We start from the raw sequence: 57,671 nt of genomic DNA, 5'->3' as shown, positions 1-57,671 counted from the left end.
GGCCGGGGCTGTAGACGTCCTGTTCGTCGAGGGTCACCAGGCCGCTGTCCACCAGGCGTCCGAGCACCTGGCGGATGCTCACCAGCGACAGCGGCGTGCCGGTCTCGGAGAGACGCTGGTGGAGGGCCCGGATCGGTACCCGGCCCTGTTCCCCGGAAGCTTCCCACAGCGCATCGATCACTTTCAGCCGGGCCAGGCTCATCTTCAGGCCGGCCTCCTTCAACATCTGCTTGACGGGCGAATGGGTCATCGTGACGCTCCTTTCGTGGACGAATGGGTAGCGGGTCCCCGCCGAAGCCGAGCATCCCTGCCCGCTGCCTGCACGTGTTCCCTGGCACTGAGCGGCCGTCAGCCGCCTCTATGGTTAAAGACGAACGAGCGCGAAAAAACCGTCAGGAATTTTCCCATCAATTCTGATAGTCATTGCTTATCATTCGCTAATGCTCATCCTTTGCAGCTGTGGATCGGTATCGATCTGCCGGTCGCTGAAGGGCAACGCCTGCCATTGCTGGCGGGAAAACAGCTCGGTCTGGTCGCGATAATGCGGCGAGCGCGGATCGCTGGACTGGGAGAAGGCCAGCAGCCCGCGCGCCCGCGGCCCGCCCTCGGGGAAGGTGACCAACTGGATGTAGCTGGTGCCGCCGACCACCTCCAGGTGATCGCCCTTGCGGACGCTCTGGATCGCGTTGTAGACGCCGAAATGGCCGTCGCCGCCGGGAATCGCGATGCGCTCCTGGCCGCGGGTGCTGAGCTGCAGGTCGCCCCAGCGCGCGCCACGGGGAATGCCCAGCGCCTCCACCTCCGCCGCGGCCTGGAGCAGCGCCTGGCGTACCTGGGTGGCCACCGCAGGCTTGTCCAGGGCGATGCCGTTCGGCGTGTCGAGCGGACGTTGCGGGTCGAACGGCTCCTTCCAGGCGTCGTCCAGCTCGCCGAAACGCTGCATGAAATGCAGGAAGTAGACGAAGCCGCTGCCGCTGTCGAGGTTGGCGCTGCGGTCCCATTGCGCCAGGGCCGCGCAGGCTTGCTCCAGCGCCTTCTGCTGCGGGTTGTCGTGGCACAGGCGGAGCAGGTCCGGGAGCACCTGGTCGGCGCTGTAGACATGGTTGGCGGTGACCATTTCCTCGAGCATCCCGGCCTCCAGCGGCCGCTTGCCCTGCAGCCGGCTCAGGGCGTAGCGCGCCCGCGGGCCGATGGGTTTCTCCTGGCTGACCAGCGGCGAGAAGCCCTGCAGCGGGCTGGCCGGGTTGGTCAGCCAGGCGCTGTCGTTGGAGTTCTGTACGAAGTCCTTGCGCAGCAGCACCGGCAGTTGCGTAGCCGGAGTGATGCCGGCCTGGGCAGCGGCCGGATCGCGGCTCCAGGCGCAGCGGCTGTCCTGCCCCTGCAGGGCCGGCAGGCCTTCGGCGACCAGCTGCGGAATGGCGCAGGCGGAAATCAGCTCCGGCTTCAGGTAGGGCACCACCGACTGGTTCATGTACAGGGCGTTGCCCTGCTCGTCCGCAGCCAGGGTGTTGACCCAGGGAATTCCCTGCAACGTCTCGACCCGCCGGCGCAGATCGGCAACGTCGCGGGCCTGGTTGATCGAGTACCACTGCTGCAATACCCGGGTGTTCTCCAGGTTGGCGTCGCGCAGGGCGTAGGCTTCGCCCTTGTTCCAGTCCAGCTTGCCGGGCCAGACCACCAGCGGCCCGTAGAGCGACTGGTAGACCTTGTGCTCGACGCGCGACAACTTGCCGTCGGCGCCGCGCACCTCGATCGCGATGGACTTCTCCTCCAGCGGCAGCGAACGACCGTCGACCAGGTAGCGCCGCGGGTCCTTCGGGTCCAGCGCCAGGCGATACAGGGTGAAGTGGCTGGAGGTATCCACCGTGTGGGTCCAGGCCAGGTGGCGGCTGAAGCCGATGTTGACCACCGGCAGACCGGGCAGCGAGGCGCCCATCACGTCGAGCCGGCCGGGAATGGTCAGGTGCATCTGGTAGAAACGCATCGCGCCATTCCAGGGGAAATGCGGGTTGGCCAGCAGCATGCCCCTGCCGTCCACCGAGCGCTCGCTGCCAACGGCGATGGCGTTGCTGCCACGCTCCAGACGAAAGCGCTGGCGCCGCTGCTCGGCCACCTGGAACGCCCGCTCGCCGCTCAGGGCGACCTTCTCCGCGTCGGGCGGCGCGGCGGCCACCAACGCGTCGGCGAACTGGCCGACCCCGCCTTCCACCAGCAGGCGCCGGGTCAGGCGCAGCAGGTCATCGGTAGCGATGGCCCGCAGCCAGGGCTGGCCGAGGCAACTGGTGGTCTTGCCGTCGGCCTCGCGGAGGAAGCGGTTGAAACCGGCGGCGTAGCCTTCGAGCAACTGGCGCACCGCGGGCGTCTGCGCCTGCCAGAAGGCCTGCAGTGCCTCGGGCTGGTTGAGCCAGGCGTAGAAGATGTCGGACGGCAGGTTGTCCAGTTCGGCCGAGGACTTGCCCTCGCTGCCGAAATAGCGCGCCCGCTCGCCGCGCGCGGTGACGATCTCCTCGGCCAGCAGGCAGGCGTTGTCGCGCGCGTAGGCGTAGCCGATGCCGTAGCCCAGGCCGCGCTCATCCCTGGCGCGGATGTGCGGCACGCCATAGGCGGTCCAGCGGATGTCCGCGGCCAGCCCGGTCGGCCGGGCCACATCGGCCTGGACCGGCATCATCGAACCCAACAGCATGCCGGCCAGGCCGGTCAATACGGTACGCATCCCCATCGATGTCGTTTCTCTGCAAAGTGGTGGCCGGAACGGCCGGAACATGCAACGAAAACGCCCTGCGTGCCGGACATCCCCTGGCGGGGAAACAGGCAACACAGGGCGTGGCGGCGTGACGCCGGTCAACTGGCCAGGGCGTGCTCGTGCAAGGCACGGGCCGGAGCACCCGGCTTCAGGTGCTGGTAGAGCGAGCCGGAGATTTCCTCGGCGCGCACCGGCAGCACCGACAGCAGGGTGTCGCTGAGGCCGTGGCTGGCCTGGCAGAAGCCCTGCATGTAGATCGATGCCTGGCAACGCTGGTCGGTGATCAGGCGATAGTTGCGGTCGACCTCGAAGTCGCCGAGGTAGTCGGCCATCGGCTCCAGCAGTTGACGGTGCAGTTGCCGCTCGTAGCCGGTGGCGAGGATCACCAGGTCGTAGCGCTGCACGCTCAGTTCGCCATTGGCGGTATTGCGCAACGCCAGCTCGATGCCCTCGGCGCCTGCCGAGGCCTTCTCCACCGAGCGCAGGCTGCGGAAGGCGTGGCGCGGGACTCCGGAAACCTTCTGGCGATAGAAGATGCCGTAAATACGCTCGATCAGGTCGATATCCACCACCGAATAGTTGGTGTTGTGGTACTCGCGCACCAGGCGCTCACGCTCCGCGCCTTCCTGGTTGTAGATCAGGTCGGTGAACTCGGGCGCGAACACTTCGTTGACGAACGGGCTGTCGTCCGCCGGCTTCAGCGCCGAACCGCGCAGGATCAGGTCGACCTGTACCGATGGATAGCTGTCGTTGAGGTCGATGAAGGCTTCGGCGGCACTCTGTCCGCCGCCGATGATCGCGACTTTCATCGGCTGGCCGTTGACACAGGGCTGCTTGAGCATGCGCTCCAGGTACTGCGAATGGTGGAAGACCCTGCCATCGTCTTTTAGGTGGCGGAACGCCAGGGGAATGCGCGGGGTACCGCCGGCGCTGACCACCACCGAGCGAGTGGTCCGCACCAGTTCCTCGCCTTCGGCGTTGCGTGAAGTCACCCGCAGCGCCTCGACCTTGCGCTCGACCAGCATCGGCTCGACCGACAGTACCTCCTCGCCGTAACGGCTCTGCTCGGCGAAATGCCCGGCGACCCAGCGCAGGTAGTCGTTGAATTCCATGCGGCAGGGATAGAAGGTGCCCAGGTTGATGAAGTCCACCAGGCGCCCATGCTTGTGCAGGTAGTTGACGAAGGAATACGGGCTGGTCGGGTTGCGCAGGGACACCAGGTCCTTGAGGAAGGAAATCTGCAGTTCGCTCTGGCTGACCAGGGTATTGCCGTGCCAGCGATAGTCGGCCTGCTTGTCGAGGAACAGGACTTGCAGTTCCCCCTGGGTCTTCGCGCGTTCCTCAAGGGCGATCGCCAGGGCGATGTTCGAAGGGCCGAAACCGATACCGATAAGGTCGTGAACGACGGCGGTTGCTGTAGCCTGGGTCATTTCCAGTGTCCTCTGGATAGGCTCCCGAAACCGGGGAGCGATAGGTCAAGAGCGGCCCGTAAGGGCGTCTGTTGACTAGGAACGAGGACCGGGAAACGAAATTTAACCGCGCTGGATCAACTGGACTCCCAGGCTCGCATGCGCAGGCGGCAGTGTTTCATCGCATTGACGATGTGCTTTTCCACGAGGCTGCGGGAGATATTCAGGTGCTCCGCTATCTCGTTGTGGGAAAGCCCTTCCAGCTTGCGCAGGAGAAAGGACTCGCGACACAGCGGCGGCAACTCGTTCAGCGCCAGGGACAGCAGGTCCAGGCGCTGGCGCTGGTCCTCGAGCACCTGGGGGGAAGGCTCGGACATACCCTCCTCCTCGTCGAGGACGTGCAAGGGCTCGGCCTTGCGCACCCGGCTGCGGCGATGTTCGTCGACCGCGAGATTGAGCGCCGTCCGGTACAGGAACGCCCGCGGATGCTCGATTCGCGCTTGACTGGAGCGCTCCAGCACGCGCAAATACGCGTCGTGAGCAACGTCGGCCGCTGCCTGCCGGTCTCCGAGCCTGGCGCAGAGGAAACGCAACAGCTCCCGATAATGGTTTTCCAAGACAACTCCTGCTCGCTACCGCGTGAGCGCTATCCTTGACCGAATGGGAAACCCCACAGGCGATGTTGGCAGCCTGAAATCATTAAATTTATAATAATTCTCATCCAGCTTTAAAGCCTTGCCATCCAAGAGAGACGACAGGCGCAAACGGAACCCTCGATGAAGACACCCCTCCCCGCCGACAGCGACACCCTGGTCCAGGACGCCGCTCACTGGTGCATGCGCCTGCATGCCGAGGACTGCAGCGAGGAAGAGCGCGCCGAGTTCCGTCGCTGGCTGGCGAGCGACCCGAGGCACGCCGACGAATACGCGGCAATGGAAGAAATCTGGCAGCTCAGCGAGTTGCTCCCCCGCCGCCCCGCCGCCCCGGCGACCGTCCAGGCACGGCCACGCCCGCGGGCGTCCCGCCGGCGCCACTGGAAAAGCCAGGCGCGAGCCGCCGCGCTCGCCTTGTTCCTGCTCCCCGCCTCCGCCTACCTGGGCTGGCTGCAGGGCTGGATACCTTCCAGCTACCAGCGCTACGCGGCGCAGGACAACATCCGCCACGTCACCCTTCCCGACGGCAGCGAGGTAGAGCTTGATCTCAAGACCCGCCTCAGCTTCGCCAACTTCAGGGACATCCGCCGCGTCGCCCTGGACGAGGGCGAGGCCTATTTCCATGTCACCCACGATACGGCCCATCCATTCGTGGTCAGAGCCGGCAAGGGCTCGATCACCGTCACCGGCACCCGCTTCAATGTCTGGAAGTACCAGGACAACGTCGTCGTCACCGTGACCGAAGGCTCGGTGAAGGTTCGCAGCGAAGGATCGGGCAACGACAGCAGCCTGACCCCGGGCATGCAGGCAAGCTACTACCCCGGACTGCTGCAACCACTGGTCGAGGCGGTCGACACCCATCAGGCCCTGGCCTGGCGCGAAGGTCGCCTGGTTCTCGACGACCTGCCACTGGCCCAGGCCCTGCCGCTGATCAATCGCTACCTGGAACATCCGCTGGTCCTTACCGACAAGGCCAGCGCCGAACTGCGCATCGGCGGCATCTACAGCACCCGCGAGATACGCAACCTGGTCGAGGCCCTGCCGAAGGTCCTGCCGGTCGACCTCGAGCACCGCGACGACGGCAGCATCCGCATCAGCAGCCGCTACGCCCAACTCTGAGCCGGCGCTAAATTATCCGCTTCCGCCTTCGTATACCTGGGAGCGCCAGCCCGCCCGACATACAACGGCGGTCTCTCCACGCACCGGCCGGATTCCCGAATGAGACGAACCCGTAGTACTCGTCGCGCACTGCTCGTCGCAGTCTGCCTCAGCCCCCTGATCGCCCTGGCCGCCTGGCAGGCCTACCCGTTCCGCAGCACCAGCTTCGATACCGTGAGCGTCAGCCGCGGCAGCATCGAGAGCAGCGTCTCGGCGCTCGGCACCCTGCAGCCGCGGCGCTACGTCGACGTCGGCGCCCAGGCCTCCGGGCAGATCCGCAAGTTGCACGTCGAGGCCGGCGACGATGTGACGGAGGGCCAGTTGCTGGTCGAGATCGACCCCTCCACCCAGCAGGCCAAGGTGGATGCCGGCCGCTATTCGATCGAGATGCTCAAGGCACAACTGGCCGAGCAACGCGCCCAGTACACCCTCGCTCGCCAGCAGTACCAGCGCCAGCAGCGACTGGCCGCCGGCGGCGCAACGCGCACCGAGGACGTGCAGAGCGCCCAGGCGCAGATGCTCGCCACCCAGGCGCGGATCGACATGTACCAGGCGCAGATCCGCCAGGCCCAGGCCTCGCTGCGCAGCGACGAAGCCGAACTCGGCTATACCCGCATCTACGCACCGATGTCCGGCACGGTGGTGGCCGTCGATGCGCGCGAAGGCCAGACCCTCAACGCCCAGCAGCAGACCCCGCTGATCCTGCGGATCGCCAGATTGTCGCCGATGACCGTCTGGGCCCAGGTCTCCGAAGCCGACATCGGCCGGGTCAAGCCCGGCATGCCGGCCTACTTCACGACTCTCAGCGGCGAAGGCCGGCGCTGGACCGGCAAGGTCCGGCAGATCCTCCCGGTGCCGCCCAAGCCGCTGGATCAGAGCAACCAGGGCGGCGGCAGCCCCACCAGCGGCAGCGGCGGGCAGAGCGGCAGCGGCCGGGTGGTGCTGTATACCGTGCTGGTCGACGTGGACAACGGCGACCACCAACTGATGGCGGAAATGACCGCCCAAGTGTTCTTCGTCGCCGCCACCGCGGAAAACATCCTCACCGCACCGGTCGCCGCCATTCACGACGACGGCAAGGGCGGCCAGGTCGCCTGGGTGGTCGGCAGCAACGGCAAGCCGCAGAGCCGCCAGATCAGGACCGGCATCAGCGACCGCCTGCGGGTGCAGGTACTTGCCGGCCTGGAGGAAGGCGACCGCCTGCTGATGGCCGTTCCCGACGGCAGCGACAGCTGATGGAAAACGCCAAGCAGCCCGTCCCTCTGATCGAACTGCGCGACATCCGCAAGCGCTACGGCGGCAACGGCACTCCGGAAGTCGAGGTACTCAAGGGCGTATCGCTGTCGATCCACGCCGGCGAGTTCGTCGCCATCGTCGGCGCCTCCGGCTCCGGCAAGTCGACCCTGATGAACATCCTCGGCTGCCTCGACCGGCCCAGCTCCGGCAGCTACCACTTCGCCGGCCACGACGTCGCCGAACTGGACAGCGACGAGCAGGCCTGGCTGCGCCGCGAGGCGTTCGGCTTCGTGTTCCAGGGCTATCACCTGATCCCCTCCGCCTCGGCCCAGGAGAACGTCGAGATGCCGGCGATCTACGCCGGCACCCCGGCGAGCGAGCGACACACCCGTGCGCGGGCCCTGCTCGAACGCCTGGGCCTGGCCGAGCGCACCGCCAACCGTCCGCACCAGCTGTCCGGCGGCCAGCAGCAACGGGTCTCGATCGCCCGCGCGCTGATGAACGGCGGCCATATCATCCTCGCCGACGAGCCCACCGGCGCCCTCGACAGCCACAGCGGCGCGGAAGTCATGGCGCTGCTCGACGAACTGGCCGGCCAGGGCCACGTGGTGATCCTGATCACCCACGACCGCGACGTCGCCGCCCGCGCCAAGCGCATCATCGAGGTGCGCGACGGCGAGATCGTCAGCGACAGCGCCAACGACGACCGCCCGGCGCACCCGAGCGCCGGCGTCGGGCGCCACCTGCAGGCCGACGATCTCAGCCAGCGCCTCGCCGAGGGCAGCAGCGAACCCTCTGGGGCCTGGCGCGCCGAACTGCTGGAGGCGGTGCGCGCCGCCTGGCGGGTGATGTGGATCAATCGGTTCCGCACCGCGCTGACCCTGCTCGGGATCATCATCGGCGTCGCCTCGGTGGTGGTCATGCTCGCCGTCGGCGAGGGCAGCAAGCGCCAGGTGATGGCGCAGATGGGCGCGTTCGGCTCGAACATCATCTATCTCAGCGGCGACTCGCCGAACCCGCGCGCGCCGATGGGCATCGTCAGCAGCGACGACGTCGCCGCCATCGCCACCCTGCCCCAGGTGAAGAAGGTCATGCCGGTGAACGGCGGCGAGCTGGTGGTGCGCTACGGCAACATCGACTACCACGCCTACGTCGGCGGCAACAACACCGACTTCCCGGAAATCCTCAACTGGCCGGTGGCCGAGGGCAGCTACTTCACCGAGCGCGACGAGGCCGCCGCCACCACGGTCGCGGTGATCGGCTACAAGGTGCGCAAGAAGCTGTTCGGCAGCGCCAGCCCGATCGGCCGCTACATCCTCATCGAGAACGTGCCGTTCCAGGTCATCGGCGTGCTCGCCGAGAAAGGTTCCAGCTCCGGCGACCAGGACGCCGACAACCGCATCGCCATCCCCTACTCCGCCGCCAGCATCCGCCTGTTCGGCACGCGCAACCCCGAGTACGTGATCATCGCCGCCGCCGACGCCCAGCGCGTGCACCAGGCCGAGCGCGCCATCGACCAGTTGATGCTGCGCCTGCACCGCGGCCAGCGCGACTACGCGCTGACCAACAACGCGGCGATGATCCAGGCCGAGGCGGCGACCCAGAACACCCTGTCGCTGATGCTCGGCTCGATCGCCGCGATCTCCCTGCTGGTGGGCGGGATCGGGGTGATGAACATCATGCTCATGACCGTGCGCGAACGCACCCGCGAGATCGGCATCCGCATGGCCACCGGCGCCCGCCAGGGCGATATCCTCCGCCAGTTCCTCACCGAGGCGGCGATGCTCTCGGTGGTCGGCGGCCTGGCCGGGATCGCCCTGGCCCTGAGCATCGGCGGCGTGTTGCTGCTCGGCCAGGTCGCGGTGGCCTTTTCCCTGTCGGCCATCGTCGGCGCCTTCGGCTGCGCGCTGGTCACCGGCCTGGTGTTCGGCTTCATGCCGGCGCGCAAGGCCGCCCAGCTGGACCCGGTGGCCGCCCTGGCCAGCCAATGACGGACATGTCCATGAAGAATCTTTCCCTGCTTTCCGCCTGCCTGCTGCTCGGCGCCTGCGGCAGCGCGCCGGCGCCCCTCGACAGCGGCCTGGCCGCGCCCGCCCAGTGGCGCTACCTGGCGGCCGAGCGCAGCGATGCCAGCGATATCCGCCAGTGGTGGAAGGCCTTCGGCGCGCCGGAGCTGGACAGCCTGCTGCAACGCGCCCTGATGAACAGCCAGGATCTCGGCGCCGCGGTAGCCCGCGTGCGCCAGGCCCAGGCCTCGGCGGTGATCGCCGGCGCGCCGTTGCTGCCCGAGTTGAATGCGACGCTCGGCGCCAGCCGGCAGAAACTCCTGCGCGGCTCGGGCTACAGCGGTACCGACGCGACCTCCGACAACGACGCCGTCGACTCCTTCTCCGCCGGCCTCAGCGCCAGCTACGAAGTGGACTTCTGGGGCGGTCGCCGGGCTGCCTACCGCAGCGCCCTGGAAAGCCTCAAGGCCAGCGAGTACGACCGCGCCACGGTAGAACTGACCCTGCTCTCCGGCGTCGCCAACAGCTACCTGCAGCTATTGGCGCTGCGCGAACAGCAGCGCATCGCCAGGCTCAACCTGGACAACGCCGAGCACGTCCTGCGCCTGGTGGAGACCCGTCACGCCGCCGGCTCGGCCACCGCCCTGGAGGTCGCCCAGCAGAGCAGCCTGGTCGCCAGCCAGCGCAAGCAGCTGCCGCTGCTCGAACAGCAGACCCATGAAGCGCTGATTACCCTGGCCACCCTGATCGGCGAGCCGGTGCAGGACCTGCGGGTGGCCGAACGGCCTTTCGATAGCCTGCGCTGGCCGGAGACCGGAGCGGGCCTGCCGAGCGAACTGCTCGGTCGCCGTCCCGACATCGCCAACGCCGAAGCGCAACTGGCCGCGGCCCAGGCCGACGTCCAGGTGGCACGCGCGGCGCTGTTCCCCAGGCTGACCCTGAGCGCCTCGCTGTCGTCCGGCGCCAACCGCGCCGCCGACACTTTCCGCAGCCCCTACTACAACCTCGGCGCCAACCTGCTCGCACCGATCTTCAACCACGGCCGCCTGCGCGCCGAGCGCGACCGCAGTCTGGCGCGCCAGGAAGAACTGCTGGAAACCTACCGCAAGGCGATCCTCACCGCCTTTGCCGACACCGAGCGCTCGCTGAACAGCATCGACGGCCTCGACCGGCAACTGCACTGGCAGCAGCAGGAACTGGAGCAGGCGCAGCGCGCCTTCGACCTCTCCGACAGCCGCTACCAGGCCGGCGCGGAAACCCTGCTGACGGTCCTCGAAACGCAACGCACGCTGTACGCGGCGCAGGATGCCGCCGTGCAACTGCGGCTGGCCCGCCTGCAGGCCTCGGTCGGCCTGTACAAGGCCCTCGGCGGCGGCTGGCAGAGCGACCGCGAGAATCTCGTGCGGAAAGACTGAGGCCCGCGTTGCGCGGGCCTCTCCATCCTTACTCGCTCTTTCGCCGTTCAGCGCCTGAGCTGGTCGCGTGCCAGCTTCAGGTTGCGCGCGTACCAGGGCCGCCGCGGCGCACGCTTGAGCCAGCCGCTCAGCTGGTCTTCTTCGCTGAAGATGATGCGCAAGGCCAGCTTCATGGTTTCCACGTCCAGCTCCACCGAGTTGCTGCTCGCCTGCAGATCCGACAGGCCGCATCCATGGGTCGCCGGACCCAGCCAGGGATCGCCGACCTCGACCCATCGACCGGGCGCGAACCATTGGATGCCCTCCACTTCGCTGCGCTGCACTTCGCCAGGATGGAAACGCTCGTGGGCGCGATACCAATCCTCGATGCGGTCGTCGATCCAGCCGTGGAAGGACCAGAACACCGGATTCACATGGGACGAGAACGGATCGCCGAGGAAGTCGTTTTCCGGGCGGAACCAACGCGGGGAAAAGTCCGATGGCACCCGGTCGCTCATCACCGGCGCGCCATTGGAGGGATCGCGGGTAACCGAAGCCCAGCGCATGTGCAGCCAGTCGTGCATGCCCAGCTCCATCTCCGAGCCGAACTGACCGAGCGTCAGTTTCGCCAGGTATTCCGGGTCCTGGTATTGCGACTCCCAGACCAGGAAATTGGCGTGATAGCCCTCGTCGCTCTTCAGCCCACGCAGCCACTCGGTGTATTCGTCGTCGTCCACCGCGACCCAGGCCGGCGGGACGGAACAGCCGTCGGGATTGTCGAAGTAGCGCAGGAAGCCGACCCGGTCGTGGGCCAGCGGTACGCCCGGCAGCGGCAGGCGCCGCCAGGACGGCAGGTCCTGCATCGAGCGTGCGGTGTGCAGCATGTGCCGGTGCATGAAGAAGAAGTCGATGCCGGAGGCGTTGCGGTCCTTGTGCCGGCCACGGGCGTCGCGCTCACGGTCCAGCGGGCCGGGTTGCCAGCCGACGCCGCGCAGGGCGTTGCGCTGCTTCTCGGAAAGCCGGTGCCACTTGTCCCGCGAGGCGTGCCAGAGCTGGTGGAACAGGCGATGCTGCGGCGAGACCAGCCAGGCGAGCAAGCGCTCGTTGAGGCCGATGCGCTCGCGAGCCAGCGGAAACGGGCGCTTGACCGCCACGAAGCGGAAATCCTCCTGCGCCTGCAGCGGCGAGCGCTCGAGACGCTCGAGGCGACCGCTGAGGGTGCCGTCGCCGGCATTGGCCAGGTTGTCCCAGACTTCGTCGAACACCGCCGAGCAATCGTAGCTCGGTGTCATCGATGCGGCGTTGCCGTCCACCAGGCGCCAGCGGATGCGTGCGGAGCGCGCACCGACCAGGTCGCCAAGCAGGCGGAAGCGCGGTTCCTGCGATGCTCTCAGGCGCTCCGGAGTATCCAGGTAGCCGATCAGGCCCAGCCCTCTGGGCGCCACGTCGAGCACCAGTTCCAACCCCTCCAGCGGCAACCCCGGCAGGCCAGCGTCGGCGCCGAGCAGGCGCAGGTCCCAGATGCCGCGCAGGCGGTCGCCCAGGCGCATGGCCTCGGTGGCGGCCAGGTCCAGCGTCGCTTCGCCGGGTGTGGCCGGGTGCTCCTCGTCTTCGCGCAGGCGGACCAGATGACGATGTGTGTAGTAAGCCACCGGCAGGGCAGCCGCTCCGGTGAGCGCCAAACCCGCCATGAATCCGCGTCGAGAAACCGTCATCGTCCTACCTGTTCAGCCATGGAACCCGCTTTATCCAGCTAGAACGTTCCGTCCATCGGCAAATTTACCGGAGCCGGCGTCGCTGGCGGCACCCGGCGAATTCGCCGGCCCGCTAAATTTTCCGCCCTTGCCCTCGTCCCACCCTGACAGGTGCCCCGCTCCGCGACACAGAACGACCGGCGCCCACCGATTTCGAACCTGACTGGGACGGCAATGACTAGAACTCGCAAAAGAACGGCGCTTTACCTCGGCCTGCCACTGCTCATCGTCCTGCTGGCCATCGGCGGCTGGCTGGCCTGGACCCAGTGGCTGGACAACGCCGGCTACCCGCGCAAGGTCATGCAGCACGCCGAGGAACTGCACGAACGCATCCTCTCCTTCGACAGCCGGATCACCGTGCCACTGGACTTCGGCACCACCGGCAACGAGGTGGACAAGGACGGACCGGGCCAGTTGGACCTGGTCAAGGCCGGCCGCGGACGCCTGTCCGGCGCGGCCCTGGCGATCTTCGGCTGGCCGGAGATGTGGAACGGCCCCGACGCGCCGCACAAGCCGACTCCGGGATTCGTCGACGAGGCCCGCCACCAGCAGGAAATTCGTTACAAGATTCTCACCGGCATGGTCCGCGACTTCCCCAACCAGGTCGGCATCGCCTACTCCCCCGAGGACTTCCGCCGCCTGGCGATGGAAGGCAAGTTCGCCATTGTCATGAGCATGCTCAATGCCTACCCGCTGGGCGACGACCTTTCCCAGCTGGACAAATGGGCCGCCCGCGGCGTACGCATGTTCGGCTTCAGCTACGTTGGCAACAACGACTGGGCCGACTCGTCGCGGCCCTTGCCGTTCTTCAACGATACGGCGGATGCCTTGGGCGGCCTCTCCCCGCTAGGCAAGCAGGCGGTCGAACGGCTCAACGATCTCGGGGTGATCATCGACGTCTCGCAGATGTCGACCAAGGCCCTGGAACAGGTCGCCGCCCTCAGCCGCGCGCCCATCATCGCCTCGCACTCCGCGCCGCGCGCCCTGGTGGACATCAAGCGCAACCTCAGCGACCACGAGATGCAACTGATCAGGGACAGCGGCGGCGTGATCCAGGTGGTCGGCTTCCCCGCCTACCTGCGCCCGCTGAGCAAACCGACCCTGGACAAGCTCAACGCCCTGCGCGCGCGCTTCGACCTGCAACCCCTCGACGGCCTGGACAACGCCCTGATGCCGGGCGACCCGATCATCGCCATCTGGCCGGAACAACGCTTCGGCGAATACGCCAGCGCCCTCTACGGCATCCTCGAAGAGGAGCCGAAGGCCGGCCTCAAGGAGCTGGTGGACGCCATCGACTACACGGTGAAGAAGGTCGGCATCGACCACGTGGGCATCAGCTCGGACTTCAACGACGGCGGCGGCGTGGACGGCTGGAAGGATGTCAGCGAAATCCGCAACGTCACCGCCGAACTGATCACCCGCGGTTATTCCGATGCCGACATCGCCAAGCTCTGGGGAGGCAACTTCCTCCGCGCCTGGGGCGAAGTGCAGAAACGCGCCAAGCCGACAGCCACCCCCTGACCACGCCCGCCACGGACCTCCCGATGAACGACCGTCGTACCTTTCTCAAGCAGGCCGGCATTCTCGCCGCCGGCCTGCCGCTGCTTTCCGCAGCCCAGCCGCTGCGCGCCGAAGGCGCCCCGAGCGGCGCCGGCAATAAATGGAAAGCGCTGCGCCAGCAATTCGATCTCGACCCGCAGTATCTGCACTTCGCGAACTTCCTCCTCACCTCCCACCCCCGACCAGTCCGGGAGGCCATCGAGCGCTTGCGCGCCCGCTTCGACCGCAACCCGGGCGAAGCGGTGGACTGGCATCGCGAGGAAATCTGGAAATACGAGGACGAGGCTCGCGCCTGGGCAGGTCGCTACTTCGCCGTGCAACCTGGCCAGGTGGCGCTCACCGGCAGCACCACCGACGGCCTGGCGGCGATCTACGGCGGTCTGCTGGTGCAGCCGGGCAAGGAGATCCTGACCTCCTCCCACGAGCACTACTCCACCTACACCACCCTGGAGTACCGGCACAAGCGCATGGGTACCCAGGTCCGCGAGTTTCCGCTGTTCAAGGACCCGCACCGGGTTTCCGTCGACGAGATCCTCTCCAGCATCGCCGCCCAGATCCGCCCGCAGACCCGGGTGCTGGGCATGACCTGGGTGCAGTCGGGCAGCGGCGTGAAGCTGCCGATCCGCGAGATCGGCAAGCTGGTGCGCGAACTCAACCAGAAGCGCGACGAACAGGACCGGATCATCTACGTGGTCGACGGCGTGCATGGTTTCGGCGTGGAAGACGTCAGCTTCGCCGACTTCGACTGCGACTACTTCATTGCCGGCACCCACAAGTGGCTGTTCGGCCCGCGCGGCACCGGGGTCATCATCGCCCGCTCGGAGCAGCTCCAGGAGCACCTGGTGCCGAGCATCCCGACCTTCAGCCGGGCCGACAACTTCGGCACCCTGATGACCCCCGGCGGCTACCACGCCTTCGAACATCGCCTGGCCCTGGGCACGGCCTTCGAGCTGCACCTGCGTTTAGGCAAGGCCGAGGTCCAGGCGCGTATCCACCAGCTCAACGCCTATCTCAAGCAACGCCTGGGCGAGCATCCCAAGGTACGCCTGGTCACGCCGACCAGCCCCGAGCTGTCCTCGGGCTTCACCTTCTTCCGCGTCGAAGGCCGCGAGTGCGAGGCGCTCGCCAGGCACCTGATGGCCCATCGAGTGATCAGCGACGCCGTGGATCGCGACGTCGGCCCGGTGGTGCGCCTGGCACCGAGCCTGCTGAACGACGAGGCGGAGATCGACCGGGTGCTGGAAATCCTCGCCCCGCAGCTCGCCTGACCCCTTTCGCCACTCAACGAGAACCGCCATGCACGCATTATCGCCCCTGGCCCTGGCCGCACTGATCGTCGCCGCCGCCCCCGCCTTCGCCGACGAAGCGAAGAAACCCGGCACGGTGTTCAAGGATTGCAAGGACTGTCCGGAAATGGTCGTGCTGCCCGCTGGCAGCTTCACCATGGGCACCCCGGACGACGAGGTCGGCCGCCAGCCCGACGAAGGCCCGCTGCACCGCGTGACCTTCGCCAGGCCGTTCGCCATCAGCCGCTACCAGGTCACCGCCGGCGAACTGGACGCGTACCTGAAAGCCACCGGCGTCAAGCTGGCCGACGGCGATACCCGCCCCGGCCGCGAATGCATCGCCGGCAAGCCGCGCTACAAGCAAGGCCCTCGCCAGCCGGCGGTGTGCGTCGACTACAACGACGTGAAGAACTACGCCGCCTGGCTGTCGAAGAAGACCGGCAAGCACTACCGCATGCTCAGCGAGGCCGAGCGCGAGTACGGCGCTCGCGCCGGCAGCGCCGGCCCCTTCCCCTTCCCGTTCGACGAAGGCAAGGAATACAGCATCGCCAAGCACGCCAACACCTACGGCGCCAGCGATGGCTACAACTTCACCTCGCCGGTGGGCAGCTTCCCGCCCAACGCCTTCGGCGTCTACGACATGCACGGCAACGTCTACGAGTGGGTCGCCGATTGCTGGCACGACCACTACAACGGCGCGCCGGGCGACGGCAGCGCGTGGATGGAGGACAAGTGCGAACTGGTGCAGATCCGCGGCAACGACTGGGGCGAGCCGCCGATCTTCTCGCGCTCGGGCAACCGCAACAATGCCTACCCCGACGCCCGTGGCGACTGGATCGGCTTCCGCGTGGCCCGCGAACTCTGAGACGGACGAAGAAGGGCCGGAGCGACCCGCGTCGCTCCGGCCCTTGCGCATCCGCGACCAGGGGTTTTCAGTCCTTCTCGGCCAGCAGCGCCAGGCCTTCGTGCAAGGCCGGGAACAGACTGTCGTTGAAGTTGTTCCAGCGCAGTTCGAGGATGGTGTCGTCGGGAGATATCTTCGTTTTCAGCACGTCATGGAAGACCTCGCCGGAATCGATGCCATTGTCCACGTAGTGGAACGAGGCGCCAGTCAGGTACAAGGGTTCGACCGGCACGCTTTCCATCGTCGCCCAGTCGACGATCTTCTCTCCCCGCGCGCCATGCAATGCATCCAGGGTCGCCCAGGCGCCGCGCCGTTCGTAGGGCGAGTCGGCGCGGGTGACCCCGGGATGGATATTCATGATCCGCCGGGCGAATGGCGCCCCGGGCCGCACCAGCTCATCGAGGATGACCAGCAGGCCGTCGAGGACGACGACCTCGGCGCGCAGCTCCACCAGCGTCTCGTACAGGCGTCGCTCGAAGTCACGCTTGCCGGCCACGTGCTCCGCGGTCCCGCGCGGATGGCGACGGTAGGTGGATGGCACGTTCAGCAGCAGGTCGTTCATGCGCCGCCCCTGTACCTCCAGTTCCGCCGGGTAGAACCACTGCTGGCCAGGCCGGTAGGCGAATCCGTAGTCCTCGATCTTCTGCTGGTCGCGGGGCAGCTCCGGATCGTCGTCGTAGATCACCCCGACCAGTTCGTAGGCGTCCCCCAGCGCCGTCCGGTTCAGCGATTCGGCGAGAAATTCCAGCGGGGACTTCATGTAGCGCAGCTCGCCCTTGTAGGCCACCTGTTGCCCGGCCTTGTCGGCGGCGGCGTTTCTCAGGGACCAGATATAGGCTAATTTCCTTTTCGTCATCTCGTCTTTCTCAAGGGAATGGGTCGGACTTGAGCGCGTGCTCCGGCACAGTGTTGGACTCGACAAGGGCTTCCCGGGGAACCCGCTCGAGCGTCGCTCTCACTTAAACGCAACGAACGGCCGGCCGCCGAATTTATCGCCCCCCGGCGCTTTTGCCGGACGCCCTGGCCAAGCATCGCCACAGGCTAAATTTCCCCTTCCCGGCCTCGTCTTCAGGGCAGGCGCGAGCGTGCGCCACTCCGCCATCCGCCTCTCTGCCCTTGCGTCCAGCCGGCCGCGCCGAGGAAACCCCATGTCCGCAACACCCCGCAGCGCCACTCGCGAACTTCTGAGCATTCTCAAACCCTTCTGGCCGGCGCTCAGCCTGTCGATAGGACTGGGCATCGTCGGCGGCCTGGCCATCACCGCGCTGCTCACCTCGATCAACCGCGTACTGAACGCCGAAGGCGGCATGACCAGCGGCATGATGCTGGCTTTCAGCGCCATCTGCGCGCTGGCCCTGCTCAGTTCGATCCTGTCCAATATCGGCACCAACTACGTCGGCCAGAAGGTCATCGCCCGACTGCGCAAGACTCTCGGCGGCCGCGTGCTGTCCGCCCCGATCGAGCAACTCGAACGCTACCGCACGCATCGCCTGATCCCGGTGCTCACCCACGACATCGATACGGTCAGCGATCTCGCCTTCGGCCTGCCGCAACTGGTGATCTCCCTGACCGTGACCCTCGGCTGCCTGGGCTACCTGGCGACCCTGTCCCTGCCGATGTTCCTGGTCGCCGCCAGCGCCGTGGTGCTCGGCACCATCGCCCAGTACATCGCCCGCGGCTATGGCATGGCCGGTTTCGAAGCGGCGCGCGAAGAGGAAGACCTGTTGCAGAAGCACTACCGCGGCATGGCCGAAGGAGCCAAGGAGCTGCGCATCAACCGCCCGCGCCGGCAGCGCCTGCACGGGCGACTGCTGGACGAGACCGTGGAGCGCATCTGCCGCCTGCAGGTGCGTTCGGTGAACATCTTCCTCACCGCCAGCACCTTCGGTTCGCTGCTGTTCTTCGTGGTCATCGGCACCGCCCTGGCGGTCCAGACCTGGTGGCCGACCTCCGACCGCAGCGTGCTCAGCGGCTTCGTCATGACCCTGCTGTTCATGAAGGGGCCGCTGGAAAGCGTACTCAGCCTGTTACCGCTGATCAGTCGCAACCGTATCGCCCTGCGCCGGATCGCCGAACTCAACGAGCAGTTCTCCAATCCCGAACCCTACCTGCTGCTCGAGAACGACACCTCCAGACCGGCTCAGGAAGTGCGCAGCATCGAGCTGCGCGATGTCGGCTACAGCTATCCGGGCGTGCCGGGCTCGACGCCCTTCCGCTTCGGCCCGGTCAACCTGACGATCCGCCCGGGAGAAATCCTCTTCATCGTCGGCGAGAACGGCTGCGGCAAGACCACCCTGATCAAGCTGCTGCTCGGCCTGTACACGCCCCACGAGGGCTCGCTGCTGCTCAACGGCGAGGAGGTGACGGCACAGGCACGCGACGACTATCGCCAGCTGTTCACCACCGTGTTCGCCGACTACTACCTGTTCGACGACCTCGTCGACGGCGAACAACAATTGCCGGAGGAAGCCGGACGCTACCTGAAGCGCCTGGAAATCGCCCACAAGGTCAGCGTGAGCGACGGCAGCTTCACCACCACCGACCTGTCCACCGGCCAGCGCAAGCGCCTGGCGCTGGTCAATGCATGGATCGAGAAGCGCCCGGTGCTGGTCTTCGACGAGTGGGCGGCCGACCAGGATCCCACCTTCCGCCGGATCTTCTATACCGAGCTGCTTCCCGAGCTGAAGCGAATGGGCAAGACCATCATCGTGATCTCCCACGACGACCGCTACTTCGACAGCGCCGACCAGCTGTTGCGCCTGGCCGGTGGCCGGGTGGTCGAGGAGCTGCAACCGGCCTGAAGCGCCCAGCCCGCGAAACACGGAAAAACGATTTTTGTTTTCCGGTTTCGCGCCGACCAAACGTCTCAATGGGAAACCAAATAACAATTATTCCCAATCATGACATCCATAAGAGTATTAGAGAGCATGCCAGCACTCCGCGCACTCCCCCGTTTCACCAAGGCTCTAGTGATGCGCAACACCCTGACGCTGCATCCGCGCCTGAGCACCGCCGCCCTGGCCATGGCCCTGTTGACGCCGCTCGCCAGCCAGGCCGAGGCGCAGAAGATCCAGTTCGACATCGGCGCCCAGCCGCTGCCCAGCGCCCTGCGCCAATTCGGTCAGCAGAGCCAGTTGCAGGTGCTCTACAGCGCCGATGAAGTGCGGGGCCTGCGCAGCAACCCGGTCCGCGGCCAACTGAGCGTCGAAGCGGCTCTCGCCGAACTTCTCCGCGGTAGCGGCGCCAGCTACAGCCTGCAAGGCTCCAGCGTCACCATCAGCGCCCAGCGCTCGGCGGACTCGGTGGACCTCGGCGACATCACCGTCACCAGCCAGGAGTCGGCCTGGGGCCACGTCAACGGCTACGTGGCCAAGCGCAGCGGTACCGGCACCAAGACCGACACCCCGCTCAAGGAGATCCCCCAGACCATCAACGTGGTCACCCAGGACGAGATCAAGGCGCGTGGCTCGCAGACCATCACCGAGGCCCTGCGCTACACCCCGGGGATCACCGGCGGCGGCTTCGCCGACCGGGTGAAGATCTTCGACGAGCCGACCTCGCGCGGCTTCAGCCCGGCGCCGCTGTACCTCGACGGCCTGCACATGCCCTACGGCGGCGGCAGCACCGGCGGCGCCCTGCAGATCGACCCCTATACCCTGGAGCGCATCGAGGTGCTGAAGGGGCCGGCCTCGGTGCTCTACGGCCAGAACGAACCCGGCGGCATCGTCAACATGGTGTCCAAGCGTCCCACCGCCACCCCGATCCGCGAAGTGGTGCTCGGCGGCGGCAGCCAGGACCGTCGCTACGGCGCCTTCGACGTCGGCGGCGCGCTCGATGAACAGGGCACCTACCTGTACCGGCTGACCGGCGTGGGCCGGGACATCAACTCGGAGATCGACTATGCCGAGCAGAAACGCTTCATGCTGGCACCGAGCTTTACCTGGAACCCCAACGAGCAGACCAGCCTGACCTTCTACGGCCAGTACCAGAAGGACAACGACGTACCCGAGGCCCAGGGCCTGCCGGCCTACGGCACGGTGTTCAGCACGCCCAACGGGCGGATCAAGCGCAGCACCTTCATCGGCGAGCCGGGGCTGAACTCCTACGACCGCGACCAGTTCGTGCTCGGCTATGAGTTCAGCCACGAATTCAACGATGTCTGGACCTTCAAGCAGAACACCCGCTACGCCTATCTCGACGACCAGTACGTGGCGCCACTGCACGGTTACAACTTCGTACCCAACCCGAACACCGGTGCCAATGACCGACGCTATGCCACGCGCTATGGCGTGGACTGGTCGCAGACCAACAAGGCCTTCGGCATGGACAACATGGCCCAGGCCAAATTCAAGACCGGCGCGATCGATCACACCGCGCTGATCGGTATCGACTTCTACCACTTCAAAACCAAGTTCTTCGGTCTCTACTCGAACCAGGAACCCACCACGATCATCGATCTGTACAAGCCGGTGTACGGCAGCAAGTTCACCTTCACCAATCCCTATCGCTGGAACCGCACCACCGACCAGACCGGAATCTACTTGCAGGACCAGATGAAATGGAACCAGTGGTTCCTGACCCTCGGCGGCCGCTATGACTGGGCCAAGACCGACGCCAAGGAAACCAACGGCAAGGTCGACGCCAAGGACGAAAAGTTCAGCGGCCGCGCCGGCTTCGGCTACGAGTTCAGCAACGGCATCGTGCCCTATGTCAGCTACTCCGAGTCGTTCCAGCCGGTCGGCGGGTTGAACATGGACGAAGGCAACAAGGCCTTCAAGCCGACCACCGGCAAGCAGTACGAGGCCGGCATCAAATACCAGCCGCCGGGGCAGAACAGCTTCATCCAGATGTCGGTCTACCAGATCGACAAGAAGAACGTGCTCACCCTCAATCTCGAGAACCCCAATTTCTACGGGCAGTCCGGCGCCATGCGCTCCAAGGGTTTCGAGTTGGAAGGCAAGGCCAGCCTGACCAACAATCTCGATGTCATCGCCTCGTTCTCGCGCAACGACATCAAGTACACCAAGGACAACGAGGGGCGCAAAGGCCGCCATCCGGCCGGCACGCCGCCGATGACCGCCGCCGTCTGGCTGGACTACACCCTTGGCGGAGACACCATGTTCGCCGGCCTCGGCGCGGGGATCGGCGCGCGCTACACCCGTGGCAGCGATGGCACCGATACAGCCGTCGATCACTTCACCATCCCGTCCTACACGCTGTACGACGGCAAGCTGTCCTACGACTTCGAGAAATCCCCGCTGCAGGTGAAAGGCCTGAAGGTGCAGGTCAACCTGGAGAACCTCGAGGACAAGAAATATGTCAGCCGTTGCACCTCTGATCTCGACTGCTACTACGGCCAGGGCCGTACCATCACAACCGACCTGACCTACAACTGGTAAGGCGTCCAGGGAGACCGCTGGCCTCCCCTCGCCCCAGCCTTCATGAAAAAGCCCCGCCAGGTTCACCTGGCGGGGCTTTTTCATGGTGAATGCCGAAGTCTCAGCGTGCCAGGGCCGCCACCAGCGCCTCGGCGATCATGTCCTTGGCTTCGTCGGCCTCGTCGACGATCGCACCCATGCGCAGGAAATCATGGGTCATCCCGGGATAGACGCATAGCTCCACCTGCGCGCCGCCCTGGCGCAGGTGCTCGGCATAGGCGATACCCTCGTCATGCAGCGGGTCGCACTCGGCGACCAGCAGCAATGTCGGCGCCAGGTCAGCCGGCACCGCGCCGAGCAGCGGCGAGAAACGCGGGTCCTGGCGGTCCTCGGGGCTACGCTGGTAGTGCTGGTAGAACCACTCCAGGCTGTCCTTCTCCAACAGGTGGCCAACGGCGTAGCGCTCGATCGATTGGCGCGTGCGGCTGGCATCGGTGACCGGGTAGATCAGCACCTGCAGACGCGGTTGCGAGGCGTCTCCGCGCAGCGCCAACTGACGCGACAACACCGCGCACAGACTGCCGCCGACGCTGTCGCCGGCAACCGCTAGGCGTTGCGGATCGATACCCAATCGCTCGGCTTCGGCAGCCAACCAGCACCAGGCGTCCTCGACGTCCTCGGCGGCGGTCGGGAAACGCCACTCCGGCGCCAACCGGTAGGCCAGAGAAAGCACCACGCAACCGGCGCGCTCGGCCAGGCTGGCGCACAGCGCGTCGTGGGAATCCAGGCTGCCGACGACGTAGCCGCCGCCATGCAGGTACAGCACGCCCGGCAACGACGGCGACGCGGACAGCCCCTGGGGACTGTAGAGGCGCGCCGGCAACGACGTACCGTCCCGCGCCGGGACGAACAGCGTCTCGACGCGCGCCAGCGGCTCGTCGAGGCCAGGGTCCATCAACGCCGACGACTGGTCGAACTGCTCGCGGGCCTGTTGCACCGTCAACTGGTGCATGGGCAGGCTCTTGCCACTGCTGCGGCCGTTGCCGACCAGTTCCAGGTATGCCGCGATATCGGGGTTCAAGGCCATTTCATGATCTCCAACGGGCCGGCCCCGGCGGGGCCGGCCAAAGCTTCGTCATGAATAGACGAGGCTGCCGTGGATTTCTTCAAGCGCCTCCACCAGGGAGTCGAGCACCTCCTGCGCATGGGGGATCTGGAAATGCCCGCACGCGGCGACCCGGCCGGCCAGGGGCTGGCCGCCCAACTGACGCGACAGCGCCCGCACCTCTTCGCCGCGCCCGCGCGTCCACCAGCACAGCGGCCGGACCTGGATCGGCGAGCAACTATCCAGTTGCCCGGAGAGTTGCTTGAGCTGCCGGGCGACCAGGAATACCTGGGCCAGTTCGTCGCAACCCAGCCCTCCCTTGCCGGTCTGGCCGACGCCAAGGCACTGGGCGATGGCGGCGCTGACGTTGTCGCGCTGCTCCACCCCGGCGGCCAGTGGCGGACGGGTTTCCAGGCCGGCGCTGACGCTGAGGAAGTCCAGCAGATCCTCGCGCCAGTCATCGGCGGCGGGCGCCTCGGTTCCCGGCACATAGCTGTCCAGCAGGCCGAGGAAGGCGACCTGCTGTCCCTGCCGCTCGAGTTCGGCGGCCATCAACATGCCCAGGGTCCCTCCCAGCGACCAGCCGAGCAAGTGATAGGGGCCCTCGGCCTGGCGCTGGCGGATCAGTGCGACGTAATCCTCGGCCATCCGTTGCAGGGAAACGTCCCGCCAGTTCGGATCCAGCAGCGAGCGGGCCTGGATCGCCAGTACGCTACGGCGGCCATTCAAGCGCCGGGCCAGCGGTTCGTAGTCGAACACCGTGCCGAAGCCGGCATGCACGCAGAACAGCGCCGGGCAGCCGGCCACCGCCGCGTTCAGCGCCAGGATCGGCGACGGCGGCGCAGCGCTGTCGTCGTACCCGGACAAGGCGGCGATGCTCGGCTTCTGGATCAGGTCGCGCAGCTTCAGGCTGAAGCCCAGCTTCTTCAGGGCACGGGCCTTGGCCACCACCTGCATGCTGAGGATGGAGTCGCCACCCAGTTCGAAGAAGTTGTCGTGCACACCGATCCTTGCGATGCCGAGCACTTCCTGCCAGATACCGGCCAGGGCCTGCTCCAGCTCATTGCGCGGCGCCACGTAGGCCTCGCTGGCGGTGACGTCGATGTCCGGCAGCGCCTTGCGGTCGATCTTGCCGTTCGGCGTCAGCGGCATCGCCGGCAACAGGGCCAGGTGCGCCGGTACCATGTACTCCGGCAGATCGCGCTTGAGGCGCTCGCGCAGACGTTCGAGCAGGCCCGGGGCGTCCACGCCATCTTCCGCGACCACATAGCCGAGCAGTTGCTTGCCACTCGCCCCGTCGCGGGCGATCACCACCGCTTCGCGGACCTCGTCGGCATCCTGCAGGCGCGCCTCGATCTCGCCCAGTTCGATGCGGAAGCCCCGCACCTTGACCTGGTTGTCGATGCGCCCGAGGTAGTCGAAGGTACCATCCTCGCGCTGGCGAACCAGGTCGCCGGTGCGATAGAGACGCTCACCGGCACGGCTGAACGGGCTGGCGACGAAGCGCTCGGCGCTCAACCCCGGCCGCTGCAGATAACCTCGCGCCAGACCGACGCCACCGAGGTACAGCTCCCCGGCCACGCCCGCCGGCAACGGGTTCAGGTCAGCGTCCACGACATAGCCGCAGCGCTCGCCGACGAAGCTGCCGATGGGCGCATAGGCAGCGCCGCATTCGGTGTCCATGGCAGCCTTCCAGATCAGCGGCGTGACCACGGTTTCCGTCGGGCCATAGCCGTTGATGATGTAGCGCGGTTTCAGCGCGCGCTTGGCCAGTTCGAAACCGGCCACCGGCACCGCGTCGCCGCCGAAGCAGTAGATACGTACCGGCGGCGGGTTGCCGTCACGCTCGGCATGCTCGGCCAGCTGTTGCAGGTAGACCGGCGGGAACGCGGCAACCGTGACCCCGTGGCGTTGCATCGCCGCGTAGGTCTGCTCCGGCGTCCACAGTGCATCGTCGCGCAGCAGCAGGCTGCCACCGTGGCCCAGGGCGGTCAGCCAGCGTTCATGGGCGCCGTCGAAAGCGAACGACATGAAGTGCAGCTCGCGATCGGCAGGGGTCATCTCGTAGCGCTCGCCGACCGCGTCGATGTGCATCGCCAGAGGACCATGGCTCACCGCGACGCCCTTGGGCAGGCCGGTGGAGCCGGAGGTATAGATGACGTAGGCGAGGTTGGCGGGATGGACCTCGACCTGCGGCGCCTGCGCCGGATGCTCCAGCAGATCCAGGCGGTCCAGGGCCAGGGCGGGAACGCCGGCGGGTACCGGCAGTTGCGCCAGCGCCTGGCTTTCGCTCAACAGCAGGGCGATGCCGGAGTCCTGCATCAGGTAAGCCAGTCGCTCACGCGGATACGCCAGGTCCAGCGGCACGTAGGCGCCACCGGCCTTGAGCACGGCGAGGAGCGCGACGACCAGTTCGGTGCCGCGCGGCAGCGCCACACCGACCCGCACGTCGGCCGCCACGCCGCGCTCGACCAGCGCATGCGCCAGGCGGTTGGCCCGCGCGTCCAGCTCGGCGAACGAGTGGCTGCGCTCGTCGAACACCAGCGCGGTGGCGTCCGGCGTGCGCCGGCTCCACTCGCCGATGCGCTGGTGTACCAGCGGATACCGATCCGGACACGCGCCATCCGCCAACGGCACCCGGGCACTCGGCAGGCCGATGTTGCCCAGGCGGCACTCGGCGTCGCCGCTCAAAACCGCGAGCAGTCCCTCCATGTCCGTGCGCAGGCGCTCGACCGAAGCCACGGCGAAGTGCTCGCGCAGGAACATGTATTCGATTGCCAGCCCGGAATCGTCGCTGGTCACCATCAGGTCCATGGGGAAGTTGGTCAGACCGGCGCTGCGCATCTCGCCGAAGCGCAGCGAATCGTCGCGCCAGTCACGCAGCGTCCGGTCAACCGGATGGTTCTCGAACACGATGATGCTGTCGAACAGCGATTGGCCGCTACGCCCGGCCCAGCGCTGGATGTCGCTGAGCGGGGTGTACTCCTGCTCGCGCATCTCCAGGTTGTAGTCCTGCAGGGCTCTCAGCCAATCGCCGACGCACTGTTCCGGCGCCACTTCGCAGACCACCGGCAAGGTATTGATGAACAGCCCGAGGATCCGCTCCGACGCCTCCAGGCTGGCCGGCCGGCCGGCAACGGTGGCACCGAAGGACACGCAGCGCTGGCCGCTGTAGCGACTCAGCAGGAGCAGCCAGGCGCCCTGTACCAGGGTATTGAGCGTTACTCGCTGGGATTGGGCGAAACGTTTCAGATGCTCGGTGGCATCGCTGTCCAGGCGCGTGTACAACGCCTGGTGCCCATATCCTTCGCGGGCAGCGTTGAAGGCGTCGGCCAGGTAGGTCGGCTCGTCCATGCGCGCCAGCTGGCGGCGCCAGAAGGCCTCGCTGGCCTTGCCATCGCGCGCCCGCAGCCAGGCGATGTAGTGCCGGTAAGGGACGGCGGGCGGCAGGCTGCCGCCGGAATAGAGTTCGAGTATCTCGCCGAACAGCTGCGAAGTGCTCCAGCCATCGATGAGAATGTGGTGGTAGGTCCAGATCAACTGGTAGCGATCCTCGCCCAGGCGCAGCAGGCGCACCCGTTGCAACGGCGGCTGCCCCAGGTCGAAGCCCTTGCGCCGCTCCTGTTGCGCGACCTGTTCCAGTGCTTCGTCGCTTATCGCCCGCCCACGCCAGTCGAGGACCTCGAATGGCAGCCCGGGATCGGCCAGGACAAATTGCAGAGGCTCCTCCTGGTCCAGCCAGAGGAAGCCGCTGCGCAACACTTCATGGCGCTGCGCCACCGCCGACCAGGCGCGTTGCAGGCGCTGCGGATCGAGTCCGTCGACGGCGATGCTCAACTGGTTGATGTACAACTCGGCGTCCGGGCTGTTCAGTCCGAGGAACAGCATGCCCTGCTGCATCGGCGAGAGGCTGTAGAGGTGTTCCAGCTGTTGGTGGGGCAACGGCAGCGCCTGCACCTGCTGCGGCAGCAGATTGTGCAGGACGGCGCCGTCGGGCACGCTCGCCGGCTCTGCGACGGGCGCCGCCGCGCCGCAGCGCTCGGCCAGCTTGCGAATGTTCTGCAACTGGAACAGGTCGCGCGGGCTCAGTTGCAATCCGGCCTGGCGTGCACGGCTGACCACCTGGATCGAGACGATCGAGTCGCCGCCGAGGGCGAAGAAGTTATCGGTCACGCCAACCCGCTCGCGCCCCAGGACATCCGCCCAGATCGCCGCCAGTTGCCGTTCCGTATCGCTGGCCGGCGCCACGTATTCGCCGAGTCCGTCTTCCGCTTCGAGCTTCGGCAGCGCCTTGCGCTCCAGCTTACCGTTCGGACTCAGCGGCATCCGCTCCAGCGCCAGCCACTGCGCCGGCACCATGTATTCCGGCAGGCTCGCCGCCAGGTGCGCGGCCAGCGCTTCGCGCCAGTCGCCGCCCTCGCTCTCCAGCACCACGTAGCCGACCAACTGCTTGCCGTCCACCGCCAGCACCGCCGCCTCGCGCACCCACGGATGCTCCAGCAGGCGCGCCTCGATCTCGCCCAGTTCGATGCGTAGGCCGCGCAGCTTCACCTGGTGGTCGATCCGCCCGGCGTACTCGATCACCCCGTCGGCGCGGTAGCGCGCCAGATCGCCGCTGCGGTACATCCGCTCCCCGGCCACGAACGGGCTGGCGACGAAGCGCTCGGCGGTCAGCCCCGGACGCTGGTGGTAGCCACGGGCCAGGCCTCGGCCGGCCAGGTACAGCTCGCCGAGCACGCCCACCGGCACCGGCTCCAGGTTGCCATCGAGGATGTAGCAGGCCAGGTTGGCGATCGGCCGGCCGATCGGCACCGCGTCCTTGCCCTCCTCCACGCAGGTCCAGTGGGTGACGTCGATGGCCGCCTCGGTCGGGCCATAGAGGTTATAGAGGCTGGCCTGCGGCAGCTTGGCGAACACCTGCTGCTGGGCGTCCGCCGGCAGCGCCTCGCCGCTGCAAACGATGCGTTTCAGGCTGGTGCAGGAGGCGACGTCTTCGTCCTGCATGAACGCGTGGAGCATCGACGGCACGAAGTGCAGCGTATCGACCCTTTCGCGGTTGATCAGCGCCACCAGCTTCGCCGGGTCGCGATGATCGCCCGGCGCGGCCACCACCAAACGCGCGCCGGTCATCAGCGGCCAGAAGAACTCCCAGACCGATACGTCGAAGCTGAACGGGGTCTTCTGCAACACCGTGTCGCCGACGCCCAGGCCGTAAGCCTGCTGCATCCAGCACAGGCGGTTGCTCAGCGCCGAATGGCGGTTGCCGGCGCCCTTGGGCTTGCCGGTGGAACCGGAGGTGTAGATGACATAGGCAAGATTCTCGCCGTTCAGCTCGATCGCCGGATTGTTCTCGGCATGGTTTTCCAGCCAGGCATCGGCCTGGTCCAGGTCGATCCGCTGCACGCCTCGCGCCAGCGGCAGCTTCAGGTGCGACTGGCTGAGCAGCAGCTGCACGCCGCTGTCCTCCAGCATGTAGGCCTGGCGCTCCTCGGGATACTCCGGGTCCACCGGCACGTAGGCACCGCCGGCCTTGAGGATCGCCATCAGGGCCACGACCATCTCGATGGAACGCTCCATGGCCACGCCCACCAGGCGGTCCGCACCGACCCCGCGCTCGATCAAGGCATGCGCCAGGCGGTTGGCCCGGCGGTTCAGCTCGGCGTAGTCCAGGCGCTCCTCGCCGAAGGCCAGTGCCGGCGCCTCCGGGTTGCGCTCGACCTGCTCCTCGAACAGCTGGTGCACGCCGCGTTGCCGCGGGTACTCGGCCGCAGTGGCGTTCCAGCCTTCCAGCAACTGGTAGCGCTCGGCGGCAAGCAGACTGTCCAGCTCGCCCAACGACACCCCCGGGTTTTCGCACATCCCCAGCAACAAGCGTTCGAGGCGTTCCGCCAGGCACACGATCTCCGCCTCGTCGAAAGCCTGGCGGGAATAGCTGTAGTGCAGTTCGAGGGTCTCTCCGGCGCTCACCAGCAGCGTCAGCGGATAGTGCGTCTGCTCCTGGTTGCTAAGCGCGTCGATCCGCATGTCCGTCGGTGTTTCTTCCGCCAGCGCTGCGGAAACCGGGTAGTTCTCGAATACCAGGATGTTGTCGAACAGGGCCTCGCCGATCCGCCCTGCCCAGCGCTGGATGTCATACAACGGCGTGTGCTCGAACTCACGCAGTGCCAGGTTCTCGCCCTGCACCGCCTGCAGCCAGTCGCCAAGCGACTGCTCCGGACGCGGGCTGGCGACCACCGGCAGGGTGTTGATGAACAGGCCGATCTGTTCTTCGATCCCGCGCAACTCCGCCGGACGACCGGACACGGTGGCACCGAAGGCCACGGTGTCCTGCCCGGTGTAGCGTTGCAGCAGTATCAGCCAGGCTGCCTGGACCAGAGTATTGAGCGTCACCTTCTGCTCGCGGGCGAACGCTGCCAGGCGCTGGCTCGTGGTGGCATCCAGGTGCCGGTAGCGATCGGCATGGCCCTCGGCGCCCCGCACCCCACGGGTGACCGCCGGAACCAGCAGGGTCGGCTCGCCCAGCCGCAGCAGGCGCTGCTTCCAGAACGCCTCGGTGCGACCCGCGTCCTGGCGTTGCAGCCAGGCGATGTAGTCGCGATAGCGACCGCCCGAGCGCGGCGGCGTCTCGCCGCGGTAGCGCTGCAAGACTTCACCGAGCAACTGCGAGTTGCTCCAGCCGTCCATGAGGATGTGATGGTTGGTGTAGATCAGGTGGTGCCGGCGCTCGCCGGTACGCACCAGCACCAGCCGCAGCAGCGGCGCCTCGGCGAGTTCGAAGCCGAGCCCGGCCTCGCCGGCCGCGAGGACGTCGAGCGCCTCGGCGAGGTCCGCGCGGTCGCGCCAGTCGTGCACGCTGAACGGCACTTCGACGCGCTTGCGCACCAGTTGCAGCGGCTTCTCCAACGCGCCCTGCCAGAGGAAGCCGCTGCGCAGGGCTTCGTGGGCATCCAGCGCCGCCTGCCAGGCCTCGCGGAAGCGTTGGGGATCCAGACCTTCCACGTCCAGACGCATCTGGTTGATGTAGTCGCCGCTGTTCTGCTGGTACAGGCTATGGAACAGCATGCCCTGCTGCATCGGCGACAGCGGATAGAGATCCTCCACCTCACCCGCCGCCAGGGGCAATGCGTCCAACTGCCGCTGGTCGAGCCCGGCCAGGGGGAAGTCCGATGGGGTCACGCCTTCGACACCGGCGGCGCAACAATGCTCGATCAGCGCCAGCAGCTCGTCGCGATAGGCATCGGCCAGGCGAACGATGCTCGCCTCGCTGAAACGCGCGGCGCTGAAGCTCCAGTCGATGCCGAGCCGGCCGGCATAGACCTGGCCGTTGAGGCTCAGCCAGTTGTCCAGCGGCGCGTCGCTGTCGCGCTCGCTGCCGGCCGCGTCGGCGCTGGGACGGAACAGCGCGGAGGAATCGGCGGAGAAGCTGCCGTCGAACTGCCCCAGGTAGTTGAAGGTGATGCGCGGACTCGGCAGGGCCGCCAGCGCCGCCCGATCCTCGGCGCTGCCGAGGTAACGCAGGACGCCGAAGCCCAATCCCTTGTGCGGAATCGCGCGCAGTTGTTCCTTGATCCGCTTGATCGAAGCGCCCAGCTCCGCCACCGGCGACAGGCGCAGCGGGAACAGGCTGGTGAACCAGCCCACCGTGCGGGTCAGGTCGATGTCTTCGAACAATTCCTCGCGGCCGTGTCCTTCGAGCTGGATGAGGGTATCCGCCTGGCCGCTCCAGCGACCGATGACCCGCGCCAGCGCGGTAAGCAGCAGATCGTTGACCTGGGTCCGGTAGGCCGCCGGCGCTTCCTGCAACAACCGGCGCGTGGCCTCTTCGCTCAGCTCGGTACGTGCCGAACGGACATGCCGGAGCGATTGCGCGCCCTCGCGATCGTCGCAGGGCAGTTCGGTGGACACGCCTTCGAGCTGCGCCAGCCAGTAGCCGCGCTCGCTCTCCAGGCCGCCGTCGCGGGCATGCGCCTGCAGGCGTTCGGCCCACGCCTTGAAGGCGCTGGTCTTGGCGGGCAGCGCAACGGCCTGGCCGGCCTGCAACTGGCGGTAGGCGGTCTGCAGGTCTTCGAGCAGGATCCGCCAGGACACCCCATCCACCGCCAGATGGTGGATCACCAGCAACAGCCGCTGGCTGCCGTCTCCGAGTGTCGCCAGCAGCGCGCGCAACAGAGGCCCGTTGCCCAGGTCGAGGCTGCGCTGGGCCTGCTCCGCCAGGGCTTCCAGCGCTTGCCCATCGGCGACCGAGCGCTGCCACAGCAACGCCTCGCCGGCCTCGACCGCGCGGTGTTCGGCGCGCCAGCTCCCGTCTTCGAGACGGAAGCCCAGGCGCAACGCATCATGGTGCGCCAGCAAGGCCTGCAGCGCCTGTTCCAGCAGCGTACCGTCGAGCGCCTGCCCCGGTTCCAGCAGGACCGACTGGTTCCAGTGCTGGCGCCGCGGAATATCCTGCTCGAAGAACATCTGCTGGATGGGCAGCAGCGGCGTGCTCCCGCTGATCGGCCCCTGTTCGGCGCTGGCCAGGCCGCGGCCCTCGACGGCCACGCCGGCCAGGCCGCGGATCGTCTGGTGCAGGAACAGGTCCCTGGGCGCCAGCCGGATCCCGACCTGGCGCGCGCGGCTGACCACCTGGATGGAAATGATCGAGTCGCCGCCAAGTTCGAAGAAGTTGTCGTCCAGGCCGACGCGGCCAAGCTTCAGCACATCCGCCCAGATCGCCGCCAGGCGCTGCTCCAGCTCGCTGCGCGGCGCGGCATAATCCTGCTGCAGACGGCTGGCGTCCGGCGCGGGCAAGGCACGCCGGTCCAGCTTGCCGTTGGCCGTCAGCGGCAGGCGCTCGAGGAACAGCAAGTGGGCGGGCACCATGTGCTCCGGCAAGCTCGCCTTCAGGGCCTGGCGCAGCGTATCGCGCAACGCGGCGGGGTCGCTTGGCGCCGCCTGCGTCACGACATAGCCGACCAGTTGCGTAGCGCCCGCTCCCTCGTGAGGCAGCACCGCTACCTCGGCCACGCCCGGCTGTTCGAGCAGGCGGGCCTCGATTTCGCCCAGTTCGATGCGGAAGCCGCGAATCTTGACCTGATGGTCGATCCGACCGACGTATTCGACTACCCCGTCGCAACGATAGCGAGCCAGGTCGCCGGTCCGGTACAGACGTCCCCCGGTCGTGGAGAACGGATCGGCCACGAAGCGCGTGCAACTCAGCTCGGGGCGGTTCAGATAGCCCCGCGCCAATCCCGCGCCCCCCACATACAGCTCGCCGATGCAGCCCCTGGGCACAGGGTTCAGCCCGGCGTCGAGCAGATACCATGACAGGTCCGCGATCGGTTCACCGATCGGACTGGCCGCCCCGCCTTCGAGGTCCGCCAACGACAGCGGACGATAGGTCACGTGGACCGTGGTCTCGGTGATCCCATACATATTGACCAGGCGCGGCGCGCGATCGCCGAAGCGCTCGAACCATGGGCGCAGGGCCTGCACTTCCAGCGCCTCGCCACCGAACACCACATGCCGCAGGGCCAGCGGCGCAACCTCCTGGCCGGCGCAGGCGACCTGCATCAACTGCTTGAAGGCCGACGGCGTCTGGTTCAGCACCGTCACCCGCTCCCGGCACAGCAGGCGCAGGAAGTCCTCGGGCGAACGGCTGGTCTCGTACGGGACGATGACCAGCCTGCCGCCATGCAACAGCGCGCCGAAGATCTCCCAGACGGAGAAATCGAACGCGTAGGAGTGGAACAGGCTCCAGGCGTCGTCCGCGCAGAAGCCGAACCAGTGCCGGGTGGCGTCGAACAGGCGTAGCACGTTGCCATGCGGCAGCAGGGTGCCCTTCGGTTTTCCGGTGGAGCCGGAGGTGTAGATCACATAGGCCAGGTTATCGACGCCGACGGCGCTCTGCGGATCGCTCTCGGGGTAGCCGGCCCACTCCTGCTCCGCATCCAGCAGCAGGCACGGCAAGCCCTCGCCGAGCGGCAAGCGTTCGCACGCCTCGCGCTGGGCCAGCAGCAGGCGGATGCCGCTGTCCTCGATCATGTAGCCCAGGCGATCACGTGGATAGCGCGGATCGAGCGGGACATAGGCGCCGCCGGCCTTGAGGATAGCCAGCAGGCCGACGATCATCTCCAGGCTGCGCTCGGCCGCCAGGCCGACCAGCACGTCGGGGCCGACACCGAGTTCGATCAGCCGGTGAGCCAGGCGATTGGCCCGCCGGTTCAGCTCGCCATAGTCGAGCGCGCGTTCGCCGTAGACCACCGCCGTCGCCTGCGGACGCTCGGCGGCCTGGCGCTCGATCAGGCGGTGCAGGCAGGACGCCGGGGGGAAGTCCTGCGGATGGGGGTTCCATTGCAGCAGGTCGGCGCGCGCTTCGGCCTCGTCCAGAAGTTTCAGCTCGGCGATGCGCGCGTCCGGCCGGGCGACGATCGACTGGAGCAGGTTCAGCCAGTGGCCGGCGATGCGCTCGGCGCTCGACGCGTCGAAGAGATCGGTGGCATAGGTCAGTTCGGCAAGCAGGCCACGGGAGGACTCGTAGGTATCCAGGGTCAGGTCGAACTGCGCGGTCTGTACGTCCCAGGCCAGGTCCTCGACCTCGAGTTCGCCCAGAGCGGCGAAGCGCGAGCCGCGATGATCGTCGCGCTGGTGGTTGTACATCACCTGGAACAACGGCGCATGGCTGAGGCTGCGTTCCGGCTGCAACGCATCCACCAGTTGCTCGAACGGCAGGTCCTGGTGGCCCTGCGCTTCCACCACCGCCTGCCGGACCTGCCGCAGCAGCTCGCGGAACGGCAGTTGTCCGTCGAGTTCCGCGCGCAGCACCTGGGTGTTGACGAAGAAGCCGATGAGCCCCTCGGTTTCCTCGCGATTGCGGTTGGCGATGGGTACGCCGACGCGAATGTCGTCCTGCCCGCTGTAGCGATGCAGGAGCGCCTGGAACGACGCCAGCAGCAGCATGAACAACGTGCTCTGCTCGGCCTGGGCGAGCCGCCGCAGGGCCTCGGCGAGCTCCGCCGGCAACGGGATGCCGATGCGCCGGCCACGATGGCTCTGTTGCTGCGGTCGCGGCCGGTCGCCGGGCAACTCCAGCAAAGGCTGCTCGCCGCCCAGGCGGGAGACCCAGTAGCCCAGCTGGCGCTCGCGCTCGCCGCCATCCATCCACTGGCGCTGCCAGGCCGCGAAGTCGGCGTACTGGATCGGCAACTCCGCCAGCGCGGGAGACTCGTCCTGCCGAAGCGCGGCGTAGACACGGATCAGCTCGTCCACCAGGACCTGCATCGACCAGCCATCGGCGATGATGTGGTGCAGGGTCAGCACCAGCGCGCATTCGTCCGTCGCCAGCGGCAACAGCAGGACCCGCAGCAGCGGTCCGCGCTGCAGGTCGAACGGCCGATGGGCCTCGGTTTCCACCAGTGTCTTCAGGTCTTCGCCGGCCGCCAGCGGGGGGCGCTCCTCGATGGGCACCGGCAGCGCCGAGTGGATGACCTGGCGCGGCGCGCCATCGTGTTCGACGAAGGTGGTGCGCAGCGTTTCATGGCGCTGCACCAGCAGGTCCAGGGCCTCCTGCAGGGCGTCGCGCCGCAGTTGCCCCTTCAGGCGCAGCGCCACCGGGATGTTGTAGGCCGCGCTGTCCGGCTCCAGGCGCCAGATGAACCACTGGCGCTCCTGGGCGAACGACAGCTGCGGCGACGCATCCCTGGCGCCCCGGACGATCCCGCCCTGGGCGGCCGGCGCCAGCTGCGCCACGGCCTGCGCATAGGCGCGCAGGGTGCTGTGCTCGAACAGGGTGCGCAGCGGCACTTGCAGGTCGAGGCGGCGGCGTACCCGGGAAACCACCTGGGTCACCAGCAGCGAATGGCCGCCCAGCTCGAAGAAATTGTCGTCCCGACCGATGCGCCCGAGCTTCAGGACCTCGCTCCAGATCGCCGCCATGGCCCGTTCCAGCTCGCCTTCGGGCGCGACATGGGCGTCCCGGACCGCGTTCGCGTCCGGCAGCGGCAGCGCCTTGCGGTTGATCTTGCCGTTCGGCGTCAGCGGCAGGCTCGCCAGCAGCAGCATGTGCGCCGGCACCATGTAGTCCGGGAGAACCGCCAGCAGACTGTTCTTCAATGCGCTGCGCAGCTCCTGCTGGCGCGCCGACTCGGCGCCGACCAGCGCGGCCTCGGCGGGCACCAGGTAGGCCACCAGGATCGGCCCGGCCGCGCCCGGCTGGGCGACGACCACCGCCTCGCGCACGCTGTCCTGCTCCAGCAGGCGCGTCTCGATTTCGCCGAGCTCGATGCGGAATCCGCGGATCTTCACCTGGTGGTCGATCCGTCCAAGGTATTCGATGACCCCGTCGGCGCGGTAGCGCGCCAGGTCGCCGGTGCGGTACAGGCGCGAACCGTCGGCGGCGAACGGGTCGGGCAGGAAGCGTTCGGCGGACAGGCCGGGGCGGCGATGGTAGCCACGCGCCAGGCCGTCGCCGCCGATCAGCAGCTCGCCGGCGACGCCGGGTGGGCATGGGTTCATTTCGCTGTCGAGGATGTACAGCGCGGTGTTTGCCAGCGGCCCGCCGAGGAACGGCCGGGCCTCCTCACCGAGGCGGAACTGCGCCGACCAGATCGTCGTCTCGGTCGGCCCGTAGAGATTCCAGGTCGACGCCGACAGTTCGCGCATACGCGCCGCCAGGTCCTCCGCCAGCGCCTCGCCACCGCACAGCAGGGTGCAGCCACGCAGCAGGTCGACACGCTCGCTGTCGCACAGCATCCGCCAGGTCGCCGGGGTCGCCTGCAGTACCGTGACGCCCTGTCGCTCGACCAGGTCGAGCAGGGCTTCTGGGTCCTGGGCCTGTTCGCGGCTGGCGAGCAGCACGCTGGCGCCACGCGCCAGCGGCACGTAGAGCTCGAGGCCGAAGATATCGAAGGAGAAGGTGGTCACCGACAGCAGGCGGTCCCGCGCCAGCATGCCCGGTTGTCGGGCGATGCTGCAGACGAAGTTGGTCAGGGCGCGGTGGCGGACCATCACGCCTTTCGGCTGGCCGGTGGAACCGGAGGTGTAGATCGCGTAGCAGAGACTGTCGGGCGCCTGCGGCAGGTCCGGGTTTTCCGCCGGGTAGCCTTGCACCAGTCGCTCCAGGTCATCGAGCAGCAGGCTTCGCAGCCCATCCGCCCGCGGCAGGCGCGCCAGCACGCTTTCCTGGCTGAGCAACAGGCGCAGCCCGCTGTCATCGATCATGTACTGCAGGCGATCCGCGGGATACTGCGGGTCCAGCGGCACGTAGGCGCCACCCGCCTTGAGCACCGCCAGCAGGGCCACCACCATGGGTACGCCGCGCTCCAGCGCGATGCCGACCAGTACATCGCTACCGACACCCTCCTCGCGCAGGCGCCGGGCCAGGCGGTTGGCCAACGCATTGAGTTCGGCGTAACTCAGGCGTTCCTCGCCGAACAGCAAGGCCGGCGCGTCCGGGGTCAGGCCGGCCTGGGCCTCGAACAGGCGATGCACGCCCTGCCCGGCGGGATACTCGCTCGCCGGCAGGCGGCTGCGTTGCAGCAGCGCGGCGCGCTCCTCGGCGTCGAACAGCGGCAGGTCGCCGAGGCGTCGCCGCGGCTCGGCGACGATGGCCTCGAGCAGGTTGCGCCAGTGGCGCGCCAGGCGCTCCACGGTCGTGGCCTCGAACAGGTCGGTGGCGTAGGTGAACTCGGCGTGCACGCCCTGTTCCGACTCGTAGGTGTCCAGGGTCAGGTCGAACTGCGCGCTGTGCGCGCCCCACGAGAGGTCCTCGACGTTCAGCCCCGGCAATTGCGCTGCCAGCGACTGGCGACCTGCGGAACCCAGGTTCTGGTGGTTGTACATGGCCTGGAACAGCGGGCTGTGGCTGAGACTGCGCTCCGGCTGCAAGGCCTCGACCAGTTGCTCGAACGGTAGGTCCTGGTGGGCCTGGGCGCCGAGCGCGGCGACACGGGTCTGCTGTAGAAGGTCAAGGAAAGGCATCTGCGCATCGAGGTCGGCGCGCAGCACCTGGGTATTGACGAAGAAGCCGATGAGCCGCTCGGTCTCGACCCGGTTGCGGTTGGCCACCGGCACGCCGACGCGGATGTCGTACTGGCCGCTGTAGCGATGCAGGAGCGCCTGGAACGAGGCCAGCAGGAGCATGAACAGCGTCGCCCCTTCGCGCTGCGCCAGCGCCTGCAACTGTCGGCCCAACGCCTGCGGCAACCGCAGTTCATGGCGCGCGCCGCGGTAGCTCGGCAGCGCCGGGCGCTGGCGGTCCGTCGGCAGTTCGAGCACGGTCTGCCCTCCGCCCAGCCGCGCCATCCAGTACTCCAACTGGCGCTCGCGTTCGCCGGCCTCCAGCCAGTGCCGTTGCCAGATCGCATAGTCCGCATACTGGATCGGCAAATCGGGCAGCGTCGCCTCGATGCCTTGGCGGCGCGCGCCGTAGAGGGCAATGAGCTCCTCCACCAGTACCCGCATGGACCAGCCATCGGCCGCCGCATGGTGGATGGTCAGGGTCAGCACGTGATCGTCGGCCGCCAACCGCAACAGGCGCGCGCGAAGCAGCGGACCGTTACGCAGATCGAAGGGCTGTTGCGTCTCGCTTTCAACGAAGGCGCGAATCTGCGCCTGCGCGTCGTCGCCGCTCGCCAGCGTGACCGGGACGGGTAGGTCCACCGACGCCAGCACCTGCTGGCGGAAGCCATCCAGTTGTTCGTCCTCGACGAACACGGTCCGCAGGCTCTGGTGGCGCTCGACGATGGCGCCCAGGCTGGCGGCCAGCGCCTCGACGTCCAGTTCGCCACGCAGGCGCAGCGCCGAGGGAATGTTGTAGGCGGCGCTCTGCGGGTCCATCTGCCAGAGGAACCACTGGCGCTCCTGGGCATAGGACAGCGGGATGCGCTCGAAGGCCGAGGCCACCTCGGGAATCGGCAGGTTGGCCGGCGTCACGCCCTCCTCCTGCATCTTCGCCAGGTACAGCTTGCGCTTGTCGAGGGGAAGCGTGATGAAGCGCCGGGCAACCCGCAAAGCTACGCTCATGTCCATTCAGACTTCCTCCATTTCATCAAGCAGGGCTTCCAGCTTGTTCAGTTTCGATGTGTCGACCTGCCCACCGGCCTTTTCCAGATTGCTGACGAAAAGCCCCAGGGTCGGGAATTGGAACAACAGTTGGGGGGTGAGCTTCATGCCCAGCTCCAGTTGAATGCGCGAAATCACGTTGATGGCCAGCAGCGAGTGCCCGCCGAGTTCGAAGAAATGGTCGTCGAGGCCAACCCGCTGGAGCTTCAGCACCTCCTGCCAGATCGCCGCGACCTGGCATTCCAGCTCGCTGCGCGGCGCCACGTAGGCTTCCTGGAGGAGACTGGCGTCGGGCGCCGGCAGCGCCTTGCGGTCGACCTTGCCGTTGGGGCTCAGCGGCAGGCGTTCGAGGAACAGCAGGTGCGCCGGCACCATGTACTCGGGAAGGCTGTCGCGCAGCAGCGCCTTCAGCTCGTTGCGCAGCGCGGCCTGTACCTCCAGCGTGGCGCTAGTCAGCGCTTCCGCTTGCGGCACCAGATACGCCACCAGTTGCGCCCCGGCAGCGCCCTCGACGGCGATGACCAGGGCCTCGCGCAGCGCCGGGTGCTCGCCGAGGCAGGCCTCGATCTCGCCCAGTTCGATGCGGAAGCCGCGGACCTTGACTTGATGGTCGACCCGACCGACGTACTCGATCACCCCGTCGGCGCCGTAGCGTGCCAGGTCGCCGGTGCGGTACAGGCGGCCGCCGCCCTGCTCGTCGAACGGATCGGGAATGAAGCGTGCGGCCGTCAGGTCGGGACGCTTGAAATAGCCGCGCGCCAGCAGCTCGGCGCCGATCACCAGCTCGCCGACCGCACCGACCGGCGCCGGTTGTCCGGCATCGTCCAGCAGATAGATGGCGCGGCCCGGCAACACCTTGCCGATCGGCATGGTCGCCGGGATCGCCATGCTGCCATCGACGTAGGGCGCGCAATCCAGGGTGGTGACGGTGACGGTCGCCTCGGTGGGACCGTAGGTGTTGAGCAGGCGCACATGCTCCAGCCCGGCGGCCTTCCATGCCAACAGGCTTTCCGGTGGCATCGCCTCGCCCCCGGCGTGGACCTGACGGAGCGCGCCGTAGTCGCGCACGCCCTGGTTGGCGAAGTCCTTGGCCAGCATGTTCCAGTAGGCGGTGGTCAGGTCCACCGTGGTGATGCGTCGCTCGACGATCTCCCGGTACAGCGTCTCGCTGTCCCAGATCTCGGTGCCGCGCAGCACCACCGAGGCGCCGCAGGCGAGCGGTGGGTAGAGCTGCTCGACGAAGCCGTCGAAATTGAAGGTGGAGAATTGCAGCACCCGGTCGTCCGGCCCGATGCCGAAGAACTCCAGCGACACGTGGGTATGCCGCGACAGGCTCTCTCGGCTGATGCCGACGCCCTTGGGCCGGCCGGTGGAGCCGGAGGTGAACATCACGTAGGCGAGGTTCTGCGGATGCGCCCGCGACTGCGGGTCGCGCGCCGGACGGTCCTGCCAGTCCCGTGCCCGGTCGAGCGCCAGGCAGGCGATCCCGGCGGCCGCTGGCAGGCGTTGCAGCAGGTGGCTCTGGCTGAGCAACAGGGCGATGCCGCTGTCCTCGATCATGTAGCCGAGGCGCTCCTGCGGATATTCCGGGTCCAGCGGCACGTAGGCGCCGCCGGCCTTGAGCACCGCCAGCAGGCTGACGATCATTTCCAGCCCGCGCTCGACGGCGATCCCCACCAGCACGTCCGGTCCCACGCCCAGTTCGATCAGGCGGTGGGCCAGGCGGTTGGCCTGGGCGTTGAGCTCGCCGTAGCTCAGCTGGCGCTCCTCGAAGAGCAATGCCACCCGCTCGGGCTCCATCGCCGCGCGGCTGGCGAACAACTGCTCGACGCTGCGCTCGTCCGGATAGCGTCCCGGGTTGCGCCCCCAGTCGAAGATCGCCTGGCGCTGCTCCGCCGCTTCCAGCAGCTGGAACTCGGCCAGGCAGGTGCTGGCCGGACGCTCGACCATCTGCGCCAGCAAGTGCGTCAGGTGGCGATCCAGGCGCTCCACGCCGGCATCGTCGAAATGCTCGCGGTCGTAGGCGAACTGCAATTCCAGACACTGTCCCAGGCTCACACTGAGGGTCAGCGGATAGTTGGTCTGCTCGTGGTTGCCCACGGTGCCGAAGGCCAGACCTTGCGAGGCCTGCTGCTGGAGCATCTGCGAAACGGGGTAGTTCTCGAACACCAGGATATTGTCGAACAGCGCCTCGCCGCCCTGCCCGGCCCAGCGCTGGATGTCGTACAGCGGCGTGTGTTCGAATTCGCGCAGGGCCAGGTTCTCGCCCTGTACCGCCTGCAGCCAGGACGCCAGGCTCTGCTGCGGAAGCGGGGTAGCGATGACCGGCAGGGTGTTGATGAACAGGCCGATCTGCTCCTCGATCCCGTTCAGTTCCGCCGGGCGGCCGGCGACAGTGGCGCCAAAGGCCACGCTGTCCTGTCCGGTATAGCGTTGCAGCAACATCAGCCAGGCGGCCTGGACCAGGGTATTGAGCGTGACCTTCTGCTCGCGGGCCAGTTCGGCCAGGCGCCGGGTCTGCTCGCCATCGAGTTCGCGCGACAGTTCCGCGTAGCCCTTGCCGCGTCGCTTGGCCTGGGCGATCGACTGCCCCAGGCGGGTCGGCTCGTCCAGCCGACGCAGGCGCGGCAGCCAGAAGGCCTCGGCGAGCGCGGCGTCCTGGCGTTGCAGCCAGGCGATGTAGTCGCGGTAGCGGCCGCCGGAGCGCGGCGGCGTTTCGCCACGGTAGCGCTGCAGTACCTCGCCGAGCAGCTGCGAGTTGCTCCAGCCGTCCATCAGGATGTGGTGGTTGGTGTAGATCAGGTGATGGCGCCGCTCGTCGATCCGCACCAGCACCAGGCGCAGCAGCGGCGCCTCGCTCAGGTCGAAGCCCAGCCGGCCTTCGCCGGCGGCCAGTTCGTCGAGAGCCGCCGCCAGGTCCTCGCGACCGCGCCAGTCGAGTACGCTGAACGGCACTTCGACACGCTTGCGCACCACTTGCAGCGGCGTCTCGAAGGCGCCCTGCCAGAGGAACCCGCTGCGCAACACATCGTGCTCGTCCAGCGCCGCCTGCCAGGCCGCGCGGAAACTCTCCGGATGCAGACCGTCGACGTCCACCCGCAATTGGTTGATGTAATCGCCGGCCTCCTGCTGGTACAGGCTGTGGAACAGCATGCCCTGCTGCATCGGCGATAGCGGGTAGAGGTCCTCGACTTCGCAGGGCGCCAGCGGCAACTGATCGAGACGCGCCTGGTCAAGGCGCGCCAGCGGGAAGTCCGAGGGCGTCAGGCCCTGGCCCTCGGCCACGCGGCAGTGGGCGATCAGCGCCAGCAGTTCGTCGCGATAGGCGTCGGCCAGGCGCTGGATGCTGGCGGTTTCGAAGCGCTCGCCGCTGAAGCTCCAGTCGATGCGCAGCTCGCCGCCATAGATGCGTCCGTTCAGCGCCAGCCAGTTGGCCAGCGGCGCGTCCGGGCTCTGGTCGTCGCCGGCGCGCTCGCCGGCCGGAACGAACAGCGCGCCCTCCTCCATGGCGAAGCTGCCGTCGAACTGGCCGAGGTAGTTGAAGGTGATGCGCGGCACCGGCAACCCGGCCAGGGCTGCCTGGCTCGCCGCGCTGCCCAGGTAGCGCAGGGCGCCGAAGCCGATGCCCCTGTTCGGCACCGCGCGCAGTTGCTCCTTGATGCCCTTGATCGACGCGGCGATGCCCTCGGCCGGGGTCAGGCGCAGCGGGAACAGGCTGGTGAACCAGCCCACCGTGCGCGTCAGGTCGATCTCGGCGAACAGCTCCTCGCGGCCATGCCCCTCCAGCTGGATCAGCGCATCGGCCTGCCCGGTCCAGCGGCAGACCACCCGCGCCAGCGCGGTCAACAGCAGGTCGTTGACCTGGGTGCGGTAGGCGGCCGGTGCCTCCTGCAGCAATTGCCGGGTCGCCTCGGCGTCCAGTGCACAAACGACCGAACGGGCATGGCGGTTGCTCTGGTCGCCCTGCGGGTCGAGGCACGGCAGGTCGCTGGAGGCGCCTTGCAATTGCCCTTGCCAGTACGCCAGTTCACCATCCAGGCCGCCGTCACCGGCGAACGCCCGCAGGCGCTCGGCCCAATCCCTGAAGGCGCTGGTCTTGGCCGGTAGCTCGACGGCCTGACCCGCCAGCAACTGCCGGTAGGCAGTCTGCAGGTCTTCGAAGAGAATCCGCCAGGACACACCATCCACCACCAGATGGTGGATAACCAGCAGCAGGCGCTGGCTGCCATCGTCGAAAGTCGCCAGCAGGGCGCGCAACAACGGCCCATCGGCCAGGTCGAGACTGCGCTGGACTTCGTCGGCCAGCGCCCGCAGCGCCGCCAGGTCAGCGACCCGAGCAACGCGGAGCAGCGCCGCAGCGCCCTCTTCCACACCCCGGTGGCGCGCCGTCCAGCCGGCCGCCTCGCGGGTGAAGGACAGGCGCAGCGCATCGTGGTGCGCCAGCACACCCCGCAGGGCCTGCTCAAGGTGCCGGGCATCGAGCGGCTCGCGGGCTTCCAGGAGTACCGACTGGTTCCACCAGTGGCGCTCGGCGACCTCTTCGGCGAAGAAACCCTGCTGGATCGGCAGCAACGGCGTGACGCCGGTCACCGGTCCCTGGTCGATAGCCAGCACCTGCGTACCGCCCTCGGCCAGCGGGGCCAGGGCACCGATGGTCTGCGCCTCGAAGAGCATCTTCGGAGTGAAATGGATGCCGAGCTGGCGCGCACGGCTGACCACCTGCAGGGAAATGATGGAATCGCCGCCGATCTCGAAGAAGTTGTCGGCCAGGCCGACCTGCTCCAGCTTCAGCACATCCGCCCAGATCGTCGCCAGTTGCCTTTCCACTTCGCTGCGCGGGGCCTGGTAGTCGCGTTGCTGCTGGTCGGCGCTGGGCTTGGGCAGGCCCTTGCGATCCAGCTTGCCGTTGGGGGTCAGCGGCATGCGCGGCAGGAACAGCAGGTGCGCCGGCAGCATGTACTCGGGCAAGCGTTCCTTCAGCGCCTTGCGCAAGGCGTCGCGGCAGGCCGCCTGGGCACCGACATCCTCGACCAGCGCCGGATCCTGCGGGACCACGTAGCCGACCAGTTGCTGGCCGCTGGCGCCGGCCTGGGCGACCACCACCGCCTCGCGCACCGCCGTCTGCTCGCGCAGGCGCGCCTCGATCTCGCCCAGTTCGATCCGGAAGCCGCGAATCTTCACCTGGTGGTCGACCCGGCCCAGGTAGTCCACCACGCCATTGGCGCGGCCGCGGGTCAGGTCGCCGCTGCGGTACAGGCGGCTGCCGGGCGCGCCGAAGGGATCCGGCACGAAACGCTCGGCGGTCAGCGCCGGACGCTCCAGGTAACCGCGCGCCACGCCTTCCCCGCCCAGGTACAGCTCGCCGGCCACGCCGACCGGCAGCAGGTTCAGCTGGGCATCGAGGATGTAGCCGCTGCGATTGCCCAGCAACGTGCCGATCGGCATGTAGGCGGCGCCGCAGGCGTCGTCCGGGCGGGCTTTCCAGAGCAGTGGGGTGACCACCGTTTCGGTCGGTCCGTAGCCGTTGAACAGGTATTGCGGGCGTAGCGCGCGCCAGGCCAGGTCGTAGCTGGCCTGCGCCACCGCGTCGCCGCCGAAGCAGTAGACCCGGGCCGCCGGAGGGTTGCCGTCGCGTTCGGCATGTTCGGCCAGTTGCTGCAGGTAGACCGGCGGGAACACCGCGACGGTGACGCCGTGGCGATGCATCTGCGCGTAGGTCTGCTCCGGCAGCCACAGGCTATCGTCGCGGATCAGCACCCGCGCGCCGTTGATCAGCGGGTGCATCCAGCCTTCATGGGAGCCGTCGAAGGCGAACGACATGAAGTGCAGCTCGCAGTCCGCCGGGGTCATCTCGTAGCGCTCGCCGGTGGCCACGATGTGCGCGGCCAGCGGGCCGTGGGACACCGCCACGCCCTTGGGCATGCCGGTGGAGCCGGAGGTGTAGATCACGTAGGCCAGGTTGTCGCCGTGCAGCGCCACCTCTGGATCATGGGCGGGGAAGCCGGCCCACTCCTCCTCGCGGTCCAGGGATAGGCAGGCCAGGCCGGTGGGGATCGGCAACCGCTCGAGCAAGTGGCTCTGGGTCAGCAGCAGGTGCGCGCGGCTGTCCTGCATCATGTACAGCAGGCGTTCGCGCGGGTACTCGATGTCCAGGGGCACGTAGGCGCCGCCGGACTTCAGCACGGCGAGGAAGGCAATCATGATCTCCGCGCTGCGCTGCATGGCGATCGCCACCCGCACCTCGGGCCCGACGCCGCGGGCGATCAGCGCGTGTGCCAGGCGGTTGGCCCGGCTGTCCAGCTCGGCGAAGCTCAGCACCTGGTCGTCGAACAGCACCGCCGGCGCGTCCGGCGCCAGGCGCGCGCGCTCCGCCACCCGCTGGTGGATCAGCGGCGAAGCGGGGAAGCCTGACTCGCTGCGGTTCCACAGCGAATCGATCAGCACGCGCTCCTCGGCATCCAGCAGGCTCAGCTCGACCAGCGTCCGTTCGGCGTTGTCGACGAAGCCTTCGAGCAGGTTCAGCAGGTGCCGGTCCAGCTGCTCGACCGCGGCATCGGAAAACGCCTGGCGGTCATAGCTGTATTGCAGCGACAGACGGTCGCCGACGCCCAGGGCGACAGTCAGCGGGTAGTTGGTCTGTTCATGGTTGCTCACCGGGCCGAAACGCACGCCGCCTGGCGAGCCCTTTTCCAGGGCTTCGGCCACCGGGTAGTTCTCGAATACCAGCAGGCTGTCGAACAGCGCCTCGCCGAGCCCGGCCCAACGCTGGATCTCGAACAGCGGCGTGTGCTCCTGCTCGCGCAGCGCCAGGCTGCGCGCCTGCACCTCCTGCAGCCAGTCGGCCAGGCGCATGCCCGGCTGCGGCGTGGCGACCACCGGCAGGGTGTTGATAAACAGGCCGATCTGCCGCTCGATCCCGGCCAGCTCGGCGGGCCGCCCGGCGACGGTGGCGCCGAAGACCACGGTGTCCTGGCCGGTGTAGCGCTGCAGCAGCAGCGACCAGGCTGCCTGCACCAGGGTATTGAGGGTCACTGCGTGCCGCTGGGCGAATGTCTTCAGGCGCGCGGTGCGTGCCGGCGTCAGGCTGCGCTGGAACTGGCCCCCGCCGACCTGCTCGCGCTCGGCGGCGACCGCCTGGGCCAGGCGGGTCGGCTCCAGCAGTTCCGCCAGTTGCTCTTTCCAGAACGCCTCGCTGGCGCCCTTGTCCTGCGCCTGTAGCCAGGCGATGTAGTCGCGGTAGCGCCCGCCCGTCTCCTGCCCGGGCTCGCCGGCGTAGCGAGCGAGTACCTCGCCGAGCAACTGCGCGCTGCTCCAGCCGTCCAGCAGGATGTGGTGATGAGTGTAGATCAGGTGGTAGCTGTCTTCGTCGCTGCGTACCAGCACCAGTCGCAGCAAAGGCGCCCGCTCCAGGTCGAAGCCACGCTGGCGTTCGCTCGCGGCCAGTTCGTCGAGGGCCTCGGCGAGCCCCTCGTGGCCGCGCCAGTCGTGCTCGGCGAAGGGCAGTTCGAGGCGCTTGTGGATCACCTGGAGCGGCTGCTCCAGGTCACCCTGCCAGAGGAAGCCGGCGCGCAGGATATCGTGGCGGTCGACGGCCGCCTGCCAGGCCGCGCGGAAACGCGCGGGATCGAGTCCGCAGACGTCGACCCGGAGCTGGTTCAGGTAGTCGCCGCTAGCCTGCTCGTAGAGTGAGTGGAACAGCATGCCGTGCTGCATCGGCGACAGCGGGTAGATATCCTCGATCTGCGCCAGCGGCAGGCGATCCAGTTGCTCCTGGCGCAGCGCCGCGAGGGGGAAGTCCGAGGGCGTGGCGCCAAGGTTGCCGTCCTGGCAGCAATGCTCGATCAGCGCCCGCAGCTCCCGCGCGTAGTCATCGACCAGGCGCTGGACGGTCGCCTCGGCGAACATTTCCAGGCTGAAGCTCCAGTGCAGGCTCAGCTCGCCGCCGTAGACCTGGCCTTCGATGCTCAACCAGTTGGCCAGCGGGGCGCACGGATCCTGGGCGGCGCCGGCGCTTTCCGCGGCCGGTAGCAGCAGCGCCGCTTCGTCGAACTGGCGGTCGAACCGGCCCAGGTAGTTGAAGGTGATCCGCGGCTGCGGCAGCGCGGTCAGGCGGGCCGCAGCCTCCTCTCCAGCCAGGTAGCGCAGCAGGCCGTAGCCGACGCCCTTGTCCGGCACGCCGCGCAGTTGCTCCTTGATCGCCTTCAGCGACTCGCCGAGGTCCGCGGCCGGAGTCAGGCGCAGCGGGAACAGGCTGGTGAACCAGCCCACCGTGCGGCTCAGGTCGATAGTCTCGCCGAGGTCCTCGCGGCCGTGCCCTTCGAGCTGCACCAGCACGCTGGCGTCGCCGCTCCAGCGGCAGGTCGCGCGGGCCAGGGCGGTCAGCAGCAGGTCGTTGACCTGGGTCCGGTAGGCCGCCGGGGCCTCCTGCAGCAACTGGCGGGTACGCTCGGTGTCCAGGGTCAGGACGAGCTTGCGCTCATGGCGGTTTTCCAGGGCGCCGTGCGGGTTTTCGCATGGCAGCGCATGCGGAGCGTCGCGCAGTTGCGCCTGCCAGTAGTCGAGTTCGTCCAGGCGCGCGCCGGCCTGTTCGTGCAGGTGACGGCTCCAGGCCTGGTAGGAACTGCTACGCGGCCCGAGATCGGCGTCGAGGTCGGCATAGAGACGCTGCAGGTCTTCCAGCAGGATGCGCCAGGACACCCCATCCACCGCCAGGTGGTGGATGACCAGCAGCAGGCGCTGGCTGCCGTCGGCCATGTCCACCAGCAGCGCACGCAGCAGCGGCCCCTGTTCGAGGTCGAGGCTGCGCTGGGCTTCTTCGCAAAGCGCCAGCAATGCCTCCTCGGACCCCGCCTGCCGGCGCCACAGCGGCTCGCCGGCCTGCTCGGCGTAGGCCTGGTGCCAGGCGCCGCGCTCTTCGCGGAAACGCAGGCGCAGGGCATCGTGCTGCGCCTGCAGGCGTTCCAGGGCACGCCCCAGCCGGTCGCCGTCGAGCGGCTGGCGCGCCTGCAACAAGAGAGACTGGTTCCATTGCTGGCGATTGGGAATCGCCTGCTCGAAGAACCAGCGCTGTACCGGCGCCAGCGCCACCTCGCCGCTTGCCGGCCCCTGTTCCGCCGTCGCCGCACCCGCCTTGGCCGCCAGGGCCAGGCTGCGGATGTTCTGGTGCTGGAACAGGTCGCGCGGGCTCAGTTGCAATCCGGCCTGGCGTGCACGGCTGACCACCTGGATCGAGACGATCGAGTCGCCGCCGAGGCTGAAGAAGTTGTCGTCCAGGCCGACCCGCTCGACGCCCAGCAGGTCCTGCCAGATTTCCGCCAGGGTTCGCTCCACTGCGTTGCGCGGTGCGCTGTAGCCTGCCTGCGCCACGCTTGCTTCAGGCGCCGGCAGCGCCTTGCGCTCCAGCTTGCCGTTCGGACTCAGCGGCATCCGCTCCAGCGCCAGCCACTGCGCCGGCACCATGTATTCCGGCAGGCTCGCCGCCAGGTGCGCGGCCAGCGCTTCGCGCCAGTCGCCGCCCTCGCTCTCCAGCACCACGTAGCCGACCAACTGCTTGCCGTCCACCGCCAGCACCGCCGCCTCGCGCACCCACGGATGCTCCAGCAGGCGCGCCTCGATCTCGCCCAGTTCGATGCGTAGGCCGCGCAGCTTCACCTGGTGGTCGATCCGCCCAGCGTACTCGATCACCCCATCGGCGCGGTAGCGCGCCAGGTCGCCAGTGCGGTACATCCGCTCCCCAGCCACGAACGGGCTGGCGACGAAGCGCTCGGCAGTCAGCCCCGGACGCTGGTGGTAGCCACGGGCCAGGCCCCGACCGGCCAGGTACAGCTCGCCGAGCACGCCCACCGGCACCGGCTCCAGGTTGCCATCGAGGATGTAGCAGGCCAGGTTGGCGATCGGCCGGCCGATCGGCACCGCGTCCTTGCCCTCCTCCACGCAGGTCCAGTGGGTGACGTCGATGGCCGCCTCGGTCGGGCCATACAGGTTATAGAGGCCGGCCTGCGGCAGCTTGGCGAACACCTGCTGCTGGGCGTCCGCCGGCAGCGCCTCGCCGCTGCAAACGATGCGTTTCAGGCTGGTGCAGGAGGCGACGTCTTCGTCCTGCAGGAAGGCCTGCAGCATCGACGGCACGAAGTGCAGCGTATCGACCCCTTCGCGGTTGATCAGCGCCACCAGTTTCGCCGGGTCGCGATGATCGCCCGGCGCGGCCACCACAAGGCGCGCGCCGGTCATCAGCGGCCAGAAGAACTCCCAGACCGACACGTCGAAGCTGAACGGGGTCTTCTGCAACACCGTGTCGCCGACGCCCAGGCCGTAAGCCTGCTGCATCCAGCACAGGCGGTTGCTCAGCGCCGAATGGCGGTTGCCGGCGCCCTTGGGCTTGCCGGTAGAACCGGAGGTGTAGATGACATAGGCGAGGTTCTCGCCATCGAGATGAATATCCGGGTTCGCCTCACTGTAACCCTCGAACCAGGGCGCATCGCGATCCAGGTCGATCCGCTGCACGCCTTGCGCCAGCGGCAGCTTCAGGTGCGACTGGCTGAGCAGCAACTCCACGCCGCTGTCCTCCAGCATGTAGGCCTGGCGCTCCTCGGGATACTCCGGGTCCACCGGCACGTAGGCGCCGCCGGCCTTGAGGATCGCCATCAGGGCCACGACCATCTCGATGGAACGCTCCATGGCCACGCCCACCAGGCGGTCCGCACCGACCCCGCGCTCGATCAAGGCATGCGCCAGGCGGTTGGCCCGACGGTTCAGCTCGGCATAGTCCAGGCGTTCCTCGCCGAAGGCCAGTGCCGGCGCCTCCGGGTTGCGTTCGACCTGCTCCTCGAACAGCTGGTGCACGCCGCGTTGCCGCGGGTACTCGGCCGCAGTGGCGTTCCAGCCTTCCAGCAACTGGCCGCGCTCCTCGGCATCGAGCATCGGCAGCGAGTCGACGCTGGCCTGCGGGTGTTCCAGCATGCCGCGCAGCAGGTTCTGCCAATGCCGCACCATGCGCTCGATGGTCCGCGCCTCGAACAGGTCGGTCGCGTAGGTCAGTGCGGCGTGCAGGCGCCCGCCTTTCTCGTAGGTGTCCAGGCTCAGGTCGAACTGGGTGGTGCGGCTCTTCCAGTCGAGCGGGGCGAAACTGAGGCCGGCCACGCCGTCCAGCGCCTCGATGTCGGCCACCAGCGGCTGGTGGTTGTACATCACCTGGAACAGCGGGCTGTGGCTGAGGCTGCGCTCGACCTTGAACGCCTCGACCAGGCGCTCGAACGGCAGGTCCTGGTGGGCCTGGGCACCCAGCACGGTGTCTTTCAGGCCGGCCAGCAGCGACGCCACCGGCGTGCGGCCATCGAACTCCGAGCGCAGCACCTGGGTATTGACGAACAGGCCGATCAGCCCTTCCACCTCGGCGCGGTTGCGGTTGGCGATAGGTACGCCGACCCGCAGGTCGGTCTGCCCGCTATAGCGTTGCAGGAGGATATTGAAGCCGCCGAGCAACAGCATGAACAGGGTCAGCCCCTGGCGCCGCGCGGTGTCGCGCAGGGCTTCGGCCAGCGCCGGGTCGATACTGAACTCGTAGCGGCTGCCACGGTAGCCGGGAACCGCCGGACGCGGATGGTCGGTCGGCAACTCCAGCACCGGATGCCGCTCGCCGAGCTTGCCGCGCCAGTACTCCAGCTGGCGCTCCTGCTCGCCGGCCTCCAGCCAGCTGCGCTGCCACAGGGCGTAATCGGCGTACTGGATCGGCAAGTCCGGCAGGCCGGGTTCCGCGCCAGTCGCATAGGCACTGTAGAAACGACTGAACTCTTCGATCAGCACGTTCATCGACCAGCCGTCGGACACGATGTGATGCAGGGTCAACAGCAGCACATGCCGCTCCTCGCCCAGGCGAATCAGGCGGACCCGCAGCAACGGTCCCTCGCACAGGTCGAACGGCTGCAACGACTCACGCTGCGCCTCCTCGCGCAGGCGGGCTTCCTGCTCGGCCTCGGGCAGGCCGCTGCAATCCTCGAAGGCGACCTCCAGCGGGCGTTGCAGCGGCGCCTGCGCCAGGCTGTCGTCGGCGCCGCGCGGGAACACCGTGCGCAGGGTTTCGTGACGCTGCACCAGGCTGGCGAACGCGCGCTCCAGCGCCTGGCGGTCCAGCGGCCCGTTCAGGCGCACCGCGCTGGGCAGGTTGTAGGCGCCGCTCTGCGGATCCAGGTGCCAGAGGAACCACATGCGCTGCTGGGCGTAGGACAGCCGATCACGCTCGGCAGAAGCCACGCCGGACGGAATCGGGAACAGCGAGAAATCGATTCCCTCCCCTCGCAGGGTGTCGAGGAACACCCGACGCTTCTCAACGGGTAGTTCGATAAAGCGGCGGGCGAGCTTGAGGGAATCTTCTGCGTTCATCGGTCTTCTTCCGTGCACATGGGCAACGAGCGCGGGGCTCGGTCGTTCATGTGAAACGGACGACACATCGTGAAAATTAACCGGGCAGCGACTTCCGGTCGCACCTTGGCCGATCGGTTTTTTGCATAGCCATCAGGCGCTTAGGCAAATGACGAAGAAATCCTTCGGGACGGGTACGAAAGTCATTGCGAAACATTTGCTTTCATCTTCCCTTTCAGGTTCTGCGCGACTCATTCGTCCTATATCGATGAACGGGGCGTAACCAGTCCTCGAAACCCATGGACCGCTCCAGCGGCCTCTAACCTACCGTTAGCCTCATGTCGAAAAAGTCCCGCTCCAGACTCTGGTTCCTCGTCCACAGCTGGCTGGCCCTGCCCATCTGGTTCTTCGTCCTGATCGTCTGCGTCACCGGCACCCTGGCGGTGGTCAGCCAGGAGATCGTCTGGCTGGCCAATCCGGAAATCCGTGCCAGCAAGCCGAGCGACGCCGCCGAACCGCTGAGCTACAGCCAGGTCCTCGCCGCCATCAACCAGGCCCGGCCCGAGCTGAAGGTCGAATCGATCGAACGCCCCGACGAATCCCACTTCGCCCTGACCGTCGATGTCAGCCATCCAGACGGCAGCAGCGCGGCGCTCTATGTGAATCCCTACACCGGCGCCATCCAGGGCAAGAGCCCACACTTCGATTTCCGCCAGTTCACCCGCGCCCTGCACGGCTGGTGGCTGATGCCGTTCGATAACGGTTACAGCTGGGGCTGGTACCTGGTCTCGCTACTCGGACTGCCGATGTTGGCCTCGCTGGTCACCGGTCTGGTGGTCTATAAACGATTCTGGAAGGGTTTCTTCAGACCACGCCTGCGCATCAGCCAGAGCGCGCGCATCTTCTGGGGCGACTTCCACCGCCTGAGCGGCATCTGGTCGATCTGGTTCATCGCCGTGATCTCCATCACCGGCACCTGGTTCCTGATCCAGGCGATCCTCGCCGACAATCACATCACTCTCTCCAGCGAAGGCCCGCCGCCGGTCATCGCCCGCAGCGAAGTGCCGCTCTCGCCTTCCGGCCAGCCGGCGGCGCAGATCGACCTCGACGAGGCCGTGCGCATCGCCACCCGGGACATTTCCGGCTTGGAAGCCAGCGGGCTGTTCCTCCCAGGCAACGCCTACAGCCCGCTCTATGTCTATGGCCGCGGCTGGTACCCGCTGATGTACCAGTCGGCGGCGATCAATCCCTACAACGGCAGGATCGAGTCTTCCCGCCTGCTCGGCGACCGCACCCCGCTGGAGTTCGTCACCGAATCCATGCGCCCCCTGCACACCGGCGATTTCGGCGGTATCTGGGTCAAGCTGATCTGGTTCGTCTTCGGCCTGCTGCTGAGCATGATGGTGCTCAGCGGCCTGCTGATCTGGAGCAAACGCACCGCACAGGCCACCGCCGCGCTGGTCAAGCGCGGCAACCGCCCGGCGCGCCAGCCGAAACCGGCCAAGCCGGCGCCGGTAATGGCCAACCAGACCGCGGAGGGGCAGCCATGAGCAAGGCCGCCGTTGCCCAGCCCGCTTCGCCGCTGCGCCAGTTCTGGCTGCGCTGGCGTTTCCACCTGAACGTCCTGCTGATCCTGATCCCGCTCGGTTTCATGCCGCGTTATTTCGCCGACATGGCGTTGTTCTCTGGCACCAGCGGACTGGGTGAACGCGAGATCGGCGAAGTCCAGGTAGGCCCCTGGAGTCTCAAGCTCGCCGAATGGCGTATCGAACCGCCGCACGACGAAGGCCCCGCCGGCTTCATGAAGGACTTCAATGCCGCCCTCTGCCAGGCCTGCATTCCCCAGGTCAAGGCGACCTACCTGCGCATCGGCAAGCCGCGCAGCCTGCGTGCCGCCGGGGTGATCTTCTTCGGCAGCCCCTACCGCATGGGCACCAGCGTGCCGATCCCGCCGCGCACCCGGCCCGACGCCGAGCTGTGGATCACCATGGAAGGCTGGGACGGCTCCATGCACCAGGCTTCCATTCCCCTGGCCGAGGCATCCCCCGCCACCGTGGCCTGGCTGAACAAACGAGGTAAGCAATGAGCATCCACACCCGCCCCTGGCGCCTGCCCCTGGCCGCCCTGTTGCTCGGCCTGAGCGGCGCGGCCCTGGCGCACAACCCGATCTGCGAATGCGAGGAAGTGCAGGCCGGCGAGATCCGCTGCAAGGGCGGCTTCTCCGACGGCAGCGGCGCCCCCGGCGTAACCCTCGACGTGATCGGCTACGACGAGCAGATCCTGGTTCCCGGCAAGCTTGGCGCCGACTCGACCCTGACCTTCAAGCGTCCCGACGGCGAGTTCTACGTGCTGTTCGACGCCGGCCCCGGCCACGTGGTGGAAATCGACCACGCCGACATCGCCGCGCCATGAGCGTCGAAACCGTCCGCCCGGCCGGCGCCGGCCACGAGACCCTCTACGTACTGCTCGGCAGTGTGCTGATCCTGGCCCTCGCCGCCACGGTGGTTGGGCTGCGCCAGCAGTCCCATGAAGCGCAAGCCCTGGAACCCCACCAGGTGGACGCCCGACTCGACCTGAATGCCGCCGAACAGGGCATCTACGCCGACCTGCAGGTCGCCGCCGAAGACATCCAGGCGCGCCTGGACGACGGCGAAGCCGCGCCCTCCGTCGACGAACTGGCCGCCGAGGGCTTCCCGCCCTTCGTCGCCGACGTCGCCGCGAGCAGTCGCGGCGAGCACCGCTGGAGCCACGGCGAAACCGCCGGGCGTCCGAGCTACCTGGGCGCCAGCGGCAAGCCCGGGGTGGCCGGTTCGTTCCTCCTGCTGCTCGGCCCCACCGAGGTCTGGCTGAAGCCCGCCGCGGCCGCTGCCGGCGTCGTACCGGGCGACGCCCGAGCCCTGGCCGATGCCGGCTGGCGCCAGGTGGTCAGCCGCTTCGACGCCGGCGTGACCCGCCAGCACCGCCATTGACCGCTCACCGACTCCACAGAAGGCGATTTCCCATGCTGTTCTCCCGTCTGTCCTCCCTCCTGCGCGGCCTGGTCCCGGGCCGCGCCCTGCCGGCCGCCCTGCTGCTGGCCCTGCTCGCCCCGCTGGCCCTGGCCGAAGACGGCAAACGCTTGCGCATCGGCATCACCCTGCACCCCTACTACAGCTACGTGAGCAACATCGTCGGCGACAAGGCCGAGGTGGTGCCGCTGATCCCCGCCGGTTTCAACCCACATGCCTACGAGCCGCGCGCCGAGGACATCAAGCGCATCGGCACGCTCGACGTGGTGGTGCTCAACGGCGTCGGCCACGACGATTTCGCCGAGCGCATGATCGCCTCCAGCGAAAAGCCCGGCATCCCGGTGATCGAGGCCAACGCCAAGGTGCCGCTGCTGGCCGCCACCGGCATGGCCGCGCGCGGCGCCGGCAAGGTGGTCAACCCGCACACCTTCCTGTCCATCAGCGCCTCGATCACCCAGGTCAACACCATCGCCCGCGAACTGGGCAAACTCGACCCGGCCAACGCCAAGGCCTACACCCGCAACGCCCGGGCCTACGCCAAGCGCCTGCGGGCCCTGCGCGCCGACGGCCTGGCGCGCCTGAACAAGGCCCCGGCCGCCGACTTCCGCGTCGCCACCATCCACGGCGCCTACGACTACCTGCTGCGCGAGTTCGGCCTGGAGGTCACCGCCGTGGTCGAACCGGCCCACGGCATCGAGCCGAGTCCGAGCCAGTTGAAGAAGACCATCGACCAGCTCAAGGCGCTGGACGTGAAGGTGATCTTCTCCGAGATCGACTTCCCCTCCACCTACGTCGAGACCATCCAGCGCGAGTCCGGGGTGAAGCTCTATTCGCTGTCGCACATTTCCTATGGCGACTACAGCGCCGGCAAGTACGAGGAAGAAATGACGCGCAACCTCGACACCGTGGTCCGCGCCATCCAGGAGTCCGGCGCATGACCGTGGCCGAACGGCTTTGCGCCACGCCTTGCGGGCCGGCCATCGACTTCGCCGGGATCGACCTGAGCCTCGGCGGCAGCCGCATCCTCGATGGCGTGCGCCTGCGCGTCGAGGCCGGCAGCGTGCACGCGCTGGTCGGTCCGAACGGCGGCGGCAAGAGCTCACTGGTCAAGACCCTGCTCGGGCAGATGCCGCATCGCGGCGAACTGCGCCTGGAGTGGCCCGGCGCGCCCGGCTGCATCGGCTACGTACCGCAGGCGCTGGAGTTCGACCGCGGACTGCCGCTCACCGTCGACGACTTCATGGCCGCCATGTGCCAGCGCCGTCCGGCCTTCCTCGGCCTGTCGCGCAGCCGGCGCCCGGCGATCGACGCGGCCCTGGAGCGGGTCGGCATGCTGGCCAAGCGCGGTCGGCGCATGGGCGCCCTCTCCGGCGGCGAGCGCCAGCGCGTGCTGCTGGCCCAGGGCCTGGTACCGCCGCCGCAACTGCTGGTGCTGGACGAACCGATGTCGGCCCTCGACGAGGGCGGCATCCAGGTCTTCGAACGGCTGCTGCTGGACTGGCGCCAGGCCGGCGTCACCGTGCTCTGGATCGAGCACGACCTGGAGGCCGTCGGCCGCCTCGCCGACCGGGTCAGCGGTCTCAACCGCCACCTGCTGTTCGACGGTCCGGCGGCCAGCAGCCTGACCCCGGAACGCCTGCTCACGCTGTTCTCCACCCAGCCGCGGAAGAACGCGGAGGCCAGCTGATGAACGACGCCTACGAACAACTGCGCCAGGCCGTCCAGGCCTGGGCCGCCGCCGGCTACCTGCCGGAGACCCTGGCCTACGGCTTCGTCGTCAACGCCCTGCTCGCCGGCCTGCTGATCGGCCCGGTGCTCGGCGGCCTCGGCACCCTGGTGGTGGTCAAGCGCTTCGCCTTCTTTTCCGAGGCGGTCGGCCACGCCGCGCTCACCGGCGTGGCCATCGGCATCCTTCTCGGCGAACCCTACACCGGGCCCTACGGCAGCCTGTTCGGCTACTGCCTGCTGTTCGGCGTCCTGCTCAACTACCTGCGCAACCGCACCGGCCTGGCCCCGGACACCCTGATCGGGGTGTTCCTCTCGGTGTCCCTGGCGCTCGGCGCCAGCCTGCTGCTGGTGCTGGCCGGCAGGATCAACGTGCATATTCTCGAGAACGTCCTGTTCGGCTCGGTGCTGACCGTGAACGGCCATGACCTCGCGGTGCTGGCGGCAGTCGCCGTGCTGGTGCCGTGCCTGGCCCTGCCGCTGTACAACCGCATCATGCTGGCCAGCTTCAACCCGCAACTGGCGGCGGTGCGCGGGGTCGCGGTGAAGAGCCTGGACTACCTGTTCGTGGCCCTGGTGACCCTGGTCACCGTCGCCGCGGTGAAAGTGATCGGCGCGATCCTGGTCGGGGCACTGCTGGTGATCCCGGCGGCGGCGGCGCGCCTGGTCAGCCAGTCGCTGAAAGGGTTCTTCTGGCTGGCGGTGCTGATCGCCACCGTCAGCACGCTGGCCGGTATCCTGTTGCCGATCATGTTCGACCTGCCGATTCCCTCCGGCGCCGCGATCATCCTGGTCGCCGGCCTGGCCTTCGGCCTCGCCGCCATCGCTCGCGGCTGCCTGCCGCACCTGAAAGGAACCCCCGGATGAACCTGAAACCCCATTGCCTCGCCCTGGCCCTGGCTTGCGCCGGACTCGCCGGCCCGCTCCCGGCCCTCGCCGCGACGCCGGCCGCGGCTCAGTCCGCGCAAGTCACGGTACTGGCCAGCCTGCCGGTCACCCACGCCCTCGCCGAACGCCTGCTGCGGGACACCGAGGTCAAGCTGCAACGGGTCGCCCCGGCCAACCTGCCGGCCAGCCGCCAGGCCTCGTTCTTCGCCGGGCGCGGCGCCGGCGGACTGGCCAGGGCCGCCGGGCAGGCCGACGCGGTGATCGACCTGCGCTCGATCTGGAGCGACGACCCGCTCTACCCGCTGGCCCGCCGCAGCAATATCCGCATCGTCGAGATCGACGCCGCGCGTCCGGTGGACGGCGCCCTGCCCGGCATCGCCCTGCGCCCCGGCAGCGACCTGCATGCCTACCCCTGGCTCAACCCGAGCAACCTGGGACGCATGGCCGACGTCCTCGCCAGCGACCTGGAACGCCTGGCGCCCGGTGCCGCTGCGACCATCCAGGCCAACCTGGCGACGCTGAAGAAGCAATTGCTGGAAGCGACCGCCAGCAACGAGAATCGCCTGGCGAAGGCCGACAACCTCAGCGTGATCAGCCTCTCCGAACGCCTCGGCTACCTGCTCGCCGGGCTCAACCTGGACCCGCTGGACGTGGAGATCCAGGCCGACGATGGCTGGACCGAGGCCAGTATCCAGGCCTTCGCCGAGGAGCTGAAGAGCGAGGACATCGCCCTGGTCCTGCACCATCGCCAGCCACCCAAGCCCCTCGCCGATGCCATCGCCGCCAGCGGCGCACGCCTGGTAGTGGTGGACACCGAGGCGGCGGACCCGGTGGCCGGCCTGGAAAGCGACATGCAAGCGATAGTCGAAGGGCTGCTGGCCGGTAAAGGCTGAGCCGCGCGTCGTAACGAAAAAGGCCGGGGAGCGCTGCTCACCGGCCTTTTTTTCGTCGACATCGGAGCCGCCGCAGGGCCTATGGCGCCCTCGCGGGCATCAGCAGATCGCCGCCGCCTCCACCGCCAACGCCGCGGCGCCCTGCCCCGCGCGCCAGGCCTCGACCTGGCGCTCGACGACCGCCAGCACCTCGGCCTCGCGCTGGTGGATGAAGAAGTGCCCGCCGTCGAACAGCTCCAGTGCGAAACCGCTGCGGGTTTCCTCGGCCCAGGCCAGCAACTGTTCCTCGCTGGCCTTGTCCTCCCTGCCGCCAAGCGTTTGGATCGGGCAGGCCAGCGGCGGGCGCCGCTGGTGGCGATAGCTGCCGCAGAGCAGGAAATCGGCGCGCAGGATCGGCAGGGTCAGGCTCATCAGCTCGCGGTTGGCCAGCACCTCTTCCGGCGTACCTTGCAGGTCGCGCAGGTCGGCGATCAGCTCGGCGTCGCTCTTCGGTTCGGCGAAACCGCGGTCATACTCGGCGCGTCGCGACGGCGCCGCGGTGCCGCAGGCGAAGAACCCCAGCGGCGTCGGGCAATCCAGCTCGCGCAGGGCGTACAGCACCTCGCAGGCGAGCAAGGCGCCGAGGCTGTGCCCGAGCATCGCGTAGGGGCCCTGGCGGACCTCGTCGTGCAGCTCGCGCGCCAGTTGCTGCGCCAGGCCCGCCAGGTCGGTCTGCAGCGGCTCGGCCAGCCGCGCCCCACGCCCCGGTAATTCCACCGGACGCACCAATAGCCAGGCCGGCAGCTTGCGTCGCCAGCGGCTGTAGGTCATGGCGCTGGCGCCGGAATACGGCAGGCAGAACAGCCGTACGGGCATGCCGCCCACTCAGCCGGCCGCCTTGTCCATGTGCTGGCGCAGGCTCAGCGGGCGCATGTCGGTCCAGACCTCCTCGATGTAGGCCAGGCAGTCCTTCTTTAGCCCGCTCTTGCCGGCCGCCCGCCAGCCCTGGGGAATCTCCTTGTATTCCGGCCAGATGGAATACTGCTCCTCATGGTTGACCACTACCTGGAACTGGATGTCGTCACGGTCGAACACTGAAGTCATTGCTTACTCCTGATGGGATCGAACGGCCGCGCGCAGCACGGCCCTTGCGTTGGATAACGAAAAGCCCGGCGGGAAAATTAGCCGGCCAGCGC

The 57,671-nt window shown here is 67.9% G+C and carries 29 protein-coding genes (2 of these 29 only partly in view); 17 read left to right on the top strand and 12 right to left on the bottom strand.

The window, feature by feature from the left end:
* From B7D75_RS13290 to B7D75_RS13275, 4 genes are all read right to left on the bottom strand, one after another.
* Positions 1–250: the 5' portion of a hypothetical protein gene (locus B7D75_RS13290; RefSeq protein ID WP_003151868.1), read on the bottom strand. It extends 74 nt beyond the left edge of the window; only the first 250 of its 324 coding nucleotides appear in the window; its start codon is at positions 248–250; the stop codon falls past the left edge of the window.
* Positions 251–430: 180 nt separating this feature from the next.
* Entirely contained in the window at positions 431–2,719 is a 2,289-nt protein-coding gene (gene pvdQ, locus B7D75_RS13285) for a bifunctional acylase PvdQ (RefSeq protein ID WP_107114104.1), read from the bottom strand.
* A gap of 122 nt (positions 2,720–2,841) precedes the next feature.
* Positions 2,842–4,173 (bottom strand): lysine N(6)-hydroxylase/L-ornithine N(5)-oxygenase family protein, encoded by a 1,332-nt coding sequence (locus tag B7D75_RS13280; protein ID WP_034082300.1) that lies wholly within the window; start codon positions 4,171–4,173, stop codon positions 2,842–2,844.
* Between the two features lie 116 nt (positions 4,174–4,289).
* Positions 4,290–4,769, bottom strand: coding sequence for a sigma-70 family RNA polymerase sigma factor (locus B7D75_RS13275; protein WP_034082298.1), 480 nt, complete (start codon positions 4,767–4,769; stop codon positions 4,290–4,292).
* A 159-nt stretch (positions 4,770–4,928) separates the two neighbouring features.
* Between B7D75_RS13275 and B7D75_RS13270 the strand changes: the two genes are divergently transcribed.
* From B7D75_RS13270 to ompQ, 4 genes are all read left to right on the top strand, one after another.
* Positions 4,929–5,924: a FecR family protein gene (locus tag B7D75_RS13270; RefSeq protein WP_043103596.1), complete on the top strand. Its 996-nt coding sequence runs from the start codon at positions 4,929–4,931 to the stop codon at positions 5,922–5,924.
* 99 nt (positions 5,925–6,023) lie between these two features.
* Positions 6,024–7,199, top strand: coding sequence for a pyoverdine export/recycling transporter periplasmic adaptor subunit PvdR (gene pvdR / locus B7D75_RS13265; protein WP_012075673.1), 1,176 nt, complete (start codon positions 6,024–6,026; stop codon positions 7,197–7,199).
* Positions 7,199–9,190, top strand: coding sequence for a pyoverdine export/recycling transporter ATP-binding/permease subunit PvdT (gene pvdT / locus B7D75_RS13260; RefSeq protein WP_034080598.1), 1,992 nt, complete (start codon positions 7,199–7,201; stop codon positions 9,188–9,190). The genes pvdR and pvdT overlap by 1 nt, the downstream gene beginning before the upstream one ends.
* A 5-nt stretch (positions 9,191–9,195) precedes the next feature.
* On the top strand, positions 9,196–10,620 hold the full coding sequence (gene ompQ / locus B7D75_RS13255) for a pyoverdine export/recycling transporter outer membrane subunit OmpQ (protein ID WP_107114103.1): 1,425 nt from the start codon (positions 9,196–9,198) through the stop codon (positions 10,618–10,620).
* A 47-nt stretch (positions 10,621–10,667) separates the two neighbouring features.
* Here ompQ and pvdP read toward each other — a convergent pair whose 3' ends face one another.
* Positions 10,668–12,314, bottom strand: a complete 1,647-nt coding sequence (pvdP, locus tag B7D75_RS13250; RefSeq protein WP_107114102.1) for a pyoverdine maturation tyrosinase PvdP — start codon at positions 12,312–12,314, stop codon at positions 10,668–10,670.
* 213 nt (positions 12,315–12,527) lie between these two features.
* Here pvdP and pvdM point away from each other — a divergent pair, with 213 nt between their 5' ends.
* From pvdM to pvdO, 3 genes are read left to right on the top strand one after another with little or no spacing between them, the layout of a single operon-like run.
* Positions 12,528–13,874, top strand: a complete 1,347-nt coding sequence (pvdM, locus tag B7D75_RS13245) for a pyoverdine-tailoring dipeptidase-like protein PvdM (protein ID WP_107114101.1) — start codon at positions 12,528–12,530, stop codon at positions 13,872–13,874.
* Positions 13,875–13,897: 23 nt separating this feature from the next.
* Complete coding sequence (pvdN, locus tag B7D75_RS13240) at positions 13,898–15,181, top strand: pyoverdine-tailoring periplasmic protein PvdN (protein ID WP_053817177.1); 1,284 nt, start codon at positions 13,898–13,900, stop codon at positions 15,179–15,181.
* A 28-nt stretch (positions 15,182–15,209) separates the two neighbouring features.
* Positions 15,210–16,064 (top strand): dihydropyoverdine dehydrogenase, encoded by an 855-nt coding sequence (gene pvdO / locus B7D75_RS13235; RefSeq protein WP_058146001.1) that lies wholly within the window; start codon positions 15,210–15,212, stop codon positions 16,062–16,064.
* Positions 16,065–16,131: 67 nt separating this feature from the next.
* On the opposite strand, the gene B7D75_RS13230 is transcribed toward pvdO, so the two are convergent.
* The gene (locus B7D75_RS13230) at positions 16,132–16,959 is read right to left on the bottom strand and encodes a N(5)-hydroxyornithine transformylase PvdF (RefSeq protein WP_034080605.1); all 828 of its coding nucleotides are present in this window, start codon (positions 16,957–16,959) and stop codon (positions 16,132–16,134) included.
* A 292-nt stretch (positions 16,960–17,251) separates the two neighbouring features.
* Here B7D75_RS13230 and B7D75_RS13225 point away from each other — a divergent pair, with 292 nt between their 5' ends.
* Both B7D75_RS13225 and B7D75_RS13220 read left to right on the top strand, forming a co-directional pair.
* Entirely contained in the window at positions 17,252–18,904 is a 1,653-nt protein-coding gene (locus B7D75_RS13225) for a cyclic peptide export ABC transporter (RefSeq protein WP_034080606.1), read from the top strand.
* Between the two features lie 171 nt (positions 18,905–19,075).
* Positions 19,076–21,502, top strand: coding sequence for a TonB-dependent siderophore receptor (locus tag B7D75_RS13220; RefSeq protein WP_034080607.1), 2,427 nt, complete (start codon positions 19,076–19,078; stop codon positions 21,500–21,502).
* 100 nt (positions 21,503–21,602) lie between these two features.
* Here B7D75_RS13220 and B7D75_RS13215 read toward each other — a convergent pair whose 3' ends face one another.
* Genes B7D75_RS13215 through B7D75_RS13205 form a run of 3 tightly spaced genes read right to left on the bottom strand, consistent with a single transcriptional unit; the run spans position 21,603 to position 50,003 of the window.
* Positions 21,603–22,568, bottom strand: a complete 966-nt coding sequence (locus B7D75_RS13215) for an alpha/beta hydrolase (protein WP_107114100.1) — start codon at positions 22,566–22,568, stop codon at positions 21,603–21,605.
* 48 nt (positions 22,569–22,616) lie between these two features.
* Positions 22,617–37,592, bottom strand: a complete 14,976-nt coding sequence (locus B7D75_RS13210) for a non-ribosomal peptide synthetase (protein WP_107114099.1) — start codon at positions 37,590–37,592, stop codon at positions 22,617–22,619.
* Positions 37,593–50,003: a non-ribosomal peptide synthase/polyketide synthase gene (locus tag B7D75_RS13205; RefSeq protein WP_107114098.1), complete on the bottom strand. Its 12,411-nt coding sequence runs from the start codon at positions 50,001–50,003 to the stop codon at positions 37,593–37,595. It abuts the gene before it with no gap.
* A gap of 317 nt (positions 50,004–50,320) precedes the next feature.
* On the opposite strand from B7D75_RS13205, the gene B7D75_RS13200 reads away from it, so the two are divergent.
* From B7D75_RS13200 to B7D75_RS13165, 8 genes are read left to right on the top strand one after another with little or no spacing between them, the layout of a single operon-like run.
* Positions 50,321–51,532, top strand: coding sequence for a PepSY-associated TM helix domain-containing protein (locus B7D75_RS13200; protein WP_107114097.1), 1,212 nt, complete (start codon positions 50,321–50,323; stop codon positions 51,530–51,532).
* On the top strand, positions 51,529–52,068 hold the full coding sequence (locus tag B7D75_RS13195; RefSeq protein WP_043099314.1) for a hypothetical protein: 540 nt from the start codon (positions 51,529–51,531) through the stop codon (positions 52,066–52,068). The genes B7D75_RS13200 and B7D75_RS13195 overlap by 4 nt, the downstream gene beginning before the upstream one ends.
* Positions 52,065–52,394 (top strand): hypothetical protein, encoded by a 330-nt coding sequence (locus B7D75_RS13190; protein ID WP_003089624.1) that lies wholly within the window; start codon positions 52,065–52,067, stop codon positions 52,392–52,394. Before B7D75_RS13195 ends, B7D75_RS13190 begins: the two co-directional genes overlap by 4 nt.
* Positions 52,391–52,951 carry a DUF6162 family protein gene (locus tag B7D75_RS13185; RefSeq protein ID WP_107114096.1) on the top strand — a complete coding sequence of 187 codons (561 nt, stop codon included), beginning with the start codon at positions 52,391–52,393 and terminating at the stop codon, positions 52,949–52,951. The genes B7D75_RS13190 and B7D75_RS13185 overlap by 4 nt, the downstream gene beginning before the upstream one ends.
* Positions 52,952–52,983: 32 nt before the next feature.
* On the top strand, positions 52,984–53,928 hold the full coding sequence (locus B7D75_RS13180) for a metal ABC transporter substrate-binding protein (RefSeq protein WP_107114095.1): 945 nt from the start codon (positions 52,984–52,986) through the stop codon (positions 53,926–53,928).
* Positions 53,925–54,677 carry a metal ABC transporter ATP-binding protein gene (locus B7D75_RS13175; RefSeq protein WP_107114094.1) on the top strand — a complete coding sequence of 251 codons (753 nt, stop codon included), beginning with the start codon at positions 53,925–53,927 and terminating at the stop codon, positions 54,675–54,677. Before B7D75_RS13180 ends, B7D75_RS13175 begins: the two co-directional genes overlap by 4 nt.
* Entirely contained in the window at positions 54,677–55,582 is a 906-nt protein-coding gene (locus tag B7D75_RS13170; protein WP_012075656.1) for a metal ABC transporter permease, read from the top strand. Before B7D75_RS13175 ends, B7D75_RS13170 begins: the two co-directional genes overlap by 1 nt.
* Complete coding sequence (locus B7D75_RS13165) at positions 55,579–56,496, top strand: metal ABC transporter solute-binding protein, Zn/Mn family (RefSeq protein ID WP_053813882.1); 918 nt, start codon at positions 55,579–55,581, stop codon at positions 56,494–56,496. The genes B7D75_RS13170 and B7D75_RS13165 overlap by 4 nt, the downstream gene beginning before the upstream one ends.
* Before the next feature lie 99 nt (positions 56,497–56,595).
* On the opposite strand, the gene B7D75_RS13160 is transcribed toward B7D75_RS13165, so the two are convergent.
* From B7D75_RS13160 to B7D75_RS13150, 3 genes are all read right to left on the bottom strand, one after another.
* Positions 56,596–57,360: a thioesterase II family protein gene (locus B7D75_RS13160; protein ID WP_107114093.1), complete on the bottom strand. Its 765-nt coding sequence runs from the start codon at positions 57,358–57,360 to the stop codon at positions 56,596–56,598.
* Positions 57,361–57,579, bottom strand: coding sequence for an MbtH family protein (locus B7D75_RS13155; protein ID WP_003089636.1), 219 nt, complete (start codon positions 57,577–57,579; stop codon positions 57,361–57,363). It lies immediately after the preceding gene.
* A gap of 77 nt (positions 57,580–57,656) precedes the next feature.
* Positions 57,657–57,671 carry the 3' portion of an aspartate aminotransferase family protein gene (locus tag B7D75_RS13150; RefSeq protein ID WP_012075653.1) on the bottom strand. Its footprint extends 1,395 nt past the window's final position, so 15 of the gene's 1,410 nt are visible here — the last part of the coding sequence; its start codon lies off the right edge, out of view; its stop codon occupies positions 57,657–57,659.

This window comes from Pseudomonas paraeruginosa, assembly GCF_003025345.2.
GTDB classification, from domain to species: domain Bacteria; phylum Pseudomonadota; class Gammaproteobacteria; order Pseudomonadales; family Pseudomonadaceae; genus Pseudomonas; species Pseudomonas paraeruginosa.
Note: the sequence above shows the minus strand (reverse complement) of the source record. Positions and strands in the feature narration are given on the sequence as shown.

Bases quoted from the DNA above. Each gene is read 5' to 3' on its own strand.
- B7D75_RS13190 (WP_003089624.1), top strand. From the start codon at position 52,065: ATGAGCATCCACACCCGCCCCTGGCGCCTGCCCCTGGCCGCCCTGTTG.
- B7D75_RS13170 (WP_012075656.1), top strand. From the start codon at position 54,677: ATGAACGACGCCTACGAACAACTGCGCCAGGCCGTCCAGGCCTGGGCC.
- B7D75_RS13215 (WP_107114100.1), bottom strand. From the start codon at position 22,568: ATGGCCTTGAACCCCGATATCGCGGCATACCTGGAACTGGTCGGCAAC.
- B7D75_RS13210 (WP_107114099.1), bottom strand. From the start codon at position 37,592: ATGGACATGAGCGTAGCTTTGCGGGTTGCCCGGCGCTTCATCACGCTT.
- B7D75_RS13165 (WP_053813882.1), top strand. From the start codon at position 55,579: ATGAACCTGAAACCCCATTGCCTCGCCCTGGCCCTGGCTTGCGCCGGA.
- pvdR (WP_012075673.1), top strand. From the start codon at position 6,024: ATGAGACGAACCCGTAGTACTCGTCGCGCACTGCTCGTCGCAGTCTGC.
- B7D75_RS13200 (WP_107114097.1), top strand. From the start codon at position 50,321: ATGTCGAAAAAGTCCCGCTCCAGACTCTGGTTCCTCGTCCACAGCTGG.
- B7D75_RS13180 (WP_107114095.1), top strand. From the start codon at position 52,984: ATGCTGTTCTCCCGTCTGTCCTCCCTCCTGCGCGGCCTGGTCCCGGGC.
- B7D75_RS13175 (WP_107114094.1), top strand. From the start codon at position 53,925: ATGACCGTGGCCGAACGGCTTTGCGCCACGCCTTGCGGGCCGGCCATC.
- B7D75_RS13280 (WP_034082300.1), bottom strand. From the start codon at position 4,173: ATGACCCAGGCTACAGCAACCGCCGTCGTTCACGACCTTATCGGTATC.
- pvdN (WP_053817177.1), top strand. From the start codon at position 13,898: ATGAACGACCGTCGTACCTTTCTCAAGCAGGCCGGCATTCTCGCCGCC.
- B7D75_RS13155 (WP_003089636.1), bottom strand. From the start codon at position 57,579: ATGACTTCAGTGTTCGACCGTGACGACATCCAGTTCCAGGTAGTGGTC.
- B7D75_RS13220 (WP_034080607.1), top strand. From the start codon at position 19,076: ATGCGCAACACCCTGACGCTGCATCCGCGCCTGAGCACCGCCGCCCTG.
- pvdT (WP_034080598.1), top strand. From the start codon at position 7,199: ATGGAAAACGCCAAGCAGCCCGTCCCTCTGATCGAACTGCGCGACATC.
- B7D75_RS13185 (WP_107114096.1), top strand. From the start codon at position 52,391: ATGAGCGTCGAAACCGTCCGCCCGGCCGGCGCCGGCCACGAGACCCTC.
- pvdQ (WP_107114104.1), bottom strand. From the start codon at position 2,719: ATGGGGATGCGTACCGTATTGACCGGCCTGGCCGGCATGCTGTTGGGT.
- ompQ (WP_107114103.1), top strand. From the start codon at position 9,196: ATGTCCATGAAGAATCTTTCCCTGCTTTCCGCCTGCCTGCTGCTCGGC.
- pvdP (WP_107114102.1), bottom strand. From the start codon at position 12,314: ATGACGGTTTCTCGACGCGGATTCATGGCGGGTTTGGCGCTCACCGGA.
- B7D75_RS13205 (WP_107114098.1), bottom strand. From the start codon at position 50,003: ATGAACGCAGAAGATTCCCTCAAGCTCGCCCGCCGCTTTATCGAACTA.
- B7D75_RS13225 (WP_034080606.1), top strand. From the start codon at position 17,252: ATGTCCGCAACACCCCGCAGCGCCACTCGCGAACTTCTGAGCATTCTC.
- B7D75_RS13195 (WP_043099314.1), top strand. From the start codon at position 51,529: ATGAGCAAGGCCGCCGTTGCCCAGCCCGCTTCGCCGCTGCGCCAGTTC.
- B7D75_RS13270 (WP_043103596.1), top strand. From the start codon at position 4,929: ATGAAGACACCCCTCCCCGCCGACAGCGACACCCTGGTCCAGGACGCC.
- B7D75_RS13230 (WP_034080605.1), bottom strand. From the start codon at position 16,959: ATGACGAAAAGGAAATTAGCCTATATCTGGTCCCTGAGAAACGCCGCC.
- pvdM (WP_107114101.1), top strand. From the start codon at position 12,528: ATGACTAGAACTCGCAAAAGAACGGCGCTTTACCTCGGCCTGCCACTG.
- pvdO (WP_058146001.1), top strand. From the start codon at position 15,210: ATGCACGCATTATCGCCCCTGGCCCTGGCCGCACTGATCGTCGCCGCC.